Genomic DNA, 57,113 nt, shown 5'->3' with positions numbered 1-57,113 from the left:
CCAGCGATTGCGCAAGGCGACCGCGACCGCGCGCTTGGCGTCCTTTTGTCCGATGATGTGTTCGTCGAGAGCGGCCACGATGGCCTTGGGAGTAAGATTGTCTGTCATTGCCGCGCGATTTGGGGGCGCATGAGCCCGCGTGCAAGGGGGCGGCGAACCCGATCAGGTCGTACAGGCGAAGGCGCTGCTCAATTCGCGGTGCGTCGCAAGGATGCGGGCGATGTCGTCGGGATGTGGCGTCGGATCAATCTCGCCACGCTCGAACGTGCCCCCGAGGATCACGCCATCAGGACGCGGGAACATGTAGCCTGCGCGCATCCGGTAGGCATAATTGAGCTCTGGCTGCGGCAACAGGATCGCCAACTGGCCGCGTGCGCCGACCATCTCCTCATCGCCGAAGAGGTCACGCGCGCCAAAGCCCGTGCAGTTGATGACCAGGGTTTCGGGCAGCTCGGCGAGATCGGCAGGTGTCTCGAATCGGCGGCGGATCATGCGCGCGCCCGCGATGCTGACCTCGCGCATCAGGTGCTCCAGCCAGCGTCCGGTCTCGACATACATGCCGCGCCATTCGCGCACGGTCTCGACCGGGAAAGGATGCTCGCCCTCGCCCAGAATCCGCGCGGCAGGCATCATGCGCGCCTCGATCTCCGGGAGGCCGCGACCGCGCGTTTCGTCATAGGTCGTGAGCCAGCGCACGCCGGTGTCCTCGCCGACGCTGATCTGGTAGCGGCGATAGCTGTAATCCATCGCGGCGGCGAATTGCGCCATCCAAGCATCGTCAACCGCGCTGCCGCGGAAGAGGCTCGCCGGATGGATTTGCCCGCCCGCTACATTGGAGGTTGTGTCGGGCGGAAAGTCGGCGGCGTAGATCGTGACCTTGAAGCCTGCCTCCTGCACCAGCTTGGCAGCCGTGAGCCCTAGCGCGCCCGATCCGATCACCGCGACCGGACCCGAATGCCCGGCAAGTCCCGCCCTCGCCGCAAGCATGGATGAGCCCCAACTGAGCGTGATTCCCGCACCGCCATGACCGTAATTGTGCACCAGCCTCTTGGTCCCCAGAACTTCTTCGCGCACGACGAAACCGGCGTCTCGATAGGGACGTATGCCAGCGACCGTCCTGATGACGCGGCCTTCCTCGGCAAGCACTGCGGGAAGGCAAACTGCCGATGGAGGCGCGCTCGCCATTGCCAAAGGTTCGCGCGCGCAGGCTCCCAATGACAGGGCTCCGCCTGCCACAGCAGCGCCGGACAAAAGCCGGCGACGATCGATTGTCTGATGAAGAATCATGCTGCCCCTGCTCGCAATTCGAATGCGTGAGGTTGCTGGCAGCAATGGGGCTTTACCCCCAGCGCGGTTCGTTAGACCGTTTCCACTGTCAGATTACCGTTGGTGAAGACGCAAATTTCAGCGGCAACGGCCATGGCCTTGCGCGCTATCTGTTCGGCGTCTTCTTCGTAATCGGAAAGCGCACGTGCGGCGGCGAGCGCGTAATTGCCGCCTGATCCGATCGCCGCGATCCCGCCTTCGGGTTCAAGCACATCGCCATTGCCGGTGAGCACCAGCAGGCTTTCCTCGTCCGCGACGATCATCAACGCTTCGAGATTGCGCAGATACTTGTCGGTGCGCCAGTCCTTGGCGAGCTCGACCGAGGCGCGCATCAACTGCCCGGAATATTGCTCAAGCTTGCGTTCAAGGCGTTCAAACAGGGTGAAAGCATCGGCAGTCGCACCGGCAAAACCGGCCACGACCTTTTCGCCTTCACCAATGCGGCGAACCTTGCGGGCATTGGGCTTCATCACGGTGTTGCCCATGGAGACCTGACCATCGCCCGCCACGACGGTCTTGCCGCCGCGCTTTACGCCGATGATGGTGGTGCCGTGCCACTGAATAAGGCCGTGGTCGCCGTTATTTTCGCTCATCGCGGCAGATATGGGCGCTGTGCGAAAAGCGTCAAGCGCAAGGCTTACGGACCGCCCGGGCCACCGCCCGGTGCGCCAACGCCGCCAACCTGGCCGATATTGCCGAACAGGTCTTCGAGGAAGCCGCGCTCACGGCCAAGCGTTGGGGTCTTGTCGCCATCGGGCGTGAGGTAGACGACCTCGTCGATACCGCTGCGCTCGATCGTTGCGACATTGCCTTCTTCATCGAAGCGGATTGCCATCACCGAGTGGTCGCGAATGCGCGGGCGCACGAAGGGGCGACGGCCGGTGATGCTGGAAATGTAATACCAGGTGTTCTCGCCATACTGGCTTTCGAAGGTCGGACGGCCCAACATGCCTTCGACCGAGCGACGGTTGTCGATGCCCGGCTGAACCGAGTTAACGAGCACGGCATCGTTCACGAAACCACGCGATTCGCGGATGGAGGAACACGCACCGAGTGCCAGCACCGCGCAGCCCAGTGCTGCAATCTTGAACATGCGGCCATTTGCCGAAGGTGCTTTCAACATCGTTGTCGTTAAATCCCGTCTTCTAACCGTCTCTTGCCGCGCACGCAGCGCGACCTATATCTCGTGGCAACGCCTTACGGCCTGTCGCGAAGCGTTGCAACGCTCTGGGCCAGCAAGCACACAGACATGCACGTATGTGGGCTGGCATTAGCGCGAATGGTGCGCTGACAAGGGGCGGGTGAATTGCCGCTGAATGCGATAGGTCGGTGCGAAACCCATCGGGCAAGCGTTTCGTAATGAGGATATGATGTCTTTTCTTTCAAAGCTGCTGGGCACGGGCCCTGACCCTCGTGAAACAGTCCGCCCGCTGTGGCACCGCGTCGTCGAATTGGCGCGCGAGCCGTCCTATTATGCCGACTGCGATGTTGCCGACACGGTCGGCGGGCGCTTCGATCTGATCACCGCGATCCTGTGCGTCGTCATGGTCCGCGTCGAGGCGAGCGAGATGCGCAGCGAGAGCGCGCTTCTGGCCGAATTGTTCGTCGAGGACATGGACGGCCAGTTGCGCGAATTTGGCGTAAACGATGTCGTCGTGGGCAAGCGTGTGGGCAAGCTGATGAGCGTGCTCGGCGGCAGGCTCGGTGCATACCGCAGCGCGCTGACCGAGAAGGATCGCGAAAAGCTGGTCGCTGCAGTCTCACGCAACGTGACGTTCCGCGAAGGGGCAGACGAACAGGCGAGCGCTGAGAAGGTCGCAGACAAACTGCTCGCGCTTTCCGAAAGGCTTGCGACCTTCGATGACAAGACGATCCTGAAGGCAAGCGGCATCTGGTGATTGACGTGGCAACTTCCGAACTTCAGCGCCTCGTAAAGGTCAAAAGCCTCCCGGCAGAACCGGTGGTGGTCGAGGCCGATGCGAGTGAGCGCGCAGCGCTTGCAAGCCGCTTTGGTCTGCCGGGCATCGATTCCCTTCGCGCCGAAATATCGCTCGAACAGCGCGCCAGTGCGATCCGCGCGACCGGGCGGTTGAGCGCTGCTATCCGGCAGACCTGCGCAATTTCAGGCGAGGACTTTCCTGCGACCATCGACGAGAGCATCGACCTGCGCTTTGTCGAGGAAAGCGCCCTTGACCCAGCCGAGGACGAAGACGGCGAGATAGAGGTCGAACTCGAAGCCGACGATTGCGATGAAATCGACTATTCAGGCGATGCATTCGACCTCGGCGAAGCGATCGCGCAAACGCTGGGTCTTGCAATCGACCCCTATGCCGAAGGGCCCGCTGCCGACGAAATGCGAAAGAAAGCCGGGATCGTGGCCGAAGGCGAACAGGAAGGTCCGCTGGCCGCTGCGCTTGCGGCGCTCAAGAAGGATTGAAGCGCATAGGTGCTTGATCCCCTTGCCTAGAATCGGCAGTCTGTGTTCGTCGCAGAAATCCAGGGGTCACTTTCATGTCCAGTTTCCGTACCATTCGGATCGCCGCGCTCGCCAGCGCGTGCGCCGCAATCTCCGTGCCCGCGCTAGCGTCCGAGCCGATCTCGCTCGAACGCTCGTCGCAGTGGAATGTCGACTTCGCTCCCGACAAATGTCGGCTTGCCGCGATGTTCGGACCGGAAGACGATCGCCACTACCTTTTTTTCGAGCAGCACTATCCCAACGCCCAGGCCGGGCTGACGGTCGCTGGCCCCGCGCTCAAGCGCTTCCGCAGCCGTGGGCGCACCTCGCTCAAGTTCTACGAGGGCCAGGAAGATCTTCGCACCGAGCCGTTCACCGGAGAGCTCGACACGATCGGCAATGCGGTGATCTATTCGAATGTTCATGTCGAGAACGGCACCGCTCCGTTCGAACAGGAAATCACCGGGCTTGCGCAGCTCGATGCGGATCTCGGTGACAAGGTCGAATTCGTCTCGGTTCGCCAGCGAGGGCGCGAAGTCCGGTTCGAAACCGGTCCGCTTGGTGAGGCGTTCAAGGTTCTCAATTCCTGCACGCAGGACATGGTGCGCGAATGGGGTCTCGACGTCGACCAGCACCTCGCCGCTGCAAGCATGCCCAAGTGGCTGAACGAAGAACGCGTCGCGAGCCGTATCGCCAGCAAATATCCGACCAGCGCCCTGATGCGAGGCGAGCAGGCGATCCTGCGCATGCGTGTGATCGTCGGCGAAGACGGCCGCGTCGAGCGCTGCCAGATCGATGCAGCGACGACGACCGAAAAGCTCGATTCGCCAGCATGCGCCGAAATGCAGGAAGCCGAGTTCCAGCCCGCAATGGACGCCAGCGGGCAGCCGTTCCGTTCCTATTACGCGACCTCAATCATCTACCAGATGGCGCGGCGCTAACGCTCAGCGGGTTCAGTCGCGCCAGGGGTTGAAGAACAGCTCTTCAACCGGGACATCGAAGAAAGCAGCCAGGCGATAGGCCATCGGCAGCGATGGGTCGTATTTGTCGGCCTCAATCGCGATGATCGTCTGGCGCGACACTTCGAGCGTATTGGCGAGGTCGGCCTGATTGAGGCCGCGCCCTTTTCGCAGGTCACGCAGGCAATTCTTCATTCCGCGACGCCCCTGCCGTGGAACTTCCAGGCCAGAAAGACCACCGCCATTCCGGCAAACTGGGCGAGGAAGAGATAGATTGCGCCAAGGCTGATGTCGCTGTGACGGCCGGTCAGGACGACCAGCGTGACGAGCATCGCGAGCGCTCCGGTATTTCCACCCCACCACCAACTCACAAGCTGGCCCTGCTTTTGCACATCATCGGTCTTGCGCCACCAGGCAACGCTCGCCGCCATGACCAGCCCAACCACCACGAGCAGAACGGGCAGAACAAGCGCCGGATTCTCAACGCCGCCTGATGCAGGCACGGTCTTGCCGATAATCACTCCGGCAATCAGAGCTGACCCGAATGAAACGGCAGCCAACAGCCAGAACTTGGTGCGATATGTCATCCTTGAACACTCCACTTCGACCCTAAGAATGTTCAGATGTTTTTACATTTGGAGGAAAATGTCAAACTGTTTTGACATTTCATAACGAGAAAGGGCTCCGCAATCGCCTGCGGAGCCCTCTGTGTCTCTTGCCTGAAGTGAGCGCGACCTAGAACGGAATGTCGTCATCGAGGTCGTCATAGCCGCCCGAGCCGCCACCTGAGCCACCGCCCGAACCGCCGTTTCCGCCGCCTGAGCCGCCGCCGCCCTGGTTCCAGCCGCCGCCGCCTTGGCCGCCGCGATCGCCATAGCCGGCACCGCCGCCTCCGCCGCCATAGCCGCCGCCCGAGCGACCGCCACCACCGCCGCCGCCGCCTTCGCCGCGACCATCGAGCATGGTGAGCGTGCCGTTATAGCCGCGCAGCACCACTTCGGTCGAATAGCGATCCTGACCGTTCTGGTCCTGCCACTTGCGGGTCTGGAGCTGGCCCTCGACGAAGACCTTGCTGCCCTTCTTCAGGTAGTTCTCGCACACATTCACCAGACCTTCGGAGAAGATCGCGACCGTGTGCCATTCGGTGCGTTCCTGGCGTTCGCCGGTGTTGCGGTCTTTCCAGTTTTCACTGGTGGCGATGCGCAGGTTTGCCACCCGCCCGCCGTTTTGGAAGCTGCGGATTTCGGGGTCTGCCCCGAGATTTCCGATCAGCATTACCTTGTTGAGCGAACCCGCCATTTATCTTTCCTTCCCGTAATCTGTCTCAAGCGGCGCATGCGGCCGCGATTCTCGCCAAGGGTAATAGGACACGCTTTCGCTCAGCGCGAGGCGACCTCGCGCTTTTCCACCTCCAATATGGTTGATACTACCTAGAGGGGTAACGCAGCCGCCCGAGGAAGCGCGTGAGGCTCGGCAGTTCGATGTCGCGATTGAGGAACTGCGCCTTGGCCTTCTCGAATTTCATCACGCCGTCGATGCGGCGATCGAGAAATTCGTAGGTCTTTTCCTTGCCCTCGCTATCGTCATTGACGAACACGGCAAGCGTTGCGGAGTAGATCCCGGCAAGGATCGCGCGCTTTGTATAATGGTTGTAATCGGTCGCCGTGTCCCCGGCGAGACGCCACATGACATCCGCCGATCGCCACCCAAGCTGAAGCGAGCGCGGCGCGTTTTGCGGCATTGCCATGATCGCCATCGCGCGGCGCACGGCCTCGTCGATATGCTCGACCGCTTCGAGCCGGAAGGCAACCAGCGCGCGGATGCGTTCGCGGATCTTGAGTTCGGCAAGCCGCTCTTCGGGCCAGGCCTCTTCCATCGCGATGTCGACCGAAGTGATCCACGCCTCGATCATGTCCATCGCCTGCGAAGCGCCGCTCGGAAAAGCGAGCTTGGCAATGTCCACGTCCGCCCCGGCCATTTCCGCCGCCGCGACCAGCGCCGTTTCGTTCCACCCGTCGAAAATCGCCGATGCGGCAATATCGGGAGCGAGCGCGATGCGCAGCTCGTCGAGGGTCATGTCGGCGAAGTCGGGGGCGGTTTGGTTCATAGTCAGAATGAGGGTCCGTATTGCTCGGTCTGGGGTTTTTCGGCTCGCGCTTCGTCAGCGGCTTCGAATTCGCGCTGCATCAGCGTGTTGCCGGTCATCAGCGCGAGATAGTCGCGTGCCGAACGGCCCGAATTGTCGTTGCGATCCGGATCAGCGCCTTCAGCGAGCAGACGGCGAACCATGCCAACGTCGCGCTGGTGCACGGCAGAAATGAGCGGGGTTTCGCCCTGACTGTCAGCGACGTTGACCTGCGCGCCCTTCTTCAGAAGCTCCTCGGCCCCTTCGATAAAGCCGAGGCGGGTCGCCATCTGGAGGGGGGTAAGGCCGTCATTGTTGCGAATGTTCGGGTTCGCGCCGCGTTGAAGCAGGAACTTGACCCACAACGTATCGCGCCGCGCCACCACAACGTGCAGTCCGGTATCGCCGGTCGTGATGTCGCGGGTGTTTACCACCTGCGTTCCAGGCTCATTGAGCATGTCGGTTGCGGTGTCGCCATCGCGTTCCTTGACCGCTTCGAGGAACTGATAGCCTTCGGAATAAAGCTGCGCCGAAGCAGGCTGAACAGCGACCAGAGCAAGCAGGCTTGCACCAAGCGCACTGGCAATTCCTGCCTTAAGACCTAATTTGCGCAAAACCATGAACCCCACGCTTTGAACCTTTCGCGTTACCTGTCAGATATTATGCCAGTGAGAGACCGCAAGAGGTTCCCCCAACTCCCGGGCACATTTAGCCCATCGCCCCAAGGCAATTAGCAGACCATGAACACCCTCGCAAAGTCCCCCAGTTTCGCTTTCGCTGCATCTGTTGTTGCGCCGCTCGCGCTCGTGCTGTCGGCATGCGGCAGCGAACCTGCCGTGCCGGTCGAACCGCCGCTTTACGGCGCGACCATCGGGGGCGAATTCGACCTTCAGAACACCAGTGGCGAGGCGGTGAAATGGGCCGACTTCAACGGCCAGTATCGGATCGTCTATTTCGGATACGCCTATTGCCCCGACATCTGCCCGACCGACGTGCAGCGCACGGTGCAGGGCCTCAACCAGTTCACCGATGAAAATCCTGAATTGGGTGAGCAGGTCCAGCCGATCTTCATCTCGGTCGACCCTGACCGCGACACGCCCGAAGTGGTCGAGGAATTCACAAATGCCTTTTCCGAGCGCTTGATCGGCCTCACCGGTTCGCCTGATCAGATTGCAGACGCTGCCAAGACTTTCGGCGTCTATTACACCAAGCTCGATAGCCCCTCGCCTGACACATACCTGATGGACCACTCGCGCACCGTGCTGCTGTTCGGCCCGCAGGGTGAGCCGCTGGCGCTGCTTCCCGCCGATCTTGGCGCGGATGCGGTTGCCGAGGAGCTCGGCAAATGGGTAACCTGATATGAGCGAGCCCACTTTGCGTGACGCTTTCTGGGAGCTGCCGCTCGATCAGCTCACGCGCGCTGAGTGGGAGGCCTTGTGTGATGGCTGCGGGCGCTGCTGCCTGCATAAGATCGAGGACGCCGATACCGGCGAGATCGAAGACACCAACGTTGCCTGCAAACTGCTCGATTGCAGCACCGCGCAGTGCAGCGACTATCGCAACCGCAAGGCCTTCGTGCCCGATTGCCTGCGCCTGACGCTTTCGATCGTCGAGGACGTGCCGTGGTTGCCCACCACCTGCGCCTATCGCCGCCGCGCGGCTGGACGCAAGTTGCCCGATTGGCACTACCTCATCAGCGGCGAGCGAGAGGCTGTTGTTCGCGCTGGCGTATCGGTTGCAGGACGCGTCATCAGTGAAGATGATGCAGGGCCGCTTGAGCATCACATCGTCGAATGGGGCCCGCCCAAGCAGACGGTGACAGTCGGCTTTGCTGCAACGGAGGAGGATTGAGTGATCGACTGGCTCAAACGCGCTCCGATCGATCCTGAGATCGAACTTGGCGGTGAGACAGTTCCGATCATCCTTCGCCGCCACGCCACCGCCAAACGCCTGACCCTGCGGCTCGCTCCTGACGGCAGCGAGGTGCGCATCACCCTGCCGCGCTGGGCGCGTTCGGCAGAGGCGATTGCCTTTGCTCACACGCGGCGCGATTGGCTGGCCGAACAACACGCCCGCGTGCCACGGCGCGAGACGCCGGGACCGGGTGGCATGCTGCTCTATCGCGGGGAGCCCAAAGCCATCGCGTGGCAAGAAACCGCAGCGCGGCGCCCGGTGCTTGATGAAAGCACGGTGCGCCTTGGCGGTCCGAAGGCGGGTCTGGAAGGCAGGCTGCGGCGCTGGCTCGAACGCGAGGCGCTGGCGCTGTTCGAGGCCGACATGCACGACTACACCGCCGCCGCCGCACTTGAACCTGTTCCAACAGCCCTTTCGCGCGCGCAAAAGCGCTGGGGCAGTTGTTCGGACAAATCGCGCATCCGCATCAACTGGCGGTTGGTGCAGGCGCCCGACTTCGTTCGCCGCTCGGTTGTCGCTCACGAAGTCGCGCATCTGGTCCATTTCGACCACAGCCCCGCCTTCCACGCGCTGCTGGGTGACATCTACGAAGGCAAGATCAACGAGGCGGACCGCTGGCTCAAGCAGAACGGGCGCAGCCTTTACGCCGCCTTCGGCTAACTCTCTGTATTTGCGTTAAGGTTTTGCACCCTCGGCCTAGGCGCAATCGCATAGGCTTTCGTTAACCCTGCTCAGTTAAATTGCAGTCATGTTTAGGGCATTCGCCTTGACCCTTGCGGCGGCCAGCCTTGCCGTCCCGGCGCTCATCGGAGCGGATGCACCCGTGCGCGCGCAGGGCAACTGCCCCAATTGCGACCTGCCTCCCGGCTGCCGCGGCAATGGCAACCAGCGTCCGCCTCCGGGTAACGGGAACGGCAACCGTAACCGCAATTGCCAGCGCATCACGATCACCATCGAAAGCGATATCGACTTTGGCCGCGTCGTCCTGCTCGGCAGCGGTGAGGCGCGGGTGCTGCTCGACCTCGAAAGCGGGCGCAAGACCGTTATCGGCGATGTCGACGATCTGGGCGGAATGCCGATCACGGGTCGCGCGATGATTCAGGGTGCACCTTTCGAAGAGGTCGTCATCAGTATCCCGAACGAGATCGGCATGCGCGACCCTAATGGCGGGACGGCGCGCGTGCGCGAATTCGTTACCGACCTCGACGGCTTTCCAAGGCTCGATTCCGATGGGCAGCTGGAGTTTCGTTTTTCCGGCACCCTCGTGATCGAGGCGGAGACCGACGCGAGCGGCAACCTGCGCGGACGCGTCCCGATCACTGTCGAATATCCGTAAGCCGCCCCGCCCGCCGGTCGCACTCCTCTGGCGCGCACCTCTGGCGCACACCTCTGGCGCTAAGCGCGCAGCTTCCCTATATTTCACCCCATCATGGGTGTTTTTCAAAAATCACGCTTCAATCCCAAGCCCGGGATTCTCGACTTCTGGAACGAGTTTCGGAAGCCCAATCCCTACCGCTGGCCGATCCTGGTGATGTCCTCTCTGCCGATCGCGGCGCTGATGTATTACCTCATTCAGGACCGCAATTACGTGACTCCCGAGCGTCCGCAGATCACTTACATCACCACGCTGGAAGAAGGGCGGAGCGATGAAGAGATCATCGCCTCGAACCTCGAAAATCAGGAGATCAAGAATCTGCGCGAAGCGGCAGAAGAGGATCTCGAGGCGCGAAAGCGTGACATCTACAAGGCGCTTGGCGCTGCCGCCGGCATGGACGTCGATGAGATCGACCGCCGGGGCCGCGCCGCCCGCGCTGCCGAAGAGGCCGAGCGCCGCGCAGAGCTCGACGCACTGATGGGCCGCGCGTCCGAGGGCGAAAGCGGCGAGAGCGACGAAGGGCCTGCGAGCGAGGCTCCCGGCGAAAGCCCGGCGTCATAGCGCCGCAAGACTTCACTGACAGCGAATGGATGGCCGCTACAGCGCGGCTGGCCGCACGTGCGCGTCCGATAGCTCGCCCCAACCCCGGCGTCGCCGCACTGCTGGTGCAGGGCAATTGCGTCATCGCGCGCGGCTGGACTCAAGGCGGTGGACGCCCGCACGCCGAAGCCATCGCGCTTGCTGGTATCGCCGAGGGCGGCGCGAAAGGCGCGACACTCTATGTCACGCTCGAGCCGTGCGCACATCAATCACAGCGCGGCCCCGCCTGCACCGACCTCGTGATCGCGGCGCGGCCCTCGCGCGTGGTCATAGGCCAGCTCGACCCCGACCCGCGCACCGCAGGCCTCGGCGCAAAACGCATTCAGCGCGCCGGGATCGCTGTGACGGTGCTTGACGATGATGTCGCGCGTGCCAGCCTTGCCGGATATCTCACGCGCGCTGCCCTCGGTCGTCCGCATGTGACCCTCAAACTCGCAATGAGCCTAGATGGAGCAATCGCGCTTGCCTCGGGCGCGAGCCAGTGGATTACGGGAGAGGCTGCCCGCGCACACGTCCATTCGCGCAGGGCACAGCACGATGCGATCCTTGTCGGAGGCGGCACTTGGCGTGCGGACAAGCCTCGTCTCGACGTACGCCTGCCCGGCCTCGAAGCGCGCAGCCCCGACCGGGTGCTGCTCACCCGCGGCGTCGCGCCCGATGGCGTCACCGTCATCAACGAGCCTGCGCAGATCGCCGCGCTCGACGGCGTGCAATATCTCTATGTCGAAGGCGGGGCAGGAGCGGCTGCGAGTTTCCTCGCCGAGGACATGGTCGACGAGCTTCACATCTACCGCGCCCCGATCCTGATCGGCAGCGGATTGCCCGCGCTTTCCGACATCGGCCTTGCCAGCCTTGCAGACGCGCACGGACGCTGGCGCCATTGTGAAAGCCGCCAGCTTGGCAGCGACACTTTCACGTCCTATCTGCGCACCCGATAGGAGACACGAATGTTCACCGGAATTGTGACCGCCATCGGCACCATCGCGAATGTCGACCAGCGCGGCGATATCCGCCTGCGGGTCAACGCCCCGCTCGACCCGGCGCGGATCGATATCGGCGCCTCGATTGCCTGTTCGGGCGTGTGCCTCACGGTCGTCGAACGCGGCGGCGAAAAGGGTGATGCCTGGTTCGATGTGGACGTGTCGGGAGAGACCGTCAGCCGAACCTATGCCGGCATGTGGAACGAGGGCGCGCGCATCAATATCGAGCCATCTTTGCGCGTCGGAGATGAGCTGGGCGGTCACATCGTCACCGGCCATGTCGACTCTGTCGGCACGGTGGTGAAGGCCGAAGAGGTTGGCGACAGCTGGCGCATCGCGATCCGGGCGCGCGCTGAAATGTCGCCTTTCATTGCGGAAAAAGGCTCGATCACGGTTAACGGCGTCTCGCTCACCGTCAACGACGTGCGCGATCGCAGTGACGGGACTTGCGACTTCATGCTTAACATCATCCCGCACACTGCCGAAGTCACGACGCTCGGCGACCTCAAGGAAGGCGACGAGGTCAATCTCGAGATCGACGTGCTCGCCCGCTACCTGAAGCGGATGCAGGGCCTCGCCGCCACGCGCTAAGCCTGCGACCGAGCGCACAAACAAAGGGGCCCGCACCATCATGGCGCGGGCCCCTTCGGTGTTTCAGTTGAGATCTGGCGATCAGGGAATGTTCTGGTTCACCACCACCGAGTTCATCGTACCGGCCTGGTCGACCCGGCTGAAGTTGCCGGTGCCGTCCTGATTGACCGTCGCCATGTTCGACGTGCCGTCCTGCAGGATGATCGAAGTGTTGAGCAGGCCATCCTGATTGAGCTCGGCCTCGTTGGTCGTGCCCGACTGGACGATGCGCGAGAAGCCTTCGTCGCCGTCCTGATTGACGTCGGCGAGGTTTTCGAGACCGCCGGCATTCTGGATGACGTTGCTCACGTTCTCGTTGCCGATCTGGTCGACGAAGGCGGTGTCATCGGTCCCCGACTGGGTCACGCGCGAGATATTCTCGTCACCCACCTGATTGACGCGCACCGAAAGGCTGAAGAAGTCCTCAGCGATCCCGTCCTGCGTAACGATTGAGCGGTTGTCGTTGCCTGTCTGGATCGACTCGATCCGAGAAAGGCCGTCGACATCAATGATGCTGGAAGCCTGCATGCCGTTATAGATGTTGCCGTTCCCGCTCTGGGTGACGTTCGTCTCCATGTTGGTGCCGCTTTGCAGGCTGATAAGGCGGTTCTCATCACCCGTCTGGGTAAAGAAACCAATCGCCGACTCGCCGGTCTGATCGATGTTGTTGACGTTCTCGTTACCGGTCTGACGGACCAACGCGAACGGGCTGGCGGCAAAGATTCCTCCAACGCCATCCGGCAGGTTATTGGTGTATCCGCCGCTCAAAGCTGACGCGATACCGGCGCTCTGGAGGACGTTTGAACGGTTGCCGTTACCGCCTTCCTGAACAACGTTGACACCGGCAGTGCCGAACCCATCGGGCGAGGACTGCTCGATGACCGAAACCTGCCCTGAGTCCTGCTGGCGGACGAAGGCAAAGTTGTCATCGCCGGTCTGCGTGATGCGAGAAGTCGAGTCGCTCGAATTCTGGTCGACATCAGCAAAACCAAGCGTGCCCGTCTGGGTCAGGCGCGAGATGTTGGTGAAGCCGTTCTGGCCGATGCGGCCCTCGTTGTCCGACCCACCTTGCGTTGCGCGGGCGTTGTTGCCGTCGCCGTTGAACTGGTTGATCTGGTAGAAATTGTCAGTGCCGGACTGGTCGACAAAGCTGAAGTTGTCGCTGCTGGTCTGGTCGCTGTCGATCTCGCCGTTGCTGCCGCTTTGCAGGATGCGGGTTTCGTTGGTGAAGCCGGTCTGCAGAACGTCGGTGTCGTTATTATCGCCCGACTGGAACACGCGCGATGTGTGCTCATCGCCGGTCTGGTCGACGAAAACCGCCTGAACAGTACCGGACTGATCGACGAGGCTGAAATTGTCGCCGTTGATGGCTACCGGAGCGAGCGCATCGCGGGTCTGGTTCACCGTGACCGTGCTGCCCGCATCTGCGGTCTGCGTGACTTCGGAGGTGTTGAACCCTTCGGCCCCGTCCTGGTTGACTTCGACGAAGGAGTCCGCGCCCGATTGGGTCACGTCGGAGAAATTGTCGTCACCGTCCTGCACGACGTCGGTGCTGTTGTTGGAGCCGCTTTGGACGATGAAGGACTGGTTTCGCTCGCCTGTCTGGAACACGCCGAGCTCGGCATCGCTCGTGCCAACCGGGTTGTTGTCGTATGCGGGCAAGCCGACCCTGTTGTCGCTGCCTTCCTGGTCGACGAACGAGAAGTTGCCGTCGCCTTCCTGGCGCACACCAATCGTGTTGTCATTCCCTCCCTGGAAGATGAGCGAGAGGCTGGAGCCGTCCTGATAGACCTCGGAAAGGATCGAGTCGCCATCCTGCGCGATGCCCGATTGTGCACCGCCAGCGATCTGGAAGACCTCGGCGTTTTCCTCTTCGCCGCTTTGCGTAACCACGCTGTCGGCATCGATCGTGTCAACGCGCTGGCGAACGCGAACACGGCCGCGGATACCGGTCTGGTCCACGATTGAGCCGGTCAGCGAACCCTCGCCGCCACCAATGCCTCGTTGCCGCACATTCGCGCGGTTCTGAGGACCGCCGCCTGCATTGATCTGGGTTATCGTGGAAAGCACATCCACCGAAGTTGCTGTCTGGTTCAGCGTAGCGCGGTTGTCGCCGGTCTGGTCGATCTCGGAAATGCCGCCCGTGCCGCTTTGCGTGACGGTGGCTTCGTTGGAGATGTTATCGGCGCTGCGGGTGGTGCCGTCCTGCGTGATGGTGGAATCGTTGTCGGTGCCGGTCTGTTCGACATCGGCATCGTTTTCCTCGCCGCTTTGGACGATCACGCTGACATTGTTCGGCACAGCCTGAGCGTGAGCCGCGCCAGCAAAAGCAAGCGATGCTGCACCAAGCGCTGCGACGGACGCAGTGGTCCTGAATAGAGTTTTCATCAATTTTCCCCCTGCCGGCCAGTCCTCAGAATTGAGGCTCAAATGAAAGCCAGCCCAAAGCGCGAAGAGCACCCCTCTCCGCTAACTGCATGGTTACTACCATTTTAACTGATTGATTGAAAGCGGAACCTCCCGCCTGTCACGCCGCATAAGAAAAGGGCGGGCCATCGCGGCCCGCCCCTCTCTGAGTTCGCTTTAATCAGCGTTCGCGTCTTAGCGGCTTGCCTGACGCTCGTCGTCAAGGCCATCGACGCTCTTCGATACGAGCACGTTGACGGCGACGCGGCGGTTCTGGGCCTTGCCGTAAGCGGTCGTGTTGTCCGCTGCCGGGTCAGCTTCGGCCATGCCGGTTGGCGACAGCATCCGCCACGGCTTCCAGCCGCACTGCTGCTGAAGAAAGTTCACCACGCTGCCTGCACGGCGTTCGCTCAGACGCTGGTTCACTTCCTGGCTGCCGGTCGAATCGGTGTAGCCAACAACCAGCAGAAGCGCATTGTCGGTCGCTTCGGCCTGTGCAGCGGCGTTGCACAGTTCTGCGCGAGCCTGCTGCGAGAGGTTGTGACGACCGGTGTCGAAATAGACATTGGTGGTCGACTTGATGTTGTACTGGTCGATGTCGCCGAAACGTCCACGCAGTGCCTCGGTGGCAGCAGCGTTCTTCTCGATACCGGCGGTGTTTTCACCGATTGCCATTTCGTTGTCGGCAAAGCGCTGGTTGGTGCCCGAGCGGATCATCTCGGCGGTCTCAAGATCGCCGTCCGAGAAACGCACGTCCGAGGCAACAAGGCCGCCGTCCCACTGACGGGTCGCGACCTTTACCGGCAGACCGTTCAGCAGCGCATCGGCGCCCAGCGTTTCGCGGCCAAGGCCAAGAAAGCCGCCACGCGCCTTGATCGTGGTCTCTTCCGTTACGGTAACGACCGTGCTGGTGCCATCGGCGCTGGTCACCTGGACCCGGTTGCCGCGGCGTGCGGAAATGAAGCCTTCGATATCCGGGCCTTCGACCATGGTGTCGAGAGCAGGAATTTCCGGCGCATAAACTGTGGTGAGAACTTCGCTGTCCTGTGCGGCTTCCTGAGCCATGGCAGGCATGCCGAACGGCATCGCAGCAAGCGCTACGAGCGCAAGAGTGGTTTTCGTAGTTGTTTTCATTCTTTCAGCTCCTTCAAGCAGCATCCACCGCGATACGAACCCGAAAGCAGGCGGTTGTTCTTGCCTGCCCCTGTTTGCGAATACTCGCATACGCCATAAGCGCGACCCACGGATTGCATCACCGGCTTGTAAGAGCCCCCTTTGAAACGAGGTTAACGGACCCGAGATCGCTCACGTCCGACCAGCACGCTCATCGTGCAGGTGGCGGCGATCTGTCGCTACGATCCTTGCACGTCAATGAATAGACAAGTCAGAATGCACGCAGCCGTGGTTGGCCTGTGATCGGGATACGGTGAGTTGAGGCAATGGACGCAAAAAGGGCGCGAGAGATGTCGATCACTCGCGCCCTTCATGATGCAGGTGGACCGGCCGGTGCAAAAGCCAAAACCCACTCTGGGACATCCTGTCAGCCGTTAGCTGGCTGGCTGAACGCGCATTACATCGTCTGCGTAACGTTCATTACGTGGCCACTGCCTTCCTGATCGATGGTCATCGTCAGGTTGTCGCCCATCTGGGTGAAGATGATCGAGTTGTTGCCGCCCGCCGTGGTCAGGTTCTGGTTCAGCGTGAGCGAGTTGTTGTTCCCGATCTGGTTGCCTTCGGCATAGTTGTTGTCGCCGCCGACTCCAGCGCCATTGACGAAGCCCTGATCGATGAACAGCGAGTTGCCGTCGCCCTGCTGATTGCCGACGGCTTCGTTGAGCGTGCCGTTCTGGCCGATCGCGACGAGGTTGCCCGAACCGTTCTGCGAAATGGTCGCAGTGTTAGTGCCTGCGCCTGCGATGTCGCCTTGCACGACGAAAGCCACGTTGGTGAGGTCTTCCTGCTCGATGAAGGCCACGTTGTCGTCGCTGAACTGGAAGACGTCAGCGTCGTTGCCGCCGCCGGTGGTGTTCAGGTTCTGGTTGATGGTTGCCGAGTTGCCAGCGCCCGGCTGCACGATGAAGGCATTGTTGGAGCTGCCATCGACACCGGCGCCTCCGCCAAGGCCCTGGTCGACGAACGCGGTGTTGCCGTCGCCGCTTTGGTTGACGGCTGCGAAGTTGGTCGCCGAGTTCTGGCCGATAGCCGAAAGGTTGTCTGCACCGGTCTGGCGGATCGATGCTTCATTGCCGCCAAGGCCGCCAAGGTCACCTTGAATGATGAAAGCCTGGTTGTTGGTAGAGCCGCCACCGATCTGGAGCGCGGTTGCAATCTGACCGTCGCCTGCCTGGCTGATCTCAATCGAGTTGAGAGCGTCTTCGACCTGTTCGATCGTGACGTCATGGTTCGTGCCGGTCTGGTCGACGTCGACATTGGCCTGAGCCAGTGCAGGCGAAGCTGCGGCAAGTGCGACTGCCGAAATACCGGCGTAAGCGAGTTTGTTCATTCTGGACCCTTCCCTGAGCGGTTCCACTCGGATTGAAAAATGTGGTGCGCGAGGTCACGCAGGGAAGGTCTTGGGTCGCGTTCGCCTAATAATTGGTCGTACAAGATGGTGGAGGGCGCATTAACCAAGCGGTCTTTCGCCCGGTGACCCTAGGGATTCTGCGTATTTCAGGGGGTTAGAGCGTCAAGCACCCTCGGCACAATCCGGCTAACCACGCCGCGCGGGCTTGCCCGATCGCGTTCTACCAGAGCGGCTCGCCGGGGTGATTCCCGGGCGAACGGGTGCTCTTAATTGCGTACAGGCGTTTCCAGCGGGTGGTGAGTTCACCGATTACGGTCGACTCAATCAGCGATACAAAGCGCATTCCTGCAACCTTGTTCTGAGACCACGCGACACAGGCGGCCTGCGCATCAAGCCCGGCGAAACGCACATGGAATGTGTCGCCGACCCTCAGAGGCCCCGCCTCAAGCACGCGGATACGGCAGCCACGTTCGCTGATGTCGATCAGCGTGCCGTTAAACTGCTCACCTTCGGCGTCCTTGATCGACGCGGCGATTGAAACCGGACGGCGCGGCCATTCACGGTCGGTGTATTCCGACGGCTTCCTCAATTGCTGATGCATGTAATCGTTTCCCCATTGCCGAGCCCGGATATGACCAACATGTGAAAAAGCACTTAAGGCTAATCGCCTGTTCCGTAACGCAAACGACCGATTGCTCGCTTTCCTACACGGGGTGAATTGTGCCTTGGTGTCGGCCATGACACGTGTTCCTTCCCGCAGGCGGCGCAATTCGCGACGACATCCTCCGGCCTTCACCCCGGTAAAGCTGCGCTCAAGGCGCGGCGGGTGGACCCCCGAGATACAGTGCGCGTTCCTTGCACACCTCTATCTGACCGGCTGCGTCGCTGCCGCCTCGCGCGCGGTTGGGCGAAGCCGCGAGAGCGCCTATCGGCTGCGCCAGCGCGAGGGCGCCGAAAGCTTTGCTCGCGCCTGGGACAAGGTGCTCGATGGACGCTGCGCACCCGTCGTGGACTGGGTCGCAGATCGGCGGGGCGAAGATTGGCGGAAAGTCACACTTCCTACACTCAGATGGCGCGTAGAGATCGGTCTGTGGCGCCCCATAATCTATCGCGGAAAGATGCGCGGGATCGCCCGAAAACCTGACGATACTGCGCTTTTGCGGCTACTCACGCGGCTCGATGCAAGGGTTGCCGGGATCGAGGAAGGTGCCTTGTGAGCCCTCGCCCGCGTTTTTCCAAACGCCCCTTTGCGCGGTCCACCGCGACCTCACTGCGCCGCAAGCGGACCCGTCGCAAAGCCCTCGCGATCAATCACGTAGAAGACGTGCGGCTGGTCCGAACCCGCCATGCCGCGATTCTCGGTCCGCTCGGTCATTCGGCCGCCGATCTTCTCCATCGCTTTTCGCGAACGGATGTTGTCCGCCCCGACGGCAAAGCGACACTGAGCAACGCCTTGAAGCGCATGGCCGATCATCAGCCGCTTCATCTCGCGATTGGCCGCCCCGCCCCACTGGGACCGTGCAAGAAACGTCCAGCCAATCTCGATCGAACCGCCATCCGCCTCTTCAAGCCCCTGATAGCGAGAGGAGCCGATGACTTTGCCGGTAGCCTTGTCGATCACGACGAGAGCGCCCTCATTTGCGAGCGCATCGTCAAAGAAGGTTCGGAACACTGGTTCGCGCCAGCGATCATGCGCCGGGTGCACTACCCAGATCAGCGGATCGGACGCGACCGCGAAAAGCGCTTCCCAATCATCTTGGCGCAGGGGCCTCAGCTGCAGGCTCGGACCTTCGAGTGTTGGCTGGCGGTCGAGCAATCGCGGCCTCTCAGCCCGTCACGTCAGCGATGGCGCCGATGAACTTGTCGATGTTGTCCATCGTCAGGCCCGCAACGTTGATGCGGCCAGACCCGGCCATGTAGATGCCGTGATCCTCGCGAAGCGCCTGCACCTGCTCCTTGCTGATCGGAAGCACCGAGAACAGGCCATTCTGAATGCCAAGCGGCGCAAGGTCGACGCTGCCGGCAACGCCAGCTTTGGCGAGGTAATCGCGCACCTGCCGCATCCGCGCGCGCATCTGGTCGAGCTCGTCGAGCCATTGCTGCGTCATCTCTGGATCGCGCAGGATCACGCGCACGGCAGCCGCTCCATGGTCGGGCGGCATCGACCAGCTCGCGCGGGCCAGCGCGTTGGCATTCGAGAACGCCTTGTCGAGCGTGTCGGTGCCTTCAGGACCGGACTTGGACATGATGTAGAATGCACCCACGCGGTCGCGGTACATGCCGAAGTTCTTGTCGCAGCTGTAAGCGATGAACGCCTCGGGCACCTTGGCAAGCACGCTGCGAAGACCCGCGACGTCCTCATCAAGCCCGTGACCCAGCCCGTGATAGGCGGTGTCGATAATCGGGAACGTGCCGCTCTCAACCAGCGCATCGCCAATCGCGTCCCACTGATCGGCGGTGTAGTCGATCCCCGTCGGATTGTGGCAGCAGCCATGCAGGAGCACGCCTTCGCCGGGGCCTGCGCTCTTGATCGCAGCAAGCACCGCGTCGATGTTAGCCGTGCCGTCAGGGTTCGCATGATCGAAAGCGACCCATTCAAGGTCGATATCGCCGAAGATCTGAGCATGGTTGGGCCAACTTGGCGTTCCCATGTGAAGCCTGGTCATGCCGGCTGCCTGCGCCAAGGCCGCCGCAAGGCGAACCGCGCCGGTGCCGCCCGGTGTCTGCATGCCCTGAATGCGCCCGCCCATCGTCGGGTCTTCGCCGAAAATGTACGGTTTGAGAGCGTTGACGAAGCCCATATCGCCTTCCGGACCGAGATAGGACTTGGAATCCTGGTTCTCGACCAGCCATTTCTCAGCCGCCTTGATCGCTCCGAAGACAGGGGTCGCGCCCTGCCCCGTGCGGTAGACACCGACGCCAAGGTCGATCTTGTCGGGCCGTTCGTCGGCAGCGTGGAGCTTGATCAGCGCAAGCAGCGCATCGGGCGATTGGGGTTCGAGATTGTCGAGCATGATGGCGCATGCTCTGACGCAGGTGCGCGCCGTGCGCAACCACCTTTCGAACCATGTTGCCCGCCGCCGCGCTTAAGCACGGTCAGCCTCGGGCGATGTGCAACCTCAGAAGGGCAACCAGCGTTGCTTCTCAGAGAAACGCATATAGCCCGCATTGACGCCCAGCCTGAGGCCGGCACCGATGCGGATCGGAATCAGCACGACATCGCCGCGCCGCATGTAGCTCGCATGAAGGCCGCCCACGAAATAGGCCTGGCCTTCGCCTGCGGGATAGCGGCGGAAGATGTCCTGCGTGTCATACAGGTTGTAAACGAGAACGAAGGTGTTGCCCGCATTCGCTCCGGCATCGAAGCCAAGCGAGGGGCCGGTCCAGTAGACCTTGCGCTGGCCTTCGACCTTGTGATGGAGTGTGCCCGAACCGTAACGGGCACCGAAGATGAAGGCACCGCCCGCTTCGCGCCCGACGATGTAGCCATTGGGCTCGCCCTGCTTGCGAAGCAGATCCTCGATCATTCCGGCAAGGCCTTGTGCGCCTTTGCCGAACACGCCTTCGGCAGCGCCGATCAGATCGTCTTCGGCAAAGGTCCCAGAATTGGCTTCCTGTGCGCCTGCGACCTGTTCGCCGGGAACCGGATCGGTCCATTCGGGAACCGGCTCGCCCTCTTGCGCGGTGGCGACGTCGCCATCGGAATAGTCGGCAAACTCACCCTCGAAACCGGCCTGCTCTTCGGTCTGAAGCGGCTCTGCTGTCTGAGGCGCTTCGCGAAGGCTGGGATCGGCAAGATCGGCGTCGATTGCACCGGAGCCTCCACCAGAGCCCTGAGCGGTCGTCTCGAACGCTTCATCGGGATCGAAGCTCTCGACATCCTGCGCGGCCGCCGGTGCGAGCACCAGCATCGCAGCGGCGAACATCGCGGCGCCCGAGCGACTGATGCGCGCGAGTGGGGAAAGCGGCGAGGCTTGCTCGCCAGTGCTGTGGCCAGTCTTAAGGGTCGTCAGGGGCGTGTCCTTGCGCATCGTAAACCTCTCTCGCATCGCAGCCGCCGCACTCTTGCATGGGCAAGCAGAGTCTTAATCAGCTGTCACGGCAATCGAGCGGCGACGGACCGAATCGAAAACGCGACGAAGCGAGTCGATAAGAGCCTTGCGATGAATCGCAGATGGCCGGGTAGAGTGGTGCCCCTCAGGAATGACGCGTAAGACGCTTCGCAGGCGGTGCACACATTCGCCGCAAATCTCTTGCCATTGGCCCTTGCCGGTCATGCGAAGCGCGACTATAGCGCGCGGCTCGCAGCCAATCTGAAGGCCAGCGTCAGCGGAGACGTGGGTGAGTGGCTGAAACCAGTTCCCTGCTAAGGAACCATACCTACTACGGGTATCGAGGGTTCGAATCCCTCCGTCTCCGCCACCTTTTCCAACCGCCTCCATCCGCGCACCGGCCAGCAGCAGTCCGTCGTAGGCGGCGCTTGGCGAGGGTGAATTGCCCGCATTCTCAACCGATTCACGGTCCTACAACCCGCAATATGCGGAATGAAAGTTGGCACCATTTCGGTTCTTGTACCATTTCATAACCGGTCTCGGTCTACTAACGTCTCAGCTAAATGCCGAAACGTGTGAGGCCTTCTAGGTGAGTATCCAAAGCTCTATCCATCCTGTCATCCTTTGCGGTGGCGGCGGAACGCGCCTTTGGCCCGTGAGCAAGCAAGCTTTGCCCAAGCCGTTTTTGCCGCTGATTGGTGAGCGAACGCTGTTCCAGCAAAGCATCGACAGGGTGTCTGGCCGTCCCAACTTTGCCAAACCGACAGTGGTTGCGGGGGAGGCGCATCACGGCCTCATCGCCGATCAGGCATCTGGCGACATCCGGATCGTCATTGAACCCTGCGCGCGCAATACGGCGGCCGCGATAGCGATAGCCGCGCACAGCCTGTCACCCGATGACATCATGCTGGTCTGCCCAAGCGATCACCACATCTCGGACGAAAGTACATTCCACTCCGCTGCGATGGCCGCCGCGCGCCTTGCTTCGCAGGATTGGCTCGTATCTCTGGCTATCGAGCCGACCGGCCCGGCCACGGGCTACGGATATCTGCAGACAGGTGAAGCACTGGGCGGTGGCAATCGAATTGGCCGATTCGTCGAAAAGCCCGATCTCGAAACCGCGAAACGCTTTCTCGCTTCGGGGAACTACAGCTGGAACGCGGGGATCTTTGCTTTCCGCGCGGGATTTCTGCTGGACGAGCTGAACAGCCACCGGCCGGAAATGGCAGCGCTGGTCGCCGAGAGTTTCCGAAAAGGCCAGAAAACCGATACCACGTTCCGCCCCGCCCCCTCGCCATTTGAGCAGATTGCCGGAGAGTCGATCGACTATGCGGTCATGGAAAACACGTCGCGCGCAGCGATGGTTGCGGCCGATATGGGATGGTCCGACATTGGCGACTGGGACTCGCTCGCAAAGGCGATTTGCGAAGACGCGGGCCGGGCAAACGAGGACGGCAACGTAGCAAAAGGAAGGGCCGATTTCCTCGATAGTGAAGGCGTTCTCACGTTTTCTGATGGGCCACGTGTCTCGGTGGTAGGGCTCGAGAATATCTGTGTAGTGGTCGATGGCGACGAGGTGCTCGTGACCTCTCGCGATCAGGCGCAGCTGGTGGGCAAGCTTCCCGGCGCATCTTCGAAAGGTGGAGCCAAGTGTCGCTGAAGACCCGCCATCTTAGCACCCGCATGGTTGAAAAAGTTTGGGGCTGCGACGTGCTCCCGGCCCCGTTTTCGGCGCCTGACGGCTCGCGCATCGGCGAAATCTGGTTCGAACCGCCCGAAGAAATGGCCGAGGTTCTCGTCAAGTTCCTGTTCACCTCGCAAAAGCTGTCTGTCCAAGTTCATCCGTCTCAGAATGACGCCCTCCCTGATGAGGCTGGCAAGGATGAATGCTGGGTGGTTATCGCAGCTCAGGATGAGGCGAAACTTGCGGTCGGCTTCAAAAACGAAGTTACGCGCGAAGAAATCGAACGCGCCGCGATTGACGGTTCAATCGAGGAGATGCTGGTGTGGCATCCCGCCAAGGAGGGGGACATCTTCTACCTCCCGGCAGGCACCGTGCACGCCATCGGCCCCGGCCTTACGCTGGTCGAGGTGCAGCAAACCAGTTCCACGACCTTCAGGCTTTACGATTACGGACGACCGCGCGAACTCCATCTGGAGCGCGCTGTGGCGGTCGCCAACGGCTCCCCGCACAAGGCAGACTTGCGCAGCCATGTCTCCGAGCGCGGGGAAAGGCTCATCGACGGGCCCTTCTTCCGGATTGACAGGATTGAAGGTCGTCCGAGCGAAACGATGCTTAATTCACACGACACGCCGCTTTTGGTGCTCCCTCTGATGGGCACGGTCGGTGCCAACGACCGAGGCACAACCATAGCACCTGGCGAATGCGGTCTTGCGCCTAATCTTGCCTCTCTGGACTTCCGCGACGCCGATTGCACGCTGCTGGTTTCCTCGCGCAAAGACGCCTGACCTCAGCCAGCGCAGTCCATTAGAATATGGACGTTGGGGTGGTTGATTTGCGGGCTAATGCTTCGATCATCCCTATTGACCCTCACCCGCGATGCTGCGAAGCGCACGCCGGCAATCTTGGTCGCATTTACTTAGGAAGTTGCAGTGAATTCCCAGCCTAGAAAAGGCATCATCCTCGCTGGCGGTTCGGGCACCCGGCTCTATCCGCTTACGAAGGGCGTATCGAAGCAATTGATGCCGGTCTTCGATAAACCGATGATATACTATCCGCTCAGCACTTTGATGCTGGCTGGCATACGCGACATCCTGATCATCACGACTCCCGAAGATGCTGCTCAATTCAAGCGGGTGCTTGGCGATGGGTCAGACTTCGGGGTAAACCTAAGCTATGCACAGCAGCCTAAACCAGAGGGGCTGGCGCAGGCATTCCACATCGGCGCAGACTTCGTTCGCGGCGGGCCGAGCGCGCTGATTCTGGGTGACAACATCTTCTACGGGCACGGGCTACCGGAGCTTTTGGGTAACGCAGACGCGCGCGAGAGTGGCGCAAGCGTATTTGCCTACCGCGTCACCGACCCCGAAGCCTTTGGCGTGGTCGAGTTCGATAGCGAAGGCACGGCGATCTCGATCGAGGAAAAGCCCGAGGTCCCCAAGTCGAACTACGCTGTCACCGGGCTCTACTTCTATGACGAAACTGTCGTCGACCGTGCTCGCGATCTTGCCCCCTCTGCGCGCGGCGAGCTTGAGATTACCGATCTCAACCGCCTCTATCTCGACGAAGGCTCTATGTCGGTGGAGATCATGGGCAGAGGATTTGCCTGGCTCGACACAGGCACGCACGCCTCGCTTCTCGATGCAGCGACCTATGTGCGCATCACCGAGGAGCGCCAAGGCCTCAAGATTGCCTGCCCAGAGGAAATCGCATGGCGCCAGGGCTTCATCGACGATGCGCGCCTCGAAGAGATCGCGCAGCCGCTGCGCAAGTCCGGCTATGGCGAATACCTGCTCGGCTTGCTCGATCAGCCCGCAATCGGTTGAGCAGCAGTTCGATGCAAATCACCAAGACAGAAATCGACGGCCCGCTGATCATCGAACCCAAAGTGTTCGGCGATGAGCGCGGCTTCTTCATGGAAAGCTGGAACGCGCAAGCATTTGCCGACGCCGGGCTCGACATCGCTTTTGTGCAGGACAATCACTCGCGCTCGCAAAAGGGCGTGCTGCGCGGAATGCATTTTCAGAATCCGGGGCCGCAAGGCAAACTGGTCCGTGTCGTCAGCGGCGCTGTTTTCGATGTCGCTGTGGACCTGAGGCGTTCTTCGCCGACATTCGGGAAATGGGTCGGGGTTGAATTGTCAGCGCAGAACAAGCGAATGTTCTGGGTACCGCAGGGTTTTGCCCATGGGTTCCTGACGCTCGAAGACAACACCGACTTCCTCTACAAATGCGACGCGCCATACGCTCCGCAAACGGAGCATTCGCTAGCATGGGACGATCCGGAAGTCGGGATCCAATGGCCGACAGATGGCCTGGAAGTTCAGCTGTCGTCGAAAGACCGCGAAGGCAAGTCACTTGGTGAAGTGGAGGCGTTCGCGTGAGGGTTCTCATAACAGGCGCCAAGGGGCAGCTCGGTCGGGGTCTCGTTGCCAGCGCCCCTGCCGAGGCAGACGTGGAAGCCGTCGATATCGATGAGTGCGATCTGACCGATGCGGACGCCATTGGCGATCTCGTCACCACAATCGAGCCCGATATTGTCATCAATGCAGCCGCCTATACAGCGGTCGATAAGGCCGAGAGCGACGAAGAGACGGCACGCGCGATCAATTCTGGCGCGGTGAAAGCGATTGTCGATGCGCATGACGGCAAGCTCGTACACGTCTCGACCGATTTCGTGTTCGACGGTCGGAGCTCGCGCGCATATCAGCCGGATGACACTCGCGCTCCCATCTCCGCCTATGGCCGCACCAAGGCGGAGGGCGAGGATCATTTGCGGGAAAGCGACATCCTTGTCCGGACCGCATGGGTCTACACGGCAGGAGGAACGAACTTCGTGCGAACGATGCTCCGATTGATGCGCGACAAGCCTGCTTTGAACGTCGTTTCCGACCAGATTGGCGCTCCTACCTGGGCACCAGGCCTTGCTGCCACGATCTGGGGCCTTTTGGACAAAGATGCCAGCGGCACATTCCACCATTCTGATGCCGGAACCGCGAGCTGGTACGATTTTGCCGTCGCGATCCAGGAAGAGGCCCTCGCTCTCGGCCTGCTCGATGCGGCCATCCCAATCACGCCCATCACCACCGCCGACTACCCCACCCCGGCAGCGCGCCCGGCATTCTCGCTGCTCGACAGCAGCAAGACCCGCGCCCTGCTCCAGGATGGTCATACTCATTGGCGGGTAAACCTGCGGCAGATGCTGCGCGAGGAGAAGACACTTGGCTAACCTGCTCGTCACCGGAGGCGCTGGCTTCATCGGTGGCAATTTCGTTCACTACTGGGCTGACAAACATCCGGAAGATGCGATCGTCGTCCTCGACGCTCTGACCTATGCAGGCAATCGCTCGACCATTGAGGGCGTCGAACAGGCTGATCTGATCGAAGGCGACATTCGCGATCAGGAACTCGTCGAAAAACTGCTTCGTGAGCGCGAAATCGCGACCATCGTGCATTTTGCCGCCGAAAGCCATGTCGACCGTTCAATCTCTGGTCCCGATGCATTCATCGACACTAACATTCTTGGGACGAACAGCCTGCTCAAAGCCGCGCGCGCGGTCTGGCTTGATGGCGACGGGATGGAGCACCGCTTCCATCACATCTCCACCGACGAGGTGTATGGATCGCTCGGCGCCGATGACCCCGCATTCAGCGAAACCACGCCCTATGCGCCCAACTCGCCTTATTCGGCATCGAAGGCATCGTCCGATCACCTCGTGCGCGCCTATCACCACACGTTCGGGCTGGATGTGACGACCACCAATTGCTCGAACAATTACGGACCATACCAGTATCCTGAAAAGCTGATACCGCTGTTCTTGCTCAACGCATTGTCGGGGAAGAGCCTGCCGATCTACGGTGACGGCATGAACGTGCGCGACTGGCTCCATGTAGAGGACCACTGCCGCGGGATCGAGGCCTGCCTTTCGAAAGGTGTGCCCGGCGAGACCTATAATATCGGCGGCGGTGAAGAATTGCCGAACATGGCAGTCATCGACGCCATTTGTGCGGAGGTCGATCGAGCCTTCGAAGAGGTCGATGGTCTTGCCGAACGCTATCCCGACGCGCCAGCTGCGAACGGGAAGCCTACCAGCAAGCTCAAAACCTTCGTCACCGACCGCGCGGGTCACGACCGTCGTTACGCAATCGACGAAACAAAGGCCCGCGGCGACCTTGGATACGCAGCCGAGCGCACTTTTGCCGAAGGCTTGCACCAGACCTTGCGCTGGTATCTTGCCAACGAGGATTGGTGGCAACCGTTGCTCAATCGGTAGAGCCACCTGCTAGCTCGCAGCCGTTTCAGCATCCGTGTTATTATTGGGCACTGAAACGCCTAACTCCGACAAATGCCGAACTCTTTGCCACTTCCTCAATCCAAATTGCGCTCCGCGAGGATGCTTCGCCTCCAAGTGCATGCCGAGGCATTTGTATCGCAGCCCGGCTCGTACGCGCGCTGCGTATGGTGGCGTCTTGTCGGCAAGCGGCTTCGTGCGCGCATGAAGCTCGCACAATTGCTCGGCGGTACGTCGCGCGCCTATGATTTGTGGCAAGCGCAAGAACAGCGAGAGAATGGCTTAAGGCATTCAAACCACGCACCTGCCGTCATTGCGTTGGTCAGACCTGGACCCGGTGAAGACAGAACGCTTGCCAGTCTGGACTTGGCCGGGATTCAAGCAAGTATTCTCGACGGCGACTTACGAGAGGCACTCGCAAACCTTGAACGTGAGTTTAGCGAAGGCTGGCTGCTCCTTATACAAGCAGGAGACTGCGTGAGCGAGGCAGCCGGCGATGCTTATCGCCTTGCCATTTCGCTTACCGAACCAACAACGCATGTCATTTATGCCGACGACGATCTCATCAATGTAGAGGGTCGCCGGCATTCGCCGCATTTCAAGCCGGACTGGAACAGCGAGATGTTTCGGCATTTCGACTATGTCTCTGACTCGGCAATCTTCAGATTAAGCGCGCTCAATTTGCCCTCTTTGGCCGCATCGCCTTTCCAGGACGCTTTGAAACTGAGCCAGCGAGACGGCGGAGAGATCGTTCATCTCCCGAAAGTCCTGCACCATCGCCGGTCGCGCAAGGCACCTACTCTCCCCTTGCCGCCAATTCAGCCCGATCCTGCGAGCGAATTGCCTAGCGTCAGCGTGCTCGTTCCCACACGCAACCGCCTCGACCTTTTGGAGACGTGTCTCGAAGGTCTCAAGGCCACGAGATATCCTGGGTCCTGCGAGATTATCATTATCGACAACGGCAGCGATGATCCCGCAACGATCGAATACCTCGCAAATATCGATCCAGGCTTCGCGCGCGTCATACCCTTTGCAGGCGCTTTCAACTTTGCAGCAATTAACAACAGCGCCGCACGCGAAGCGAAAGGCAAGCTGCTTTGCTTTCTCAACAATGATATCGAGATCACCGATCCCAGTTGGCTGGCGATCATGGCGCAGCAGGCTGTGCGCGAAGAGGTCGGCGCGGTCGGCGCACAATTGCTGTATCCCGATGGCCGGATTCAGCATGCCGGTGTGGTGCTCGGCATTGGTGGAGCTGCCGCTCATGCGCATCGCCTCCTGCAGCCTTCAAAAACAGGCTACTTCCATCGCCACAAGCTGCCACAATTCGTGAGCGCGGTGACGGCTGCTTGCCTTGTCGTAGAACGAGCGAAGTTTGAAGCTGTCGGAGGCTTTGACGAAGAGCATTTTGCGGTGTCATTCAACGATGTGGATCTGTGCCTGAAATTGCGCGCAAAAGGCTGGAAGAGCCTCTATGAACCCCGCGCGAGGCTCGTGCATCACGAGTCGATATCGCGCGGCCTTGATCGCGACGCGCTCGGTGCAGCGCGTCAAGCACGCGAAGTTGCCAATCTGCAAGAGAAGTGGCGCACCCAACTTGCTTCCGGCGGCGAAGGGGAAGGAGCGCACAACCCCGACCCATATCATCACCCAGAACTCAGCCGGCTGAGCGAACAATTTGTTGTGAGGCTTTGAACGACAGCCCCATGTCAGACCATAATGCCTCACGCCTTGCGCTACCTACCGTGACTTTGTGCGCGGTGAGCTCTTCGAATGTCGCTGCGACCATTCGGGCGATGGAAGCCAGTTTGGAGCAGGTCGACTTCGCGAAAGCGCTGCTGTTTACGCATTGCGAGCGGGCAAGCCTTGGAACCAATCCAGATACTCGGATCGAGTTCGTCGCAATAGAACCGATTGTTTCGTCCGAGGCTTATTCGCGGTTTATCCTCGACGACCTGGCCCAGCACATTGAAACCGATCACTGCTTGATCGTGCAGTGGGACGGTCATGTCATCGACGCTAGGCAATGGCACGATGAGTTTCTCGAATATGACTATATCGGTGCAAGCTGGCCACAATTCGATGATGGCCACGACGTCGGCAACGGCGGGTTTTCGCTGCGAAGCAAAGGACTGATGCAAGCTTGCTCCAGCTCTGAATTTCAGCCTCATCACCCGGAAGATATCGCAATCTGCCGCACAAATCGTCCTCTGCTCGAAGCGCAGGGTTTTCGTTTCGCTTCGGCCGAAATTGCGGATCGTTTCGCGGCCGAAAGGGCTGGAGAACCCGAAAGCAGTTTCGGTTATCACGGCATATTCTTGATGCCGCGCGCGCTTGGCACCGAAGCTTTCTGGACCGTCTATGAGACCCTCGATGACCGGTCGACTTTGAGGCACGATTTCTGGTCCATCCTGGCCCAGGTGATGCTTGGCAGACGCGGTTTACGACGTGGGTTCATGCTGCTTGTGAACCGGTTGAGAGGTTACTCCCGCAAGTCAAAGCGATGAATTGAGTGTCAAAAGAATTTGGGATTTGATGCAAAGTCCTGCTATGGCGCGCCACTAGCCCGTTTCGGGAGCGTCGCAAGCCAATGGCTTCCCCCTCTCCAAGACTCGTTGAGCCTTACACCTGAACATGCAACACGACCCTGATCTGCAGCGCCAAGCTGAGGCGTCTGGCAAACGCAACCAACTGGTCGCCACGCTAAAGCGTTGGCGCTGGTTTGCCGCTTTTGTCGTTTTCCCTTCGCTTGTCGCAACCCTGTATTACGGGGTGATCGCCGCCAATATCTATGTCTCTGAATCGCGCTTCGTAATCAAGGCACCCGAGCGTTCTCAGAGCAGCGGTTCAGCTTTGGGGAACCTTCTGCAATCCACCGGTTTTGGCACTGGAGCGGAGCAAGCCAGCGAAATCATCGGATATCTGCGTTCTCGGGATGCTCTGTCCGACCTTTCCGAGAGGGTAGATGTCAGGGCTGCATTCGGGTCAGACGAAGCGGACTTCTTGAGCCGCTTCCCGCTTATTTATCAGAGTGATAGTTTCGAAGACTTGTACGAGTACTATGGCTCGATGGTTGAGGCGCAACCTGACACCGATACTGGCCTGACGGTCTTGAGTGTGAGCGCATACACGCCAGAAGAGGCACAGGCTCTCAATGCGGGTCTGCTTGAGCTGGGTGAGGAGTTGGTCAACCGGTTGAACGAACGCGTCAATACTCAGGCGATTGATGAAGCCCAGCTCGTGGTGGACGAGGCGCAACAACGGGTTCGCGATGCTCGGATCAAGCTGGGCGCGTATCGAAACTCGGCAGAGTTGCTGGATCCCGCGCAGCAAGGGATCGGTGTTCTGGAAGTTTCCAATGCACTGATTGCGCAGGAGGCTGCTCTAAGAGCTCAACTCGCAGAAATCCGCCGAAACGCACCGAACCATCCGGCAATCCCGGCCTTGAGAGATCGGATTGCAGGCCTATCGCAGCAGGTTGCAGAGCAAACAGGTCGCGCCGTCGGCACCCCGAACGGCATAGCAGCGAAGATCACCGAGTACGAAAATCTTCTCGTCGAGCAAGAGTTCGCGGAACAAACCCTTACTGCTGCCAACGCAGCGCTCGAACAAGCGCGTATCGAAGCGAAGCAGCAGCAGTACTACCTCGAACGCGTTGTCGAACCCAACAAGCCTGATGACGCCATAATGCCCGCGAGAATTCGCAGTATTCTCGCTGTGATTTTCGCAACTCTGTGCTTGTACTTGGTTGGTTGGATGCTTTCGGTGGGTGTCCGGGAACACGCTTCGGAAGACTAACCCGCGATGGAGCGCTTTGGCGAAGGATTCCGTGTGCAAGTCAGGGTCATTCAGGCCCTGACAAGTCGTGAGCTAATGACTCGCTTTGGCCGTGAAAACATCGGCTTTCTGTGGATCATGGTCGAGCCATTGCTCTTTGCAGGGCTGGTCGGCGTCGTATGGACCTTCCTGCGTGGCCCCGAGGCTTATGGCATTGGCGTCTTGGCCTTCGTCATAACCGGCTACATCCCTCTGACATTCTTGCGACATGCATTCGGGCGATCCGCTAGCATTTTTGTTGCCAACAGTGCGTTGCTTTACCACCGTCAGATCAAGGTCCTCGATTTCATTTTTGTACGCGTCCAGATCGAAGCAATCGGGGCTATGATGGCCTTCATTTTCGCGGCTGTGGTGCTTGGCTTCCTTGACCTCTTCCCGCTGCCCAGCAATGTCGGCGCGCTGGTGGCGGGCTGGGCCATTTACTTCTTCTTCGTTCTTAGCATCGCGACAGTTTTGGCGCCTCTTGCCCAGGTTTCAGAGGTCGTCGAGAAATTGGTCCCGATCAGCGTGTATATCGCTATCCCATTTTCCGGCGTGTTCAATCTTGCTGCATGGCTACCTCCGAACATCCGTGAGGCCTTGATGTGGTCGCCGATGGTGAGCGGAATGGAGCTCATGCGCTACGGCGTTTTTGGAAACGTGGTGACCCCATATTATGACTTGGAGAAAGCTCTCGGCATCTCCTTGGTATGCCTTTTGGTTGGCCTGATCCTGTGTCGCCGGGTCCGCAGAACAATGAATGTCTCATGATAGAGTGCCGCAACATTCATATGGATTTTCGTAGTGGCAAAACCACGAAGAGCGTCCTCAAGGGTGTCGATTTCACAATCAACCCACGCGATCGAATTGGTTTGCTTGGTCGCAACGGAGCCGGGAAATCGACTCTGATCCGATTGATCGGAGGAGTGCAAATGCCCACTCAGGGCAAGGTTGTCCGGAAGATGAGCTGCTCTTGGCCGCTTGGATTTACGGGCGGCTTTCAAGGCAGTCTGACCGGGTACGACAACGCCCGTTTCATCGCGCGGATTTACGATAAGTCATACGCTGAAATGCGTGATTTCGTCGAAGACTTTACCGAACTCGGCAACAACCTGAAAATGCCGGTCAAGATCTACTCGTCGGGTATGCGCGCGCGCCTTGCATTTGCGCTGTCGCTGGCAATCGAATTCGATTGCTATCTCATCGACGAGGTTATCATGGTCGGGGACAAGAATTTTCAGAACAAGTGCAAATCCGAGTTCTTCGAGAAACGCAACGACAGAGCACTTCTGCTGGCATCACACAGCTTGGAATTGGTCAAACAGTACTGCAACCGTGCGATCGTCCTCAATTCAGGCCTGGCAACTGTCTACGAAGACGTGGGCGAAGCCGTGTCGGTTTACGAGAATCTTTAATCGACAAATGCGCTTTCGGAAGGAAGAGAATTGAGGGACACAGTATTTCCAGGTGCTCCTCGGATCGAGTCCCCGGTGTTTGCGGGCGATACTCTTGAAGATCTGAATGAGGACGAAAAGTCTGTTGCGCGCGATCTGAACGCCAATGGCTTTGCGGTGATCGATTTTCCTGATCCCGAGATTGACGCTCGGATTGAGCGCATCAAGCGCAATCTAGGTCCGCGTTTCAAAATCCCTTTTGATGATCCAAAAGCTGACAAGACGAGATTCGAGCGGCGCATTCAGGACGCGTGGCAATTCGATGCGGATGTCCGCGCGATCGCCTCGAACCAGGCCATGCTAGACCTTCTCCAAAAGCTCTATGGCCGAAGTGCCTTCCCCTTCCAGACCCTGAATTTCCCTGTCGGAACCCAGCAAGCGGTTCATTCCGATGCCGTCCACTTCTCAAGCCTCCCGGAACGCTTCATGTGCGGTGTGTGGCTCGCGATGGAGGACGTATCACCTGAAGCTGGTCCTTTGTTTTACGTAAAGGGATCACACAGCTGGCCGATTGTCACCAATTCACTGATTGGCAGGCGCGGATACGGAAGCGAGCTCAAGTCCGCGCAGGATCCTTTTGCCGACGCATGGCAGGAACTCTGCGAAACGCATGGGGCAAGTAGCGAACCGTTTCTGGCACGCAAAGGCCAAGCGCTCATCTGGACCGCAAACCTGCTTCATGGCGGCAGTAGGCAATCCGACCCCACCCTCACCCGCTGGTCCCAGGTGACACACTACTTCTTCGACGACTGCATTTATTACACGCCTGCCTTTTCCGACGAATCGATTGGTAAGCTCCAGTCTCGCGAGATGGTGGCTATTCACGATGGACAGCCCCGCCCCAACCGATATCTCGGCGAGGCTGCTTTCGACATTGGGGCACAGGGTGAACGTCGTCCCAAACGCAAAGGGATCAACGGGTCCTTCCGGCGACTGCTGGGCCTTTAGGCTCGATGCCAATGGGGCTACGCAGAGGAAACAGAAAAGGACTTCTCGTGAAGCTTTTGAATTGGAGAGAATTCCGGCTCCGATCGAAGTCAAAATCTGCAGGTGTTCCGGACTTCACTGCGGAACAGTTGGAGCTGTGCTCAACGTTCTTTGACCTTGAACATTATCGCAAGGAAAGCGGCAATCGCTCCTTTTCGCAGAAGTCAGGGTTAAACCACTATCTAACATCAGGCTGGCGCGAGGGCTTTGATCCATCGCTACAGTTTTCCACTCGAGCCTATCTCGACCTTTACCCTGATGTCGCCGAGGCTGATATCAATCCGCTGGTCCATTATGTTTTGCACGGCCGGCTTGAAGACAGGTACGTTCAGGGCGCCAGTAGTAACTTCGGAGGCAAGATTGAAAGCCTCACACGCTCTGGCATTCGAGGTTGGGCCGTAAATGAGCACAATCGCTCCATGCCCCTTCCCCTCAAGGTCATTATCAACGGCGAGCATTACGCTACCGTTCAGAATGACAACGCCCGGCCCGACCTGCGCGAGCACGGCATTTCCGGAGGAGCAGGTGGATTTCAAGTTGCCATCCCGTTTGGCAAGCTGGAGACTGGTTCATACCGGGTTGGGTTGGAATTTCCCGACGGGAGCCGACTGGAAGAAACGCTATCAATCGAAAACCCGGCGCAGACCTTTTTGTCTGCCGCTCCCGGCCCCCTAACTCCTCAGCGTGCGGCCAATCTCAAAGTTGTGGTCCCTATTTACAACGCGGTCGAGGACGTCCGGGTCTGCATCCAACGCCTTCGTGCGTACACGCCGAACGGTGTTGAGGTGATCCTCATCAACGATGGCTCAAGCGATCCTGCCATCGCCGAGGAATTGAACGACCTGGCGGGCGACGACATGTTCCGTGTGCTTCATAATGGAAGCAACATAGGCTTCACGAGAACCGTCAATCGCGGAATTGTCGAGGCTGGCGACTCGGATGTCATCATTCTCAATTCTGACGCACGCGTTACTCCCCAATGGATTGACGGAATGGACGCTGCCGCACAATCGCGGCCGAGAGTCGCAACGGTCACGGCTATGTCTGACCGGGCGGGAGCCTTTTCTGCCCCTACGATCGGCAATGACAATCCGCTGCCTGCCGGAGTTAGCGAAGCCGATTACGCGACGGCCTTCCGTCGGCGGAGCCTGCGCCTTTACCCTGAAGTCCCGACCGGCAACGGCTTTTGCATGCTTATTCGCAGAGCGGCAATCGACGAGTTGGGCGGGTTTGACGAGGATGCTTTTCCGCGAGGCTACGGTGAAGAGAACGACTTTGGCATGCGAGCCCTTCGCGCAGGCTGGAGCAATCTGATCGACGATGCGACTTATGTGTTTCACGATCGCTCAAAAAGCTTTGGCGAAGAGAAAAACGTGCACATCGCCAAGGGTCGTGCGATCGTTGATGAGCGCTATCCGGAATACAAGCTCCTGATCCGAACGTTCGAGACAGGGTCATCGATCCTCATGGCTCGCTTTCGCGCTCGTCTGGCGCTGGCTGATTGCACCGATGGTCGCGGCATCCTTCCGCGAGCGCTGTTTGTGCTCGCAACGCGGACCGGAGGGACACCGCAAACCAATCAGGACCTGATGGGTGCGCTGTCAGATGCCTATGAGTGTTTTGTTCTCATCTCCGACTCGAGTACGCTTGAGTTATCGGTCTTCGAGGGCGGTGAGACAAGGGTCCTCAAGACCCACCAACTTCAAGAGCCGATCGAGCCCCTCACTCACAAATCCAGCGAGTACGATGCCGTCGTCTCAACATGGCTAAGCGCCTTGGATCTATCGATTGTACATATTCGGCATCTGGGATGGCATAGCCTCAACCTGCCCGCTCTTGCCCGCCAGACCGGCGCGCGGGTGGTGATGTCATTCCACGATTACTACTGCCTTAGCCCTAGTCTGAAGCTGCTGGACGATGAGAACGTTTTCTGTGGTAAGACCTTCACCGACGCCGCATCTCGCCGTGCCATCGAGATTTGGCCTGAGCAATCGCTTCCAACGCTAACCGAGCCATGGGTCGCCCATTGGCAGAAGAGGATGGGCGAAGCGCTTGAAAATTGTGATGCTTTTGTAACGACATCGCAAAGTGCAAGGAACCGCATCGAGGAAGCGTTCCCGAACATTCCTTCTGAGCACTTCCACGTCATACCCCATGGCCGCGATTTCCAAGAGTTCGAGAACCTCCAGCGCATTCCCGATGGTGCGACGCCAGTGCGAATTCTTGTCCCAGGCAATATCAATGAAGCCAAAGGTCTAGACCTGATAGCCGCCTTAACCGATCTGGATCGACCAGGCGCATTCGAATTTCACATATTGGGCGGTGTAAAACTGGACGGCCTTACCGAGGCGCAACGCCAGCACCTTCATTTCCATGGCCGCTACAATCGCGCTGATTTTGCCGACAAAGTGAAATCAATCGCTCCCCATTTCGGCGTGATCTTTTCGGTTTGGGACGAAACATACTGCCACACGCTTACCGAAATGTGGTCTGTCGGCTTGCCAGTCGCTGTCCTTGACTTTCCCAATGTCCGAAACCGCGTTGAGAAGTCAGGCGCCGGATGGATACTCGAAGATATTCAACCTGAAGCCGTCTACGCCAACCTGGTTGGCATCGCGGCTGATCGAGGGGGCCTGATCGAAAAGGGGAAGGCCGCTCGGCAGTGGCAAGAACAGCGCGGACGGGCGCAGTCTTGCCGACAGATGGCATCTCGATATCTTGATGTTTATCAAGGGTACGCAGCCCAAAGTGCCAAGCCAAAAATTGGGATACTTCCTGCGCGAAGCAGGAATGCTCCTGACGGTGGCCCACCAGCGCCCGATCGGCTCTTGGAAAGGAGCCATAACAGCGATGCACGATCCAATACCTACATCCGGTCCGACGCGGCAGCTTTGGTCGCACAGATGCAGCTTGAAATGGTCGACGGCGCTATTGTGCGGAGCGACGCGATCCCTGGTGACATGATCGATCCGTTTTTGGAAACGGCTGAGCTCACGCAGACCCCCTTTATCGTGGACGTCGATGAAGCCGCATTCGTTCCCGAAACCGACATCGACCATGATGGTTGCCTTGACGCCTATGCGGGGAACTTGGAGGAGCTCATCGCGAAGGCTTCAGCTGTAACCGTGCCGACCACGACTATAGCCAACCTCATACGACCGCATAACGAACAGGTCTTCGTAATGGAGGACGCTGTCGCAGCTCGGCTGTGGGCTGGCGGCCGGGAGCAGCCAACTGCAACCGAACTGCGCGTATTATATCTCGCGGCAGGCTCCAGCTTTCGCGAAAACGAGCTTGCGCTGCGTATTCTTGAGGCAACTCGTGATAAGATACCGAGCCTGGCTGTCAGTGTAATAGGTGCTGACGCTGAAATGGATTGGCCAAGCTGGATCGATAATGTGCCGGTCCCGCAAGAGTGCCGTACGTATGACGAATTCGTCCTTTGGCTGCGATCAGAAGCGCGTAATGCCATTCTGGGAATTGCCGTCAACCTCGACACCTCCTGTGATAACTATCGATCGGACAGAGCTCTTCTTGAGTACGGAGCTCTTGGCCTCACAGTCATCGCATCGGACACTGCACGCCACAGAGCTTTTGTCGAGAAAACGCCAGACGGCGTCGCACTGGTTTCGAATGAGCCGGATGCATGGAGCGAGAAGCTTGCCCATGCCTTGAGCAATTCAGAAAAAATCGCCACTCAAGGTCGCGAGTTGCAGACTTGGGTGTTTGCAAACTGCACTATCGAGGCGGACTTGCCCGAATTTGACCAGATCATCCAAGCGAACTTGCAGCTGAAACCTTAGGTCCTTTGCTTACCATCTAGGATGGGTGTGTCCTTTACCGTCGACTGGTCAAGACGACGCGAGAGATTTTTTCCAGTGGGTTGATACTAAGCAGCGTTGAAAAGGGGCGGTATTTCTTGCTTAAAGCGAAGCTCTTGAGTGTGTCTTGGCAAGTGCTGTTGCCAGACGCTCTTTCGCTTTACGAGCCCTTTGAACTATGCAACCAGCCAAAATCGAAAGTCGCGTCGGCAGGCAGGCTTGCGCTCGGCATGTCAGTGGTTTTCTAACCATTGGAACCAGCAAACATGTGACATCCGGCCCCTCGAAGCCTCTCGGCACTATAGCACTGTTATCATTGAATAATTAACTCACATTCGTGTCCCGAAAATTGTCCACTATGTGATTGTTCAGAGAATATTTTTCTATTCGTAATTCGGATTGGTTTTGAAGATGCATGTTAGTCGCGGATTCGTTGGACGCATTGATGTTTTTGGTAAGAACAAGATTGGGGGGTGGCTGACCTCTGCCGATTCTGATGAGCGATCTGCAGACTTTTTCCCTCTTCTTTTTGTCGATGGCTATCCCGCTCGAATTCTCCATTGGAGAACAGCTCGCGGTGATGTGAACAGGGCGCTGGGCATTCCGGGCAATTACGGCTTTACTTTTCAAGTAGACAAAGCCGTCAAACAAGGGGCCGACATCGAGCTATACGCTAGCGATGGGGAGCGGGTCGTTCTGGTGCATAAGCGTCCGGCGGAAGCCAGCGTGTCGGCACCCGCCGTTGGCGACGTTAGCCAGATCCTCAACGCCAAAACTCTCGCCGATCAGCCTGACTCTGTCGCGATCACTTGCTGGGATGGCGGACACAACCCGATCGGCAGGGCCATGGTCCTGCACGATAGTGTGGCGAAGCGTAGGCCAGTCGTTCTTTTTGCCTACTTGTTCCCCGATTTCGGGGGCGCGATTTGGCCACCCATCGATGGAGAGATGTTCAACAGGGTGCTTATTCCGTGGGAAAAGCGGGCGACATATTTGGAGTATATACGCTCACTGAACATTGAATTCTCTACCGTCTGGATGTGCAAGCCGAGACTGCCGACTTTCGAGTTGGCTGCAAACATCTCCGGAAAGAATTCGCGTTTCATCTTGGATCACGATGATAACGAGGTGCACTTCTCCCGCAGCAAACCCACGCGCCAGTTTGGTTTCTATGCAATGTCATTGGGGAAGCATCTCGCGTCGAAAGTCACGGCCAACACGGTGGCAAGTGTCTCGCTTGCCGAAGAAGTCAACAATGCGGTCATCGTACGGCATGCGCGTGAGCCTGTTCAGATCGACGCCGACGTATCGGCCAGCCCTCCATCCTTCGTAGTGCGAACATCAAGCGCAGAAGAAGCCTCTTCGTTTGGTGCCTCAACGCGACAGAACCCTTCAAGCTCTGAGGACTCTATAACCGCCATCAAGAAGCTGGGCCTTCATGCGATGTCGCTGGCTAACCACCTCGCTTCGAAGGTATCCTCCAACAACGTGGCGAACCCGTCACCAATCGAGAGCGACAGCGAGGACTTAGCTACCCATTCATCCTCCTCAGAGGCGGTCTCGCTCGAAGCGCAGGGGCAAATAGCTGACGCTCCTGTGTTTGACGACCCTACCATTTCAGCAGGCAGCTCCCCCATAAAAATTGGCTTCGTCGGCACTGTGCGGGAGCACAAAGGGCTAATAGAGGCCGCTCGTTTGATCCGACTGCTAGCGTGGGAGTCGGGTCAGCCCTACGAGTTTCACGTCTACGGCGACTTTAATCCGGACTCGTTGCGTGAGCGGTTGGATGGAATGGGTGCCGTAACCCATGGTCAAGTTCCGCGAGAGGAATTGTCGCAAATACTTCGGTCTTTCGATGTCATTCTGTCAGGCTGCACACCAGCGCCAGGATCAGAGGACATAACCCGTTACCAGATTTCCTCAAAAATCGGCGATGCGCTGGCGGTCGAGCGCCCTGTCTTAGTGCCAAATGGCCCAAGCGTCGCAGATTTGGGCGAAATACCTGGCGTATATCTTTTCGACGCGGGAGGATTGGGCGACGCGGTTCAGGCAGCCATGAGCACCAATGAAGACATAACGCTTCCTCCCGAGTTTACACTCGATGGCGCCTTCGAGGCTTTCGAAGCGGCAGAGGATAGCGCAAACTCAATCTTTGACGACCTATCACCCCTGCGGTTCGGTGGTTCCGAACCGCGCGCTGACAGGACCTTAGTGCTTCTCTGGAAGCAAACCGACGCAGGTTTTTTCGGGCGCCGCGTTGATCAGCTGGCGAGGACCTATCAGCAGAAATATCCGGACCATCGTGTCATCGTGCTCGAATTTTGCCACAAGTCAGAGATTGAGCATCTTCGCAAAACCGCTCCAGAGTTCACTTCGCCAAATGGTCCACTCCACGATTTGACTGAAAAGAAACGCGCTTTCAGTGAAATCCGCAATGGCGTCGAATATCACATGATAGAGAACCAGAATGTTGGCTCCATGCAATGGAATTTCGAAAAATACTTGATGGACAACAGATTGGATCCAACCAATACGCGTTTTGTGATCTATCCACTAGTTAAACAGTTTAAAGAAATCGCCAAGACTCTCGCATCCTTTGATTGCGTCATTGATTGCGTTGACAACCAATTGTCTTGGAATTCCGGAACAAAAAGGATTGAGGCGTCCGTCGAGTATCTCAAGATACTCAAGTCCGGATCAAGGATTGTTTTCAACTCCCAAGAGAACCATGACTTCTTCATGGATCCGGACCGATGGGGTGATCTGGAGCCGCCGTCCAATGAGCGGGTTCTGGTCGCGCCCAATTGGTATGACCCTGAAGCATATGCAGAGAATCAGCCCTCACTTTCGGAAGGCGATGAGCCTTTCAAGGTTGTCTACTCCGGTAACTTGAGTGACCGGATCGATTGGGACCTGATGTCGGAAGTCGCCGATCGATTGCCTCTTGCCGAGTTTCATGTTGTCGGCGGCATTCGCAACCCGGACGAAAGGTTCGATGAACTGCTAGAACGATCCAACGTTGTCTATTGGGGCCCTCTCAGCGAACGTCGCTTGTCTGAACTGCTTGGCCAGTGCCACGTAGGCATAGTCCCACATTGCGCCGACGACGTTGCAACTTTCATGAATCCCTTGAAGGTGCATATGTATCGTGAATTCGGCTTGCCCGTCATCTCGACACAGGTTCCAGGGATCGCGCCAGGCGAAGGCCTAACCCTTTGCGGATCGCCCGAAGAATTCATCGAAAAGCTGGCGGCTCTTTCTGAGAATCGTCCACAAAGAGATCATTCAGCAAGCGGTTCGACGTTGCCGCAACATGTGGATCACTACATCTCGATGCTCGCGGAGGCTCCGTCTTCTCCATCATGAGATGCCTAGGGCATTCTCCGAGCCAGGCGCTTGGCTGTCTTGCCTTTAATCCTCCCGCGCATCAGTCGAAAAACGTAGGCTTCACTCTTTAGACTACGATGAGGCCGGGAGTTCTGCATGATAGATGAATTCGAAGATCCATGCTTGCCCAGCCGCAGGCCCACCGCGTAGGGATCAGAACCGGACTAGGACCGAGCTACGCGATCCTCCGCCGCCTGATGTGCCAGATGTCCTTACGATAAATCACAATGATTCTTACAAGCCGAGGTAAAGTATGACGCAGGGTTCGCTGGGCAGTAATCTATGGGGGCCTCCACCTCAGTCTGTAGCTGAAGACTTCGACGTCTTTTCCAAAAAGTATCCGGCTGAAGAGTTTCGCCGCATCGCGGAACTGATCGCTTCGGACGAGGCCAACAAGCCCGTCGGTCCGACCAAGCTATCGGAAACCATACTGGAAAAAGTAAGAAACGGATCACCTGCCTCGTTCATTCGAGTGAGCGATGGAGAAGGGAACCTTCTTGGCCTTGATCCAAAGTTTGGAGTGCCCGAAGAATTGGCAATGTGGTGCGCGGAGCGCATTTCATACATCCATTTCGGCGAACATTCCGTGGTTCGGGAAGCGAAGGATTTCTTCCGAGACATGATGCGCGATGCGATTTTGCAATGCGATATCTTCGGTGTGCCGGAACTTCATCGAATTGATGAGATGTTCAAAGTTCCAGAGCCGGACGTCGATGTTCGGGCGGTAACTGGAAACAGGCTTGGCGCACTTTTGTGCGAAGAGTATGTCAAAGACCCTGCATACCGGGGGAAGAATATCGCAAGCGCCTGGTTCAACAGACAATTGTTGCCTCATTATGCAGAGATTATCGGATCAGCGGAATCGGTCATTACGGTGTCCACCTATGACTCGCTGCCCGAAAAACTGTCATCGGCATTCGGGATTGAAAGATCAAGAATCGATTGGATTGGTGTTCCAACTCAAGCCGTCTTTGTTCCAACCAAGGAAAGACAGGACACGCGACACTACCCCGACGGGATGGAACGGATTCTCACCGAAATCCGCAGCTTGAATCGGCAGTCACTAGTGCTTGTTGCAGCAGGCCTGCTTGGCAAGCACTATTGCACCGTCGCGAAAGAATGCGGCCACATCGCGATTGATATCGGTAGCATACCCGAGATTTGGCTTGGCATCGAAGCGCGCGGTCTGTCGCCTGATTATATCGAGCGATGGAAGCTCTAAGGAGCATTTCCTTGGGTCATAGGCCCTCAGCTTTGGCCTATTCCAAATACTTCGCTCGCTCGATCCAACCTGTGGTGATGCCAGTCATCCACTAGGCTGTCCGTGCCCCAACGCTGTTGAAACACGGCCAGTTCTTTCATGTACCGCTCCAGATGTTCCGGTGCAAAATCGAGGCCGCGCGATTTGCTTTCGTGGTGAATGAGCGTGGCCTTGGGCGTGTAGATATTTTTGAGACCAAGCTCACGAAGTTTGAGGCACAGATCGACATCGTTGTAAGCGACCGCGAGGCCTTCTTCATCAAGCCCGCCAACCGCGTCGAAATGTTCTTTTGCGACTACCAGGCAGGCGGCTGTCACCGCGCTTGCACCGCGGGCTATCAAGGCTTGGGCATAATAGCCTGGCTCCCCTTCCGGCAGGGCCTTGTGCGCGTGACCAGCTGCGTTCCCGATACCAATTGCGACGCCAGCATGCTGGATAGAACGGTCGGGATAAAGCAGCCGAGCACCCACGGCGCCTACGTCTCGTTGCAATGCTTCGCGCATCATTTCGCTCAGCCAGTCCGGTTTGAGGACCTCGATATCGTTGTTGAGAAGGCACAGATATTCGCCCGTCGCATTCAAGGCTGCGAAATTGTTGATCGCGGAATAGTTGAACGGGTGTGGCCAGCGTACGACCCTTACGCGAGGATCACTCGAGACGGCGTCCATGTAAGCCAGTGTCTCGGGCTCCACGCTTTGATTGTCGGCTATGATCAGCTCGAGGTTGTGATAATCGGTGTTTTCGAGAACGCCCTCGACACAAGTGCGCAGCAGTTCCAACCGATCTCTGGTTGCTATGATAACGCTCACCTTGGGTAACGCTTCGGACAAGGGAAACTTCACCGAAACCGTGCCGAATGGTCCTTCGACAACGTTTTCAGCTCTATCGCCCAAGAAACGCCTCACTGACTGTGCCGTCCGGGCGCCCTTCAACTGCCATGAGTTCGGGTCTGTCAGAGCAACGACGCGCATAATATGCTGGGAGCCATGTCGGTCGGCGGCGTGCAGAATCAGCTCGTATGGGTCTTCTGGTGGTAACGCTTGCGACTGATCCACGATCGCAAGGCAATGATCTACGTTGAGCGCGCAGGCATTGCTTACAAAATCCTGCGACAGAGCCATCCGTTCGTCCCATTGCGGCTTGAGCCACATCTGGGGTTTGGGATTCAAACTTGATCGCTCGGATTCGTCGCCGAAGAGGACCGCAGGCTTGCTGTCGTGAGCCTGCCGCAGAAGGTGCGAGGCGTATCCGACAATTGCGTGGCGCGGCAGGCGGGTCTTAGAATCGAGCGAAACAAGCCAGTCCGCTCCCAACTCGTGTGCGCGTGCCATGGATTTGTGCAATGCAGCGAGCGAGGGAGAGCAATTCTCGATCAACTCGACGAGTTCATGCTGAACGTCAGGCGGAGTGTTCACGCCTGGCTCGGTGGTAACAAGTATTCGTTCTGGGGCTAGCGACTGCTTGAGCGCTGACCGGATTGTGCCGCGAACATCACGATGGTCATCGCTCTTGAGGACATGCACATGGATGCAGATGACAGGTTTAGCGCGGCTACCAGAATGACGGTGAACGCTGGCAATATCTGCCTCACCCCTGTCGGCGTTCCAGCGCTCTGCCGCGTAAGGAAGTCCGGCGATCGCGTTTTCAAGCCGTCCTCTGGCGCGCAATTTCTTGCCGAGAATCCGCCAGCTGAGGATTACCGCCAACCGATGAGGTGCGCACAGCGCCATCAGCACTAGATCGCGGGCCCGGTGCTGCGAAATGCGCGTGACTTCGCCTTTGCGGTCAAACGATCCGTCTTGGCGTTGGTTCGAATTATCTTGCAATGGGCTAGGCCTGAACCTGCTTTATCGTTAGGGGAGCGCTTCATAAGCAAATCTAGCAAGAATTCACGATGAATCTGAAAACACTGTTCTGGTCGCTCGCGCTCCTGTTTTTGGGCGCATGTTCCAGCTTTCCTTCGAGCGGCCCCACCAGGAGCCAGATCGAGACTTCGGTTAATGACGCAGAGATAGCCGGTCTCGATATCGAGATTGTCCCCGTCGACAGCCTTGGCGCAGTCCCGCCAGCAGTCGCGCCTGTCGAGTGGCAGCTGCCGGATCTCGATGCTCGCCCAACCGATCTGATCGGGCCAGGCGACGTTCTCTCCATCACGGTTTTCGAAGCGGGCGTGTCGCTCTTCAGCGGCGATACCCTTGCACCGTCGGCTGCAGGCGGTGTCGGGTTCGACCCCGCGGTCAAGGCGCAAACGCTTCCACCGCGCCGCGTTGACGACAAGGGCTACATCGATGTCCCCTATGTCGGGCGTGTTCCCGTGCAGGGCAGCACCGTGGTCGAAGTCGAAGAACAGATCCGCCGCGCGCTCAAGAACCTGTCGCAGGACCCGCAGGTGCTCATCAATCGCGAACAGGTGATCGAAAACTCGGTCATCGTGGCAGGCGAAATCGCGCGCCCCGGTCGCCTCGTATTAGAGACGAACCGGGAGAGCCTTGGCGATATCATCGCGCTTGCTGGCGGCTATCGCGGCCAGGCGCACGAGCTTGTGCTCCAGGTCGAGCGCGACGAGAGCGTCGCTCAACTGCGGTTGGGTGACGTGATGTCGGGCCCGTATCGCAATCTTCGCGCGTTTCCGGGTGACAGGCTGACGATCCTTGATGAACCGCTCATGTTCTCGGTCCTCGGCGCAACCGGGCGGGTCCAGCAAATGCCGTTCCGGCGCGAGCGGATGACCGTGGTCGAAGCCATCGCAATGGCAGGCGGCCCGAGCGATGGTGCGGGCGATCCCAAGGCGGTATTCCTGTTTCGCTATGCAGGCCCTGACGGCACCGAGCCGACGGTTTATCACTTCAACCTGCTTGAAGCGCCGACGTACTTTCTTGCCCAGCAGTTCGCTCTGCGCGACGACGATGTGCTGTATTTCGGCAATGCGGCCTCGAACCAACCGCGCAAGCTGATCCAGGCTGTCGGCCAATTGTTTGGCCCGATTGTCACCGCGACCACGCTTGCGAACAGTTTCGACAATGGCGGCGGCGGCAACAACACCGGCAACTAGAGAAGGCCATGGAGATGGCGATCGGATTGGTTGAGCATGCGGCAATCGCTGTCGCCATCCAAATCGCTATTGGCCTTACGACGCGGAACTGGTGGGCCGGCGGTTTGGCTGCCTGTTGCTACTTCATCGGACGCGAGCTTGCCCAGGCCGAGTATCGCTGGATCGAGCAGTATGGCGAGGGACTGCGCGCCAATGCGCCCTGGTGGGCAGCGTTTGACAGCCGCGTTTGGACTACGGCGGATCAGTTCGCTGATTTCATCGGCCCGATAGTCGCGTGCACCGTGCTGGCTTTCTCTATGAGCCGCCGAACGACGCAGCCTTAATCGTCGATCGGCCGCCGCTTCCCAACAGGTGTCCAAGGCTGACCGATTTGCTTCTCCAGCCGGTCGCGCAGCTTCCAGAGCCAGCCGATCCGGCGTTCGGCAATGCCCGGGATGCTGAGCAAGTCCCCTCCGAGCCACGGCAGGAACGGATTGCGGCGCGAATAGGACCATATCTCGACGCGCTCGCCCGATCGGCTTGCAGGACCACGCGCGTGGAACCCGCCCGTATCCGCCACAACCAGCGTGTTCTCGGGAACGGCAAGCTTGATCGCATCGCCAAGCTTCATCTGCGACAACATCGCCGAATTCACCCGCGGAGACCCGCGCGCTGACAGTCGGTCGATCACTTTAGGGTCGGCAAGGCTGCGTTGATGTTCCCATTCGAGGCGTTCGGGCGTGAAACGATGCGACCCAGGCACATAGGTGAACGGGCCGTCTTCTTCCTCGACCGGGCGCAGGAACAGCCATGCCTTCATCGAGGAGTGGAAACTGTCCGCATGAACGGTTTCTTGAGGGTCGGGATCGTCGCCCCCGCAATTGCTTACGATGGTCTGGATATAGTGAAGCGGTGTCGTCCGGAAGCTCGCAACATAATGAAACAGAGCGTTGATGTCCTTGCGAGCGAGGAACCTCTCAAGCTCGGGAACCGCCTTCAGCATCTCGGGATCGATTGCGATCCGGCGGGTAATCGCATCGCCCTGACGCATCTCGCGCGCTGGCCAGCTGGTATTGAGAACCGCATCGCGCAGCGCGGCGAAATCCTCCTCGGGGATCACGTTTTCAATCTTCACGAACCCGTCGCGATCGAACGCTTCGCGCCATTCGCGCGGTACATGCCGCGCTAGGCGGCGACGGCGCCAACGACAAAGCCTGTCCGCAAGACGAACGCGCGCACGGTGAAGACCGCGCCGGTTGAGCCGCTGCGAGCCGATCAAGGGGTGGTCGAGAAAGCTCTTAGCACCCGTTGCAAGTTGCGCAGTCCAGACCGGGGCCATCAGGACTGACTTGATTGTCCCGGTCACGCTCATGCCGCCGCCGCGTCGCTCCTGCCGCCTTCGGCTGCGAGCGCCGACTTGGTCACCTCATCGATGCGCTGGAGCTGGCGCACCAGCCCCTCGAACCGGTCTAGCGGAAGCGCATTGGGGCCATCCGAGAGCGCGTTCGCCGGATCGGGATGGGTTTCCATGAAAACCCCCGAGACGCCCGCCGCAACGGCGGCTCGTGCGAGAAGGGGCACATATTCGCTCTGACCACCCGACTTCGATCCGAGCCCACCGGGCTGCTGAACCGAATGGGTGGCATCAAATACCACCGGACAACCCGTTTCAGCCATGATCGAAAGCCCTCGCATGTCTGAGACGAGGGTGTTGTAGCCGAACGAGGTGCCCCGCTCGCAAAGCAGGAAGTTGTCTGGGCGATGCCCCGCGCTTTCAGCCGCCGAGCGAGCCTTGGCGACAACATTCTGCATGTCGGCAGGTGCCATGAACTGCGCCTTCTTGATGTTCACCGGCTTGCCCGTCGCTGCGACCGAGCAAATGAAGTCGGTCTGGCGAGCCAGGAATGCAGGGGTCTGCAAGACGTCCACTACTTCAGCAACAGGCGTTGATTGCGCCGGTTCATGCACATCAGTCAGTACAGGCAGCCCGGTCTCTGCGCGGACCTTTTCGAGGATCCGCAGCCCGTCTTCCATCCCCGGCCCTCGGAACGATGTGCCCGACGTGCGATTGGCCTTGTCGAAAGAGCTTTTGAAGATCAGCAAGACACCCAACCGCTCCGCGATCTTGGCGAGTTCATCCGCAACCGAGAGCGAATGATCCTCGCTTTCGATCACACATGGGCCTGCGATCAGGAATAGCGGGCTACAGGTGTCGATTTGGCGGGAGCACAAGATCATGGCGGGACGTCCGATTAAAACTTTGAAATATCTGGTGGCTGCAAGGGGTGCAGGCGCAAGATTGCCCGTCATTGGCCTCACCTGCGTGTAAGCCAGTCTCTACCGGCTTGACATACGGGGGCGCAAGGGTCGATCAGTAGCGTTCTTTGGTCGCAACTTTTCCTGGTCGTATTTATTTCTCCGATGAACCAAGCGCTTCTGACAACACACGTGTCTTCTGCCCTGAAGACACTCGACATCGAAATCGGGGGTCTCAAGGATCTTAAACGCGCCTTGTCGGACTCCGGTTTGGGGAATGCGTTCGAACGCGCTGTCGATGCGTTCAATTCGAACAAGGGCCGGATTATTGTCACCGGCATCGGCAAGAGCGGTCATATCGCTCGCAAGATCGCGGCGACCTTCGTATCGACCGGAACTTCGGCGCTTTACCTTCACCCCGGTGAGGCCAGCCACGGCGACCTAGGAACCATTTCGCGTGACGATGTCGTGTTCGCGATCACTTGGTCAGGGACGACGCAGGAACTGAGCGATATCGTGAACTTTTGCGGCATCAATAACCAGCAGCTGGTGGTTGCCACGGCGCACCCGCAGAGCTGGATTGGCAAGGCCGCTGACATTTGTCTGACGCTACCCATGGTGCGCGAGGCTTGCCCAAATGAGCTTGCTCCCACGTCCTCGACCACGATGCAGATGGTGCTGGGAGATGCGCTTGCCGTGGCTTTGATCGAAGCGCGCGGGTTCTCGCCTCAGAATTTCGGAATTCTGCACCCGGGCGGCCTGCTCGGAGCGAGGCTGACGACACTCGAAAAGGTCATGGCGACAGGCGAAGCGCTCCCTATGGTATCGCTCGACGCGACCCTGCGCGGTGCAACGATCGAGATGAGCCGCAAGCGTTACGGCTGCACGGCAATCGTCGATCAGGACAACCGTCTGGTGGGAGCCTTCACCGACGGCGACTTGCGCCGCTCGATCGCTGCCAATGATCTTGACGACAATATCGCGAGCCACATGTCGCCGAACCCGGTCACAGCCAGCCCGAAAATGATGGCGGTCGATGCGCTCGCCCTGATGAATGATAGCGCGGTTTCGGTCCTCTTCGTGACCGAGCAGGAAGACCGGCTTGTCGGTATCGTGCACATGCATGACCTCGTCCGGCTTGGAATCGGTTGATCGCTCTTTCGTTGGGTCACGCTCGGGTTTGAGCTAGGTCAGGCGCACCATGACTTCGCCAGCAGATGACACTCGCTCTAGCGACCTGATTGTGATTCCGGCTCGCTACGGGTCGACGCGCTTGCCCGGCAAGCCGCTGCTTAAGATCGCAGGGCGAACAATGCTCGAACGCGTCGTGGCCAATGCGCGCAAGGCTGCGCAGGCTGCTGGCAATTGCGATTTCGTGGTGGCGACCGACGATCAGCGCATTGCCGACCATGCAATGCAAATCGGCGTTCAGGCAATCATGACCGACAGCACGCTCACCTCGGGAAGCGCGCGTGCTCATGCAGCGGCGCGTGAATATGGAACGCCTGAGCGGATCATCAGCCTTCAGGGCGACGCGCCCTTCATCCCCGCAGAAACGATTGCCGCTTTGATCGATCGCCTGCGCGAAAGCGGTGCACACGTGGCAACCCCCGTGTACCAGCTGGATTGGGAACGTCTTGATCGATTGCGCGCTCATAAGAAAGTAGCCCCATTTTCGGGTACGACCTGTCTGCGCGACAAGGAGGGTAAAGCCCTTTGGTTCTCCAAGAACATCCTTCCCGCGATGAGAGGTGAGGAAAAGCTGCGCACTGAAGCCCTGTCACCAGTTTGGCAGCACCTTGGCCTCTACGCATACTCGAATGAGGCCCTCGACTGGTTCGTCGATCAGGAAGAAGGCAAGTACGAGCAGCTCGAAGGCCTCGAACAGCTTCGCTTTCTCGAAAACGGTTGGGCGATTGCAACGGTCCCGGTCTCGCCGCCCGAACATGCGCTGTCAGGTATAGACACAGCGGAAGATCTGGCGATCGCGGAAGAAGCGATCGGGCGCTTGGGCGATCCGTTCCCGATTTGAGGATTGCGCCGCTTGCCGCGACAATCGCAAACGCTAGAAGCTCATCCATGTTTTTTATCGTCCGACACGGCAACACTTTTGACGCTGTAACGCCGCCGCGTCGGATCGGCGCGCGAACCGATTTGCCCCTCACCGAGGCGGGCGTAGAACAGGGCTCAGCGCTGGGCAGATACTTCGCCCAGCGCGGCATTCAGTTTGCGCGTGCGTTTGTCTCTCCCCTGTTGAGAACACGCCAGACAGCATCGGCCATCCTTGAGCATCAGTTCGACGCTCCGCAGATCGAGGAAGCTCCTTTCCTGAAGGAAATCGACCACGGACCTGATGAAAATCAGACCGAGGATGAAGTGCTCCAGCGGATCGGAAATGAAGCTCTCAGCGCCTGGGATCTCAAGGCTGAGGTCCCCAATGGGTGGATCGTCGAACCAGAAAAACGCATCAAGGCATGGCGAGCGCTCTTCGCGCAAGGGCACGATACCTCGCCTATATTGCTCGTCACCAGCAATGGAGCGGCACGCTTTGCGCTGCTCGCAGATGGTGGGCTGCGCAAACAGGCACAGATGCTTGAGAGTCTCAAGCTGCCCACTGGCGGTTTCGGCATTATCGGTCGTGACGCGAATGGTGCCCTGAGCCTCAGAGAATGGGGCCTGCGACCGTGAGCCAGCCTACGCCGTTGCTGCGCGCACCCCCCTTCCCCGGCTACCGACCTGGCAAAGCTGAGGCTCTTGCCGGCTCCGCTGTTGTTTCCGAAACCGACGCAGAAGCCGTAGTCGAAGCAATGCGCGAAGCGCGTGTTGGCGGAACCTTCTGGGGCAATCCCGTTCAACTGTCTGATGAGCTTCGCGAAGCTGTCACCGTCGTCCGGTCACGCTCGCAGGATGAGCGCGACCGACTGGTGACAAATTGCGGCACCGACAAGACTATTGCTGTCGAAGCCACGGAACCGGATGACCCGGTCGATCCATGGAGCATCCTACCGCAGGCCGCGAAGTTGGTGGCGCACGGCGATGATGAATGGGTCGCTATCGCGGCGGTCTTGGGGTTGGAAGTCGACATCATCTCCTCCGGTCGATTCGGCGAGCCTGGCGAGAAGATTGAGGAACTGAAGAAGCGGGCTGCGGAGGCGATCATGCAGCCTTTCGCCGATCCGTTTTCAGGATCTTGGATCGCCCCGCTCAAAGCTATTTCGCTGCTATCCGAATGGCGACGAGTGATTGATGCCAATCGCGGGGAGGAGGGCCATCGATTGGTCGCCGCTTGCGGGATCAGTTGGTGGAAGCGCTTTGAGATTGAGCGGTTTCTGTGGTCGCCAGGTCCTCCTCTGCGCATCTTCCGTAGCTCTAGCCGTGCCCTTGCCTATGCTCAAAGACAGGGCGGCGCGCTTGCGATCTGGCCATCGCGCATTTCGCGGGCACTGGTGGAAGACGCTCGACGCAGAAACGTGCCACTCGTGCGGGTGGAGGACGGCTTCGTTCGCTCCGTCGGACTTGGAAGCAACCTGGTCCCACCGCTTTCGGTCATCGTCGATCGGACCGGCATCCACTTTGACCCTTCGATGGCAAGCGACCTTGAGAGAATTCTCTCCGTCCACGCATTTTCCGCGAGCCTGATTGAGCGCGCGCGCCGCCTGCGCGAGACAATCGTTGCTGCGGGGATCAGCAAATACGCAAGCGGCCATTATGCTGCCGCTCGCGACCAGCGTGACATTCATGCCAAGCGGATCATCCTCGTGCCCGGGCAGGTCGAGGATGACATGTCCGTACTTGCAGGAGGAGGTGGCCTCACTTCCAATCTCGAGCTCTTGCGCCGCGTCCGCGAGCACGAACCCGACGCAGAGATCTGGTGGCGTCCGCATCCCGATGTCGATGCGGGGCACCGCAACGGCTTCGTGGACGACACGGTGGCGCTCCAATTTGCCGACAAGATCGTTCGCGAAGGGTCGATGGCCGACCTCCTCGACCAAGTCGATAACGTGCATGTACTCACGTCGCTGTCCGGTTTCGAGGCACTGCTGCGCGGGCGCGATGTGACCTGCCACGGAACTCCCTTTTACGCAGGCTGGGGACTTACTCGTGACCTCGGCGAAGTTCCAGATCGCCGAGGTCGCACACTGAAACTCGATCAACTGGTGGCGGGCGTGCTCTTGCTATATCCGCGCTATCTCGATCCCGTAACGGGTCTGCCTTGTCCGCCTGAGATCTTGATACAGCGCATGAGCGACCAGCGCACACCCAACCGACTCCAATGGGTCGCCCCGCTCCGCCGAGCTCAAGGAATAATGATGGCGCGACTGCGCAGAAGGAAACCCCGATGACCCGCGTGGTTCTGGACATCTCTCGCCTGATATCGCGGGTCCGTCATTCCCGGCCTTCGGGTGTCGATCGGGTCGAGATGGCCTATTGCCGCGGACTTCTAGCCGAGTTCGGTGACAATCTCGCATTCTCGGCCGTGCACCCGACGGGGCGATACGGCCGGATCGATCGCAATGTCGCATTGGACTATCTTGATCACCTCGAAGAGCGCTGGGCTCATCAGGGTGACATCGGTGGACAACGCTCGATCCCTGCGGTCCTACCCTGGATGAGGCGTCTGATGCCTGTCCGCAAAGGCGTCGGCGCGGCCAACGTCGTCGTGCAGGTATCGCCGCATCATCTCGATCAGACCGAAAAAAAGCGCGAGATCCTCGCACGAGAGCGGGGCAAGTTCGTGTGCCTGGTCCATGACCTGATCCCGATCGAATATCCCGAGTATGCGCGTCCAGGCGGACGGCGACTGCACGAGGCGCGGATGACGACCGTTGCCGAACTGGCTGACGCTGTGATCGTCAATTCTGCCGCCACCGGCGCTTCGCTCTCAAACTGGATCGAGGCACAGGGCAAGGCGCCGCCACCGATCAATGTGGCCTTGCTCGGCACACAGGAATTGCCGGTTACGCCGGCGCTCGAACCCGACGATGAAAAGCCGTATTTCCTGTGCCTTGGGACCATCGAACCGCGCAAGAACCACCTGCTCATCCTGCATCTGTGGCGCAGCATGGCCCAGACGATGCCCGCCGAGGAGATCCCGAACCTCGTGGTCATCGGTAGAAGGGGATGGGAAAACGAGCAGATCGTGGACCTGCTCGACCGCTCTCCGGCACTTGCTCCGTTCGTAAAGGAGATCAACAGCTGCGGCGACGATGAGCTCGCCGGCATGTTGCGGGGGGCAAGCGCGTTGCTGATGCCGTCTTTCGCGGAAGGCTACGGGATGCCGATTGCCGAGGCGTTGGCCTTGGGCACGCCGGTCCTTGCAAGTGACCTGGCCGCGCATTGGGAAGCCGGTGGCAATGCCCCCGACTACCTCGACCCGCTCGATGGCCCGGCCTGGCGCGCAGCCGTCCTCGATTACGCGAAAGAGGGCGCCATGCGGTCAGCCCAGGTCGAGCGCATGCGCGACTGGCACGCCCCGGACTGGTCCGATCATATGAAGATTGCGGCCGAAGTGATCACTCGCACGGCGAGCTGAGCAGGGTTACTCGGCGGGCTCCAGAGCCTCTTCGTCGACGACATTCTCGCGCCGAGCCTTTTGATTGCCCTCGGCGCGGGTGCCGAAAAACCGATCCCAGAAGATTGTCGTCACGCCGTAATTTTTATGCGCCGCAATGAAATGGTGCTGCATATGGTGCCGTTTCAAACGCTTGCCCAAAGGCCCATTCATTGACCAGTGGTGGCACGCATAGTGCGTCAGGTCATAAGCGACATATCCGCCGACAAAGCCCAGCGCGATCCAGGTACCTGCATCGCCAGCGGCGAGCCAGAGCAGCGACCAAATCAGTGCGCCAACCGGGATGCTAACGATTGGCGGCATCAGGTTGCGCAGTTCATCGCGAGGCTGTGCGTGGTGATTGCCGTGAATGACAAACACCATCTGCTGAAGCCAGAGAGCCTTGGGCTCCCAGTGAAACAGCTTGCGATGTGCGAAATATTCGAAAAGGCTCCAGACGAACCAGCCGGAGGCAGTCAGAGCGATCGCCGCCAGCGGTGAGGCGGTTCCCCATCCGGCCAATAGGATGAGCGGGAGCACGATTGCCCAGGTCGCGACGAACCATCTCACGGAAATGACCGTAAGTTTCTCAAGCCATTGGTTCTCGAAAAGAACGAGGCGCTGTTCGTCAGAAGTGGGACCCTTCATGTCCTTTGACTCGATAGAAAACACATTTCGTTGTCAAGCGAGATGTGCGCTAGGACCGAGCAAACAACCTCAAGAATGGCTGCGGTGTTGCTCATGCGTGACGAATTGAAATCCAAGACCGCCAAGCAGTCGATTCTACTTACCGGAGGGTCAGGCGGATTGGGGAGTGCATTAGCCCTCCACCACGCGCGCCACGGAATCGAAATCAGCCTCTGGGGCCGCTCAATGGAGCGCCTTTCTGAAACAAGGCAGGCTGTCGAAAAGTTGGGCGCGGTCGCCGATACGACGTCGTTCGACTTTCTGGATGCAGAAGCCGCAGTCGAGCTGATGTTGGCGCAGGATGATGCGATGAGTTTCGACGTGGCATATTTCGTCGCAGGGATAGGTGACACCCGCGGGGAAGGAGATCTTGTCGAAAGCCCGGATCAGATCCTCAGAGCGATTCGACTCAATCTGGCGGCGCCAGCCGCGATGGCCGCTGCACTCGCTGAACGGATGGCCGAGCGCGGAGGCGGGCGCATCGTGCTCATCGGTTCGGCTGCGGCGAACCACTCGCTTCCTTTTGCAGCTGCCTATTCCGCATCAAAAGCCGGACTCGCGACCTTTGCAGACGCGTTGCGAATAGCGGTGCGGCCTCATGGAGTCAGCGTGACGCTGGCCGCTCCGGGTTTCATCGACACCGCTGCCGGGCGCAACAACTCAGCCAATCGGCCCTTCGAGATTCCCGTCGATGAGGCTGCAAGGCGGATCGTCTTGGCAGCTGAACGCGGCGAAGCGAACTACGTCACACCGTGGCAATTCAAAGCATTGAAAGCACTCGACATTCTTCTGCCTCGACCGATCCGAGACCGGTTTCTCGAAAGGCTCTCCCCCTAGGTTTCAGCCGTGCTGGAGCGGGCTTTCTTGGAGCTCATTTCAAGTATCGCCTGATGCAATTGTGCAGGCGAGAGGTCTTCGCGCGAATTATCCATCGGCAAGATGCCGCCGTCGCGATCAAATCGCAGCATGACGTAAGGCGTATGCCTGTCGCCTCCGGGAGTGCTCGCTCCGGGAATGCTCGGTCGATGATCGCCAAAGAAGACCAGCAGGGCTCGCTTCTCAAGCACCGCGATGCCTTTGCGCAAGTGGCCGAGCATGTCGTCGCCTGCTCGCACGAGACGGTCGTAGTTCTCGATCATGTGATCCGCACCCGCATCACCATGTGGGGCCCAGGGGCCATGGTTCTCAATCGTCACCGAATAGATCAGGCGGGCGGAATCCGACTGGCGCCCTAGCTCGATAATCTTGTCGGCGACCGCTGCGTCGCTCACATATCGCCCCTCGCGCGGCGCTTCGAACTCGTCTTCGCTCACCAGTTCATCAAACCCGGCCGCGGGCAGGATTCGGTCGCGATTGTAGAAGCGCATGTCGTGCGGGTGGACGAAGAGACTTCGCCAACGATCCCTAGCGAGCCGGTTTGGCAGCGCGGACGATACGTCATCGAGTGCAGTCAGGTATGGATCGAACAGACGGAAACCGAGCTCTTCCTCGCCGCGACCGAAGATTACGCCGTATTCGGTGCGCATAGTGTACGCGCCAAAGCCGCTCACCAACAGGTTGCCCCATTGCGCTGCGTCCTTGCGAGAGGCTTCGAGCCAGGGAAGCGGCTCGTGATGGCTTCCAAACAGATCCTTTGGGTCGGCGTAGGATTCGCATTGAATGATCACGATCAGGTCTACTTCGTCGGCTGCTCCAGCTCCCTGATCATGGCCCTCGACCCGCAGATCGGCATGCAAGCTTGCCGGACTACTCTTCCGCCACCGCAACCAGTAGATGAGGATCGAGGGTACAAGACCAAGTGCCGTCGCGTCGCGAGCGATATCCGGCTCCCACGCGATTTTGCGCATCGTGCCAAGCCTGACCCCCAAGTCCGTCAGGACGAGGCCCGCGCCTGCCAGCATCGAACCGTTGGCGGCCATTTCAAGATTTGGCCGCACGAGGATCGCGAGCACAATCGCAAGAACGGCAAGTGCAACAAGGCCAGCCGCCTTTTGAGGCTGCGTGAGAACGGAGAAGTAGAATTGCGGATGCCGGAACATCGCACCGATCAGAGCCAGATCGGTGAACAGCAACGGTTCACCAAGCATTCGATTTTTGGCGTTTGAGGCCAATACGGCCAGCAGGTGCAACGCTAGCGAGAAGATTGAAGCGAAGATCGGGTCTCCGCTCACCGCAAGAAAAAGACCGAACGGCACAAGAGTAGTGGAAGCAATCAGCCAAATCGCTAGAGGCCGCCGCATGAGTCGCGGCGCGTGCGGACGTGCAAGACCATCAATCAGCACAGAGCCGATCAATGTCGCTATCAACGCTGGCAAGAGGTCGAACATGTGCAATTCAATTCATCAGCTTCGCGGGATTTCGGACCACAAGTCCCTCGCGCGATTAGGAATGTGGCGATAGAAGCCGCGCTCGTTCATTGCGAGTATTGTTTTGCTTCGCTTTAATGGCCGTGCTGCAAAAAGCACGAACCAGGGGTAGTTTGAGTGTTTTCCCATAATATCGAGGATTTTGGTGCCGAGCAGGGGCGCGAAAAGCGCGCTCTGACCGCTGGCGCGGCTCCATCGGAGCTCGACGCCGCGATTGAGTCGGCACCCGAAAATCCTCGCACCGTACTTCTTTTGCAAGGGCTGATGGGCCCGCTCTTCCGCCGTCTGGGCCAGGAACTGATCCGTTCTGGCCACAAGGTCTACAAGGTCAATTTCAATGGTGGTGACCGCCTTTTCTGGAGGCTACCAGGCGGTATCGATTTCCGCGATTCGTTGGAAGACTGGCCTGACGCGCTACGCAGCATCATTCGCGAACGCCAGATCACGGATGTCGTATTGTTCGGCGACTGCCGCACGCATCATATGGCGGCGACGAAAGTGTGCCGCGAGCTCAATGTCCCTGTCCACGTTTTCGAGGAAGGCTATGTGCGGCCCGACTGGGTCACTCTCGAACTCGACGGCGTGAACGGACATTCGCGTTTGCCGCGCGATCCGGAATGGTATCGCAAGACCGCCGCTGCCCTCCCCGCAGTGCCTGAACACAAGCAGGTGGCGTCGTCGTTTCGTCGGCGCGCGCTTGAAGGACTGGTCTACAATTTCGCAGATGTCCTGACACGCTGGCACTACCCGCATTGGTCGAACCACCGCCCGTGGCATCCACTGATCGAAGGTATTGGTTGGGTTCGCAAGCTTGCTCGCGGCAAAGGCCGCAGACAGCGGTCGGCTGCGGTGGTTGAACGGCTGCTTGGCTCAGACACTCCCTACTTCCTGTTCCCGCTACAACTTGCATCGGACGCGCAGATCCGATTGCACTCACCCTTTGCCAGCATGACCGATGCGGTGATGATGGTCCTGCGCTCGTTCGCGGAGAACGCGCCTGAAGGCACGCGCCTGCTGGTCAAGGAGCATCCGCTCGACAACGGCGTCGTCGACTGGAGGCAGGAAGTGTGGTCGATGGCCAGTCTGCTCGGTATTGCCGACCGCGTCGACTATATGAGCTTTGGCGACATCGTGCCTGTGGCAGAGCGCGCCAAGGGCGTCGTCGTAATCAACAGCAC

At 59.2% G+C, this 57,113-nt stretch carries 56 protein-coding genes and 1 tRNA gene (2 of these 57 running past the window's edge); 36 read left to right on the top strand and 21 right to left on the bottom strand.

What is annotated here, in order from left to right; genetic code table 11:
• From hslU to NAP1_RS15440, 4 genes are all read right to left on the bottom strand, one after another.
• Positions 1–108, bottom strand: the start of a protein-coding gene (hslU, locus tag NAP1_RS15455; protein WP_007166267.1) for an ATP-dependent protease ATPase subunit HslU. It extends 1,194 nt beyond the left edge of the window; the window shows 108 of its 1,302 coding nt (coding positions 1–108); the start codon lies at positions 106–108; its stop codon lies off the left edge, out of view.
• 54 nt (positions 109–162) lie between these two features.
• Positions 163–1,287 (bottom strand): FAD-dependent oxidoreductase, encoded by a 1,125-nt coding sequence (locus NAP1_RS15450; RefSeq protein ID WP_007166266.1) that lies wholly within the window; start codon positions 1,285–1,287, stop codon positions 163–165.
• Positions 1,288–1,358: 71 nt separating this feature from the next.
• On the bottom strand, positions 1,359–1,919 hold the full coding sequence (hslV, locus tag NAP1_RS15445; protein ID WP_007166265.1) for an ATP-dependent protease subunit HslV: 561 nt from the start codon (positions 1,917–1,919) through the stop codon (positions 1,359–1,361).
• Positions 1,920–1,963: 44 nt separating this feature from the next.
• Positions 1,964–2,449, bottom strand: a complete 486-nt coding sequence (locus tag NAP1_RS15440; RefSeq protein ID WP_007166264.1) for an outer membrane protein assembly factor BamE — start codon at positions 2,447–2,449, stop codon at positions 1,964–1,966.
• Positions 2,450–2,696: 247 nt separating this feature from the next.
• Here NAP1_RS15440 and NAP1_RS15435 point away from each other — a divergent pair, with 247 nt between their 5' ends.
• The 3 genes from NAP1_RS15435 (at position 2,697) to NAP1_RS16145 (ending at position 4,722) form a co-directional block, all read left to right on the top strand.
• Complete coding sequence (locus tag NAP1_RS15435) at positions 2,697–3,224, top strand: ubiquinol-cytochrome C chaperone family protein (RefSeq protein WP_040465154.1); 528 nt, start codon at positions 2,697–2,699, stop codon at positions 3,222–3,224.
• The gene (locus NAP1_RS15430) at positions 3,221–3,763 is read left to right on the top strand and encodes a DUF177 domain-containing protein (RefSeq protein ID WP_007166262.1); all 543 of its coding nucleotides are present in this window, start codon (positions 3,221–3,223) and stop codon (positions 3,761–3,763) included. Before NAP1_RS15435 ends, NAP1_RS15430 begins: the two co-directional genes overlap by 4 nt.
• 74 nt (positions 3,764–3,837) lie before the next feature.
• A complete protein-coding gene (locus NAP1_RS16145; RefSeq protein ID WP_007166261.1) occupies positions 3,838–4,722 on the top strand; it encodes a TonB family protein in 885 nt (294 codons plus the stop codon).
• A 12-nt stretch (positions 4,723–4,734) separates the two neighbouring features.
• Here NAP1_RS16145 and NAP1_RS15420 read toward each other — a convergent pair whose 3' ends face one another.
• The 5 genes from NAP1_RS15420 to NAP1_RS15400 form a co-directional block, all read right to left on the bottom strand.
• Entirely contained in the window at positions 4,735–4,935 is a 201-nt protein-coding gene (locus NAP1_RS15420) for a helix-turn-helix transcriptional regulator (protein WP_007166260.1), read from the bottom strand.
• Positions 4,932–5,327, bottom strand: coding sequence for a hypothetical protein (locus tag NAP1_RS15415; protein ID WP_007166259.1), 396 nt, complete (start codon positions 5,325–5,327; stop codon positions 4,932–4,934). Before NAP1_RS15415 ends, NAP1_RS15420 begins: the two co-directional genes overlap by 4 nt.
• 148 nt (positions 5,328–5,475) lie before the next feature.
• On the bottom strand, positions 5,476–6,039 hold the full coding sequence (gene ssb, locus NAP1_RS15410) for a single-stranded DNA-binding protein (RefSeq protein ID WP_007166258.1): 564 nt from the start codon (positions 6,037–6,039) through the stop codon (positions 5,476–5,478).
• Between the two features lie 127 nt (positions 6,040–6,166).
• The gene (locus tag NAP1_RS15405) at positions 6,167–6,847 is read right to left on the bottom strand and encodes a COQ9 family protein (RefSeq protein WP_007166257.1); all 681 of its coding nucleotides are present in this window, start codon (positions 6,845–6,847) and stop codon (positions 6,167–6,169) included.
• A gap of 2 nt (positions 6,848–6,849) precedes the next feature.
• A complete protein-coding gene (locus NAP1_RS15400) occupies positions 6,850–7,485 on the bottom strand; it encodes an ankyrin repeat domain-containing protein (RefSeq protein ID WP_007166256.1) in 636 nt (211 codons plus the stop codon).
• A gap of 120 nt (positions 7,486–7,605) precedes the next feature.
• On the opposite strand from NAP1_RS15400, the gene NAP1_RS15395 reads away from it, so the two are divergent.
• The 7 genes from NAP1_RS15395 (at position 7,606) to NAP1_RS15365 (ending at position 12,325) form a co-directional block, all read left to right on the top strand.
• Positions 7,606–8,223, top strand: a complete 618-nt coding sequence (locus NAP1_RS15395; protein WP_007166255.1) for an SCO family protein — start codon at positions 7,606–7,608, stop codon at positions 8,221–8,223.
• A 1-nt stretch (position 8,224) separates the two neighbouring features.
• Positions 8,225–8,716 carry a YcgN family cysteine cluster protein gene (locus tag NAP1_RS15390; RefSeq protein WP_007166254.1) on the top strand — a complete coding sequence of 164 codons (492 nt, stop codon included), beginning with the start codon at positions 8,225–8,227 and terminating at the stop codon, positions 8,714–8,716.
• Positions 8,717–9,439, top strand: coding sequence for a M48 family metallopeptidase (locus NAP1_RS15385; protein WP_007166253.1), 723 nt, complete (start codon positions 8,717–8,719; stop codon positions 9,437–9,439).
• A 106-nt stretch (positions 9,440–9,545) separates the two neighbouring features.
• On the top strand, positions 9,546–10,115 hold the full coding sequence (locus tag NAP1_RS15380) for a DUF4402 domain-containing protein (protein WP_162013493.1): 570 nt from the start codon (positions 9,546–9,548) through the stop codon (positions 10,113–10,115).
• A gap of 93 nt (positions 10,116–10,208) precedes the next feature.
• A complete protein-coding gene (locus tag NAP1_RS15375; protein WP_007166251.1) occupies positions 10,209–10,715 on the top strand; it encodes a hypothetical protein in 507 nt (168 codons plus the stop codon).
• 29 nt (positions 10,716–10,744) lie between these two features.
• On the top strand, positions 10,745–11,692 hold the full coding sequence (gene ribD / locus NAP1_RS15370; protein ID WP_007166250.1) for a bifunctional diaminohydroxyphosphoribosylaminopyrimidine deaminase/5-amino-6-(5-phosphoribosylamino)uracil reductase RibD: 948 nt from the start codon (positions 10,745–10,747) through the stop codon (positions 11,690–11,692).
• Positions 11,693–11,701: 9 nt separating this feature from the next.
• On the top strand, positions 11,702–12,325 hold the full coding sequence (locus NAP1_RS15365) for a riboflavin synthase (RefSeq protein WP_007166249.1): 624 nt from the start codon (positions 11,702–11,704) through the stop codon (positions 12,323–12,325).
• A gap of 81 nt (positions 12,326–12,406) precedes the next feature.
• Here NAP1_RS15365 and NAP1_RS15360 read toward each other — a convergent pair whose 3' ends face one another.
• The 4 genes from NAP1_RS15360 to NAP1_RS15345 form a co-directional block, all read right to left on the bottom strand.
• Entirely contained in the window at positions 12,407–14,752 is a 2,346-nt protein-coding gene (locus NAP1_RS15360) for a hypothetical protein (protein WP_040464545.1), read from the bottom strand.
• Positions 14,753–14,965: 213 nt separating this feature from the next.
• Positions 14,966–15,904, bottom strand: a complete 939-nt coding sequence (locus NAP1_RS15355) for an OmpA family protein (protein ID WP_040465149.1) — start codon at positions 15,902–15,904, stop codon at positions 14,966–14,968.
• Between the two features lie 436 nt (positions 15,905–16,340).
• On the bottom strand, positions 16,341–17,273 hold the full coding sequence (locus tag NAP1_RS15350; RefSeq protein ID WP_007166246.1) for a hypothetical protein: 933 nt from the start codon (positions 17,271–17,273) through the stop codon (positions 16,341–16,343).
• A 241-nt stretch (positions 17,274–17,514) separates the two neighbouring features.
• Positions 17,515–18,033, bottom strand: a complete 519-nt coding sequence (locus NAP1_RS15345) for a PilZ domain-containing protein (RefSeq protein ID WP_083776317.1) — start codon at positions 18,031–18,033, stop codon at positions 17,515–17,517.
• Here NAP1_RS15345 and NAP1_RS15340 point away from each other — a divergent pair.
• On the top strand, positions 18,032–18,511 hold the full coding sequence (locus NAP1_RS15340) for a hypothetical protein (RefSeq protein WP_007166244.1): 480 nt from the start codon (positions 18,032–18,034) through the stop codon (positions 18,509–18,511). The genes NAP1_RS15345 and NAP1_RS15340 overlap by 2 nt on opposite strands.
• A gap of 50 nt (positions 18,512–18,561) precedes the next feature.
• On the opposite strand, the gene NAP1_RS15335 is transcribed toward NAP1_RS15340, so the two are convergent.
• From NAP1_RS15335 to NAP1_RS15325, 3 genes are all read right to left on the bottom strand, one after another.
• Positions 18,562–19,110, bottom strand: coding sequence for a GNAT family N-acetyltransferase (locus NAP1_RS15335; RefSeq protein ID WP_007166243.1), 549 nt, complete (start codon positions 19,108–19,110; stop codon positions 18,562–18,564).
• 10 nt (positions 19,111–19,120) lie between these two features.
• On the bottom strand, positions 19,121–20,308 hold the full coding sequence (locus NAP1_RS15330) for an aromatic amino acid transaminase (protein WP_007166242.1): 1,188 nt from the start codon (positions 20,306–20,308) through the stop codon (positions 19,121–19,123).
• Positions 20,309–20,413: 105 nt separating this feature from the next.
• Complete coding sequence (locus NAP1_RS15325; RefSeq protein ID WP_007166240.1) at positions 20,414–21,325, bottom strand: DUF1134 domain-containing protein; 912 nt, start codon at positions 21,323–21,325, stop codon at positions 20,414–20,416.
• A gap of 300 nt (positions 21,326–21,625) precedes the next feature.
• Here NAP1_RS15325 and NAP1_RS15315 point away from each other — a divergent pair.
• The 16 genes from NAP1_RS15315 to NAP1_RS15235 all read left to right on the top strand — a co-directional run bounded on the left by NAP1_RS15315 (position 21,626) and on the right by NAP1_RS15235 (position 42,005).
• Positions 21,626–21,716, top strand: a tRNA-Ser gene (locus NAP1_RS15315).
• 225 nt (positions 21,717–21,941) lie between these two features.
• A complete protein-coding gene (locus NAP1_RS15310) occupies positions 21,942–23,006 on the top strand; it encodes a mannose-1-phosphate guanylyltransferase (protein WP_040465146.1) in 1,065 nt (354 codons plus the stop codon).
• 23 nt (positions 23,007–23,029) lie between these two features.
• Positions 23,030–23,815: a class I mannose-6-phosphate isomerase gene (locus NAP1_RS15305; RefSeq protein ID WP_007166238.1), complete on the top strand. Its 786-nt coding sequence runs from the start codon at positions 23,030–23,032 to the stop codon at positions 23,813–23,815.
• 144 nt (positions 23,816–23,959) lie between these two features.
• On the top strand, positions 23,960–24,853 hold the full coding sequence (gene rfbA, locus NAP1_RS15300; RefSeq protein ID WP_007166237.1) for a glucose-1-phosphate thymidylyltransferase RfbA: 894 nt from the start codon (positions 23,960–23,962) through the stop codon (positions 24,851–24,853).
• Between the two features lie 11 nt (positions 24,854–24,864).
• Positions 24,865–25,410 carry a dTDP-4-dehydrorhamnose 3,5-epimerase gene (gene rfbC, locus NAP1_RS15295; protein WP_007166236.1) on the top strand — a complete coding sequence of 182 codons (546 nt, stop codon included), beginning with the start codon at positions 24,865–24,867 and terminating at the stop codon, positions 25,408–25,410.
• Positions 25,407–26,255: a dTDP-4-dehydrorhamnose reductase gene (rfbD, locus tag NAP1_RS15290; RefSeq protein WP_007166235.1), complete on the top strand. Its 849-nt coding sequence runs from the start codon at positions 25,407–25,409 to the stop codon at positions 26,253–26,255. The genes rfbC and rfbD overlap by 4 nt, the downstream gene beginning before the upstream one ends.
• A complete protein-coding gene (gene rfbB, locus NAP1_RS15285) occupies positions 26,248–27,300 on the top strand; it encodes a dTDP-glucose 4,6-dehydratase (RefSeq protein WP_007166234.1) in 1,053 nt (350 codons plus the stop codon). The genes rfbD and rfbB overlap by 8 nt, the downstream gene beginning before the upstream one ends.
• Before the next feature lie 495 nt (positions 27,301–27,795).
• Complete coding sequence (locus tag NAP1_RS15280) at positions 27,796–29,013, top strand: glycosyltransferase (RefSeq protein WP_241761229.1); 1,218 nt, start codon at positions 27,796–27,798, stop codon at positions 29,011–29,013.
• Between the two features lie 11 nt (positions 29,014–29,024).
• The gene (locus tag NAP1_RS15275; protein ID WP_040464542.1) at positions 29,025–29,825 is read left to right on the top strand and encodes a DUF5672 family protein; all 801 of its coding nucleotides are present in this window, start codon (positions 29,025–29,027) and stop codon (positions 29,823–29,825) included.
• A gap of 127 nt (positions 29,826–29,952) precedes the next feature.
• Positions 29,953–31,116 (top strand): capsule polysaccharide export protein, encoded by a 1,164-nt coding sequence (locus NAP1_RS15270; protein WP_007166231.1) that lies wholly within the window; start codon positions 29,953–29,955, stop codon positions 31,114–31,116.
• 6 nt (positions 31,117–31,122) lie between these two features.
• Complete coding sequence (locus NAP1_RS15265; RefSeq protein ID WP_007166230.1) at positions 31,123–31,905, top strand: ABC transporter permease; 783 nt, start codon at positions 31,123–31,125, stop codon at positions 31,903–31,905.
• Positions 31,902–32,549 carry an ABC transporter ATP-binding protein gene (locus tag NAP1_RS15260; RefSeq protein ID WP_040464540.1) on the top strand — a complete coding sequence of 216 codons (648 nt, stop codon included), beginning with the start codon at positions 31,902–31,904 and terminating at the stop codon, positions 32,547–32,549. The genes NAP1_RS15265 and NAP1_RS15260 overlap by 4 nt, the downstream gene beginning before the upstream one ends.
• A gap of 30 nt (positions 32,550–32,579) precedes the next feature.
• Entirely contained in the window at positions 32,580–33,536 is a 957-nt protein-coding gene (locus NAP1_RS15255; RefSeq protein WP_156777296.1) for a phytanoyl-CoA dioxygenase family protein, read from the top strand.
• An 11-nt stretch (positions 33,537–33,547) separates the two neighbouring features.
• A complete protein-coding gene (locus tag NAP1_RS15245; RefSeq protein WP_162013492.1) occupies positions 33,548–37,378 on the top strand; it encodes a glycosyltransferase in 3,831 nt (1,276 codons plus the stop codon).
• A gap of 429 nt (positions 37,379–37,807) precedes the next feature.
• A complete protein-coding gene (locus tag NAP1_RS15240) occupies positions 37,808–40,762 on the top strand; it encodes a glycosyltransferase (RefSeq protein WP_083776315.1) in 2,955 nt (984 codons plus the stop codon).
• Between the two features lie 274 nt (positions 40,763–41,036).
• Positions 41,037–42,005, top strand: coding sequence for a hypothetical protein (locus tag NAP1_RS15235; protein WP_007166224.1), 969 nt, complete (start codon positions 41,037–41,039; stop codon positions 42,003–42,005).
• Between the two features lie 26 nt (positions 42,006–42,031).
• Here NAP1_RS15235 and NAP1_RS16140 read toward each other — a convergent pair whose 3' ends face one another.
• On the bottom strand, positions 42,032–43,870 hold the full coding sequence (locus NAP1_RS16140; RefSeq protein ID WP_007166223.1) for a glycosyltransferase family 2 protein: 1,839 nt from the start codon (positions 43,868–43,870) through the stop codon (positions 42,032–42,034).
• 68 nt (positions 43,871–43,938) lie between these two features.
• Here NAP1_RS16140 and NAP1_RS15225 point away from each other — a divergent pair, with 68 nt between their 5' ends.
• Together NAP1_RS15225 and NAP1_RS15220 are read left to right on the top strand one after the other, a co-directional pair.
• A complete protein-coding gene (locus NAP1_RS15225; RefSeq protein WP_007166222.1) occupies positions 43,939–45,096 on the top strand; it encodes a polysaccharide biosynthesis/export family protein in 1,158 nt (385 codons plus the stop codon).
• An 8-nt stretch (positions 45,097–45,104) separates the two neighbouring features.
• A complete protein-coding gene (locus NAP1_RS15220; RefSeq protein WP_007166221.1) occupies positions 45,105–45,419 on the top strand; it encodes a hypothetical protein in 315 nt (104 codons plus the stop codon).
• On the opposite strand, the gene NAP1_RS15215 is transcribed toward NAP1_RS15220, so the two are convergent.
• Positions 45,416–46,447 (bottom strand): phytanoyl-CoA dioxygenase family protein, encoded by a 1,032-nt coding sequence (locus tag NAP1_RS15215; protein ID WP_007166220.1) that lies wholly within the window; start codon positions 46,445–46,447, stop codon positions 45,416–45,418. The genes NAP1_RS15220 and NAP1_RS15215 overlap by 4 nt on opposite strands.
• Positions 46,444–47,313: a 3-deoxy-8-phosphooctulonate synthase gene (gene kdsA, locus NAP1_RS15210; RefSeq protein ID WP_050750440.1), complete on the bottom strand. Its 870-nt coding sequence runs from the start codon at positions 47,311–47,313 to the stop codon at positions 46,444–46,446. The genes NAP1_RS15215 and kdsA overlap by 4 nt, the downstream gene beginning before the upstream one ends.
• Before the next feature lie 210 nt (positions 47,314–47,523).
• On the opposite strand from kdsA, the gene NAP1_RS15205 reads away from it, so the two are divergent.
• Genes NAP1_RS15205 through NAP1_RS15185 form a run of 5 tightly spaced genes read left to right on the top strand, consistent with a single transcriptional unit; the run spans position 47,524 to position 52,864 of the window.
• Complete coding sequence (locus tag NAP1_RS15205; protein ID WP_241761228.1) at positions 47,524–48,483, top strand: SIS domain-containing protein; 960 nt, start codon at positions 47,524–47,526, stop codon at positions 48,481–48,483.
• Positions 48,484–48,532: 49 nt separating this feature from the next.
• A complete protein-coding gene (locus NAP1_RS15200; RefSeq protein ID WP_007166217.1) occupies positions 48,533–49,363 on the top strand; it encodes a 3-deoxy-manno-octulosonate cytidylyltransferase in 831 nt (276 codons plus the stop codon).
• Between the two features lie 47 nt (positions 49,364–49,410).
• Positions 49,411–50,019 (top strand): histidine phosphatase family protein, encoded by a 609-nt coding sequence (locus tag NAP1_RS15195; protein ID WP_007166216.1) that lies wholly within the window; start codon positions 49,411–49,413, stop codon positions 50,017–50,019.
• Positions 50,001–51,674, top strand: coding sequence for a capsule polysaccharide transporter (locus tag NAP1_RS15190; protein ID WP_007166215.1), 1,674 nt, complete (start codon positions 50,001–50,003; stop codon positions 51,672–51,674). Before NAP1_RS15195 ends, NAP1_RS15190 begins: the two co-directional genes overlap by 19 nt.
• On the top strand, positions 51,671–52,864 hold the full coding sequence (locus NAP1_RS15185) for a glycosyltransferase family 1 protein (protein ID WP_040464534.1): 1,194 nt from the start codon (positions 51,671–51,673) through the stop codon (positions 52,862–52,864). Before NAP1_RS15190 ends, NAP1_RS15185 begins: the two co-directional genes overlap by 4 nt.
• A 6-nt stretch (positions 52,865–52,870) precedes the next feature.
• Here the strand turns inward: NAP1_RS15185 and NAP1_RS15180 are convergent, their stop codons facing one another.
• On the bottom strand, positions 52,871–53,530 hold the full coding sequence (locus NAP1_RS15180; RefSeq protein WP_007166213.1) for a sterol desaturase family protein: 660 nt from the start codon (positions 53,528–53,530) through the stop codon (positions 52,871–52,873).
• A 93-nt stretch (positions 53,531–53,623) separates the two neighbouring features.
• On the opposite strand from NAP1_RS15180, the gene NAP1_RS15175 reads away from it, so the two are divergent.
• Complete coding sequence (locus NAP1_RS15175) at positions 53,624–54,406, top strand: SDR family oxidoreductase (protein WP_040465140.1); 783 nt, start codon at positions 53,624–53,626, stop codon at positions 54,404–54,406.
• On the opposite strand, the gene NAP1_RS15170 is transcribed toward NAP1_RS15175, so the two are convergent.
• Complete coding sequence (locus NAP1_RS15170) at positions 54,403–55,656, bottom strand: LTA synthase family protein (protein WP_162013491.1); 1,254 nt, start codon at positions 55,654–55,656, stop codon at positions 54,403–54,405. The genes NAP1_RS15175 and NAP1_RS15170 overlap by 4 nt on opposite strands.
• Before the next feature lie 396 nt (positions 55,657–56,052).
• Between NAP1_RS15170 and NAP1_RS15165 the strand changes: the two genes are divergently transcribed.
• A protein-coding gene (locus NAP1_RS15165) for a capsule biosynthesis protein (RefSeq protein ID WP_007166210.1) crosses the window boundary here: on the top strand, positions 56,053–57,113 show its 5' portion. Its footprint extends 268 nt past the window's final position; 1,061 of the gene's 1,329 nt are visible here — the first part of the coding sequence; its start codon is at positions 56,053–56,055; the stop codon falls past the right edge of the window.

This window comes from Erythrobacter sp. NAP1, from assembly GCF_000152865.1.
GTDB lineage: Bacteria > Pseudomonadota > Alphaproteobacteria > Sphingomonadales > Sphingomonadaceae > Erythrobacter.
Note: the sequence above shows the minus strand (reverse complement) of the source record. Positions and strands in the feature narration are given on the sequence as shown.

Excerpts from the sequence above, each read along its gene's own strand:
- NAP1_RS15400 (WP_007166256.1), bottom strand. The coding sequence starts at position 7,485 with ATGGTTTTGCGCAAATTAGGTCTTAAGGCAGGAATTGCCAGTGCGCTT.
- NAP1_RS15375 (WP_007166251.1), top strand. The coding sequence starts at position 10,209 with ATGGGTGTTTTTCAAAAATCACGCTTCAATCCCAAGCCCGGGATTCTC.
- NAP1_RS15200 (WP_007166217.1), top strand. The coding sequence starts at position 48,533 with ATGACTTCGCCAGCAGATGACACTCGCTCTAGCGACCTGATTGTGATT.
- NAP1_RS15195 (WP_007166216.1), top strand. The coding sequence starts at position 49,411 with ATGTTTTTTATCGTCCGACACGGCAACACTTTTGACGCTGTAACGCCG.
- NAP1_RS15235 (WP_007166224.1), top strand. The coding sequence starts at position 41,037 with ATGACGCAGGGTTCGCTGGGCAGTAATCTATGGGGGCCTCCACCTCAG.
- ribD (WP_007166250.1), top strand. The coding sequence starts at position 10,745 with ATGGCCGCTACAGCGCGGCTGGCCGCACGTGCGCGTCCGATAGCTCGC.
- NAP1_RS15365 (WP_007166249.1), top strand. The coding sequence starts at position 11,702 with ATGTTCACCGGAATTGTGACCGCCATCGGCACCATCGCGAATGTCGAC.
- NAP1_RS15215 (WP_007166220.1), bottom strand. The coding sequence starts at position 46,447 with ATGAGCGTGACCGGGACAATCAAGTCAGTCCTGATGGCCCCGGTCTGG.
- NAP1_RS15175 (WP_040465140.1), top strand. The coding sequence starts at position 53,624 with ATGCGTGACGAATTGAAATCCAAGACCGCCAAGCAGTCGATTCTACTT.
- NAP1_RS15450 (WP_007166266.1), bottom strand. The coding sequence starts at position 1,287 with ATGATTCTTCATCAGACAATCGATCGTCGCCGGCTTTTGTCCGGCGCT.
- NAP1_RS15330 (WP_007166242.1), bottom strand. The coding sequence starts at position 20,308 with ATGCTCGACAATCTCGAACCCCAATCGCCCGATGCGCTGCTTGCGCTG.
- NAP1_RS15270 (WP_007166231.1), top strand. The coding sequence starts at position 29,953 with ATGCAACACGACCCTGATCTGCAGCGCCAAGCTGAGGCGTCTGGCAAA.
- NAP1_RS15405 (WP_007166257.1), bottom strand. The coding sequence starts at position 6,847 with ATGAACCAAACCGCCCCCGACTTCGCCGACATGACCCTCGACGAGCTG.
- NAP1_RS15260 (WP_040464540.1), top strand. The coding sequence starts at position 31,902 with ATGATAGAGTGCCGCAACATTCATATGGATTTTCGTAGTGGCAAAACC.
- NAP1_RS15355 (WP_040465149.1), bottom strand. The coding sequence starts at position 15,904 with ATGAAAACAACTACGAAAACCACTCTTGCGCTCGTAGCGCTTGCTGCG.
- ssb (WP_007166258.1), bottom strand. The coding sequence starts at position 6,039 with ATGGCGGGTTCGCTCAACAAGGTAATGCTGATCGGAAATCTCGGGGCA.
- NAP1_RS15420 (WP_007166260.1), bottom strand. The coding sequence starts at position 4,935 with ATGAAGAATTGCCTGCGTGACCTGCGAAAAGGGCGCGGCCTCAATCAG.
- NAP1_RS15305 (WP_007166238.1), top strand. The coding sequence starts at position 23,030 with ATGGTTGAAAAAGTTTGGGGCTGCGACGTGCTCCCGGCCCCGTTTTCG.
- NAP1_RS15350 (WP_007166246.1), bottom strand. The coding sequence starts at position 17,273 with ATGAACAAACTCGCTTACGCCGGTATTTCGGCAGTCGCACTTGCCGCA.
- NAP1_RS15435 (WP_040465154.1), top strand. The coding sequence starts at position 2,697 with ATGTCTTTTCTTTCAAAGCTGCTGGGCACGGGCCCTGACCCTCGTGAA.
- NAP1_RS15415 (WP_007166259.1), bottom strand. The coding sequence starts at position 5,327 with ATGACATATCGCACCAAGTTCTGGCTGTTGGCTGCCGTTTCATTCGGG.
- NAP1_RS15440 (WP_007166264.1), bottom strand. The coding sequence starts at position 2,449 with ATGTTGAAAGCACCTTCGGCAAATGGCCGCATGTTCAAGATTGCAGCA.
- NAP1_RS15245 (WP_162013492.1), top strand. The coding sequence starts at position 33,548 with ATGGGGCTACGCAGAGGAAACAGAAAAGGACTTCTCGTGAAGCTTTTG.
- NAP1_RS15345 (WP_083776317.1), bottom strand. The coding sequence starts at position 18,033 with ATGGCCGACACCAAGGCACAATTCACCCCGTGTAGGAAAGCGAGCAAT.
- NAP1_RS15395 (WP_007166255.1), top strand. The coding sequence starts at position 7,606 with ATGAACACCCTCGCAAAGTCCCCCAGTTTCGCTTTCGCTGCATCTGTT.
- NAP1_RS15360 (WP_040464545.1), bottom strand. The coding sequence starts at position 14,752 with ATGAAAACTCTATTCAGGACCACTGCGTCCGTCGCAGCGCTTGGTGCA.
- NAP1_RS16145 (WP_007166261.1), top strand. The coding sequence starts at position 3,838 with ATGTCCAGTTTCCGTACCATTCGGATCGCCGCGCTCGCCAGCGCGTGC.
- NAP1_RS15340 (WP_007166244.1), top strand. The coding sequence starts at position 18,032 with ATGACACGTGTTCCTTCCCGCAGGCGGCGCAATTCGCGACGACATCCT.
- NAP1_RS15185 (WP_040464534.1), top strand. The coding sequence starts at position 51,671 with ATGACCCGCGTGGTTCTGGACATCTCTCGCCTGATATCGCGGGTCCGT.
- NAP1_RS15225 (WP_007166222.1), top strand. The coding sequence starts at position 43,939 with ATGAATCTGAAAACACTGTTCTGGTCGCTCGCGCTCCTGTTTTTGGGC.
- NAP1_RS15390 (WP_007166254.1), top strand. The coding sequence starts at position 8,225 with ATGAGCGAGCCCACTTTGCGTGACGCTTTCTGGGAGCTGCCGCTCGAT.
- NAP1_RS15240 (WP_083776315.1), top strand. The coding sequence starts at position 37,808 with ATGCATGTTAGTCGCGGATTCGTTGGACGCATTGATGTTTTTGGTAAG.
- NAP1_RS15265 (WP_007166230.1), top strand. The coding sequence starts at position 31,123 with ATGGAGCGCTTTGGCGAAGGATTCCGTGTGCAAGTCAGGGTCATTCAG.
- NAP1_RS15190 (WP_007166215.1), top strand. The coding sequence starts at position 50,001 with ATGGGGCCTGCGACCGTGAGCCAGCCTACGCCGTTGCTGCGCGCACCC.
- NAP1_RS15170 (WP_162013491.1), bottom strand. The coding sequence starts at position 55,656 with ATGCTTGGTGAACCGTTGCTGTTCACCGATCTGGCTCTGATCGGTGCG.
- NAP1_RS15325 (WP_007166240.1), bottom strand. The coding sequence starts at position 21,325 with ATGCGCAAGGACACGCCCCTGACGACCCTTAAGACTGGCCACAGCACT.
- NAP1_RS15220 (WP_007166221.1), top strand. The coding sequence starts at position 45,105 with ATGGAGATGGCGATCGGATTGGTTGAGCATGCGGCAATCGCTGTCGCC.
- rfbC (WP_007166236.1), top strand. The coding sequence starts at position 24,865 with ATGCAAATCACCAAGACAGAAATCGACGGCCCGCTGATCATCGAACCC.
- NAP1_RS15275 (WP_040464542.1), top strand. The coding sequence starts at position 29,025 with ATGTCAGACCATAATGCCTCACGCCTTGCGCTACCTACCGTGACTTTG.
- hslV (WP_007166265.1), bottom strand. The coding sequence starts at position 1,919 with ATGAGCGAAAATAACGGCGACCACGGCCTTATTCAGTGGCACGGCACC.
- kdsA (WP_050750440.1), bottom strand. The coding sequence starts at position 47,313 with ATGATCTTGTGCTCCCGCCAAATCGACACCTGTAGCCCGCTATTCCTG.
- NAP1_RS15180 (WP_007166213.1), bottom strand. The coding sequence starts at position 53,530 with ATGAAGGGTCCCACTTCTGACGAACAGCGCCTCGTTCTTTTCGAGAAC.